The sequence below is a fragment of the Pseudomonas gingeri genome (assembly GCF_013386165.1).
In the GTDB taxonomy this organism is placed as follows: Bacteria; Pseudomonadota; Gammaproteobacteria; order Pseudomonadales; family Pseudomonadaceae; genus Aquipseudomonas; species Aquipseudomonas gingeri_C.
This window is the reverse complement of sequence record NZ_JACAOS010000022.1, coordinates 41,369-98,204: the sequence shown is the minus strand read 5'-3', so window position 1 is coordinate 98,204 and position 56,836 is coordinate 41,369. Positions and strand designations below refer to the sequence as shown.

The following is a 56,836-nucleotide window of genomic DNA, read 5'->3' as shown; positions in this document are numbered from 1 at the left end:
TGACGCCGTCGGCTTCGAACTGCTTGGCCAGGTCGATCACCTGCACGGTGCTGATTTCAGCCCAACCGTCGGTGGCGACAAAACCGTCCTTGGCGTCCAGGCCGACGATAACCTTGCCCGGGAACGCGCGGCAGGCTTCAGCAACGAACGCCGGGTCTTTCACCGCCTTGGTGCCGATGATCACGTAGCTCACGCCGGCCTTGACGTAGTGCTCGATGGTTTCCAGGGAACGGATGCCGCCGCCAATCTGGATCGGCAGGTGCGGGTAACGCTTGGCGATGGCGGTGACCACTTCGCCGTTGACCGGCTGGCCTTCGAAGGCGCCGTTCAGGTCGACCAGATGCAGACGACGGCAGCCGCCCTCCACCCACTTGGCAGCCATGCTCACCGGGTCATCGGAGAACACCGTGGAATCTTCCATACGGCCTTGGCGCAGACGGACGCAGGCACCGTCCTTGAGATCGATAGCGGGGATAATGAGCATGCTTTTTCCTTCGTCAAAAGAGCTGCAAGCTGCAAGCCATAAGCTGCAAGCAGGCACGCGTACTAATTCTTGCAGCTTGAAGCTTGCGGCTTTCAGCTGCTCTTTTCGAGCGCCCACAGGTCGCTTTCGATGCTTTCGAACCTTTCTTTAAGGTGCGTCTGCACATCGAAAATCGCCCTGTTGTAATAGTGCGGAGCAATTTCACGGGTAAACAGCTCGAGAATTTCAGCCGCTTCGAACGAACCGAGGTTCAATTCGAAGCGCTCTTCCATGAAGCGCTTGATCTTGTGATTAGCCTCACTCTCCTGTTCGGGAGTGAGGGTCAGGATCGGCGGCTTGATCTTCTTGCCGGCCATTTACCAGCGACCATCCCAGGCGGCGAAGTTCTGCAGCAATTGCAGGCCGTGGGTATGGCTTTTCTCCGGGTGGAACTGCACGGCGAAACGCGAGCCCTCGGCCAGCGCCGCGGCGAAGTCGACGCCGTAGTGCCCACTGCCCACCACCTGCCGCGGGTTACCGGCGGCAATGTAGTAGCTGTGCACGAAGTAGAAACGCGCCAGGTCCGGAATGTTGTGCCAGAGGGGGTGATCCACCGCCTGTTTCACTTCGTTCCAGCCCATGTGCGGGACTTTCAGGTGCTCGCCATCCTCATGCTGGTCCTTGGCGAAGAGCTTCACCTGACCGGGGAACAGGCCGATGCAGTCGACGCCGGCGTTCTCTTCGCTATGGTCGAGCAACGCCTGCATGCCGACGCAGATGCCCAGGAAAGGACGATCCTGGCTGACTTCACGCACCAGCGAGTCGAAGCCCAGGCGGCGGATCTCGGCCATGCAGTCGCGAATCGCGCCGACGCCGGGGAATACCACCCGGTCGGCTTCGCGAATCACATTGGCATCGCTGGTGATCAGCACCTTGCCGGCCCCTACGTGCTCGAGGGCCTTGGCCACCGAGTGCAGGTTACCCATGCCGTAATCGATAACCGCGACCGTCTGCATTACAAGACGCCCTTGGTCGATGGCATTTGCCCGGCCATGCGGTCGTCGAGTTCGACGGCCATGCGCAGCGCGCGACCAAAAGCCTTGAACACGGTTTCGATCTGGTGGTGGGTGTTGGTGCCACGCAGATTGTCGATATGCAGGCTGACCAGCGCGTGGTTGACGAAGCCCTGGAAGAATTCCTGGAACAGGTCGACATCGAAGCCGCCAACGGTGGCACGGGTATAAGGCACGTGCATCTGCAGGCCGGGACGGCCGGAGAAGTCGATGACCACCCGTGACAGCGCTTCATCCAGCGGGACATAGGCGTGGCCGTAGCGACGGATGCCTTTTTTGTCGCCGATGGCTTTGGCGAAGGCCTGACCCAGGGTGATACCGACGTCTTCCACCGTGTGGTGGTCGTCGATCTCCAGGTCGCCCTTGCACTCGATATCCAGGTCGATCAGCCCGTGACGGGCGATCTGGTCGAGCATGTGTTCAAGAAAAGGGACACCGATATCGAATCGGGCCTTTCCGGTGCCATCCAGGTTGATCGAGGCTTTGATCTGGGTTTCCAGAGTGTCGCGCTCGACGGACGCCTTACGTTCGGCCATCACCAGCTCCGCAAAATCATTGGGCGAAAAAGGCAACCATTATAGGGGCGCGGACGGCAAACAGAAACACACAAGGTGAACTCCCGGACGGGCTGAACCCAGGCGGGTCGGGGATGTACCTGTCAGGACAAGTCGAAACGCTGTCCGAAGAGTCGCGCAATGCAACGGCACTGCGCGACCTTGTAGGAGCCGGCTTGCTGGCGATCCAGGCGGCGCGGTCTGACAGACCACCGCGTCGATACCATCGCCAGCAAGCCGGCTCCTACAGGGTGTGGTGCTTAGTGGAACAGTACTGCAGTCTTCTGCAGGGTGACCCAAACGCCCCACGCCAACGGAATACCGACCACCAGCCAGGCGGCAATCGCCATCGGCTTGCTGCCCGGAGCGGCTTTCCATTCCAGCACGGTGCGGCTGTCGGCACCCTTGTCATGACCCAGCGCCTGCTCGGCGGCGAGTTCGGCGTCGGTCATGAAGTACTTGTCGGCCACCGGCCGCACCAACAGGTTGCAGATGAAGCCCAGCACCAGCAGGCCGGCGAGGATATACAAGGTGATGTCATAGGCCGCGGCGCGCTCGACGCCGACGCTCAGTTGATACTCACGCAGGTAGTTCACCAGCACCGGCCCCAATACCCCGGCAGCCGCCCAGGCCGTCAGCAGGCGACCGTGGATCGCACCGACCATCTGGGTACCGAACAGGTCCGCCAGGTAGGCCGGTACCGTGGCAAAACCACCGCCGTACATCGACAGGATCACGCAGAACGCCGCCACGAACAGCGCGACGCTACCCAGGTGACCGAGGCTCGGTACCGACGCATAGAGCAAGAAGCCCAGGGCGAAGAACACGAAATAGGTCGCCTTGCGGCCGATATAGTCCGAGAACGAAGCCCAGAAGAATCGGCCACCGATGTTGAATAGGCTCAACAAACCGGTGAAACCGGCCGCGATGGCGGCGATCTGGCCCAGTTGCGCGGCGTCCAGCTGGCCGAAGGTCAGGCCGTTGCCGAGCAATTTGCCGGCGAAGACTTCCTGCAACAGCGGCGAAGCCATGCCGAGGATGCCGATACCGGCGGACACGTTCAGGCACAGCACCAGCCACACCAGACGGAACTGCGGGGTTTTCCAGGCCACGTTCACGTGCACGTGACGGTGGGTGATCATCGCGTTGCTGCTCTTTTTCGCCGGTGCGGTCCAGCCCTCGGGCTTCCAGCCGGTCGGTGGCACGCGGTACGACAGCGCGCCGCCGATCATGAAGACGAAGTAGATCGCCGCCATCACCGCAAAGCTCTGCCACACGCCGACACTGGTGGGCGAAGCGAAATGGCCCATCAAGGCCGCAGCCAGCGGCGCACCAACCATCGCGCCGCCGCCGAAGCCCATGATCGCCATGCCGGTCGCCATGCCGCGCTTGTCCGGGAACCACTTGATCAGGGTCGACACCGGCGAGATATAACCCAGGCCCAGGCCGATGCCGCCGATGACCCCGGAGCCGATCCACATCAGCCAGATCTGGTGGGTATAGACCCCCAGCGCCGAAATCAGCAGGCCACCACACCAGCACAGTGCGGAGACCACACCAGCCTTGCGCGGACCGGCGCGTTCCAGCCAACCACCCCAGATCGCGGCCGAGCAGCCGAGGAAGATGAAGAACAGGGTGTAGATCCAGCCGAGCATGGAGATCGGCCAATCACACTGCGACGAAAACACTTGTGCGATAAAGCTCATGTCCGGCGCGCAAGCGACCGGTGCGGTGATGCCCAAGGCCTTGGACAGCGGTAACCAGAACACCGAGAAGCCGTAGGCCATGCCGATGCACAGGTGGATGGCCAGAGCGGCCGGCGGCACCAGCCAACGGTTGAAGCCGGGCTTGGCGATGATGCGTTCTTTTGACAGGAAAGCAGACTCGGCGACTTGAGTGTCCGCCGTAATACTAGTGCTCATTTGAAGTGTCTCCCCCAATTGGAATGATGGTCCGCCAGCCACACATCACTCCCGGCCTAGGTGCACGCAGGCTGGCCGTTTTATCGGATGATGCTTGTTACGCGACAATCAGTCGCAGAAGGACGGGCGAACCGAGAGAGGTTACCATTTACCCATGACAGAACAACCAGACTGATACGGCCTTTGTGTAATGCAACTGCACTGTTCTTGACATCCCCGACCCCATGGGAATGTCGACCCGCTCCTACAGAAAAGCCTGTCCCGGATATTCGAGGAATGTATGCCTATCGTTGTCGAGTCCCTCACCGAAGCCACCTACCAGGACCAGCAGGACCTGCAGAAAATCTACCAGGACGCACCGCCCTGGCTCGTCGCACCGCTCGCCGACGGCCAGCAACTGATCGAAACCGCCCTGGCCGATGGCAGCCTGATCGCCGGGCGTTTCAATGACCGCCTGCTGGGGGCGGCGCGCCTGGAACGAGGCGCGGAGTTCTGGCTTTTATCCCAACTTTGCGTCAGAAAAATCACCAGACGACGCGGGGTAGCCGAACGGCTGGTGGCAGAAGCCTCGCGAATGGCCGGGCTGGCCGGTGCGCAACTGCGACTCCAGGCGCCCGCCGGGCATCCCGAAGCCCAGGCGCTGGCGGCCAAGTTGCAGGTTGCCCTGGACCCGCTCTGAGGCGCATCCATGTCCTGCCGCCAACTTCGTGGCGCTATACTCGCGGGCTAAATTTCAAATTCCACTGACTGCAAGGACTCGCCCATGAAAGCGTTCGGCAAAATCCTGGGTCTGGGGCTTCTCGGATTGTTGCTGATCATCGTGGCGGCAGGCTTTGCCCTGACCCACCTGTTCAATCCCAACGACTACAAAAACGAGATTCGCCAGATTGCCCGCGACAAGGCCCACATTGAGCTGACCCTCAATGGCGACATCGGTTGGAGCCTTTTCCCCTGGCTGGGCCTGGAGCTGCACGATGCCAGCGTGGCGACCCTGGTCACCCCGACCCAACCGTTTGCCGACCTGCAGATGCTCGCCCTGTCGGTGCGCGTCCTGCCGCTGCTGCGCCGCGAAGTGCAGATGAGCGATGTCCGTGTCGAAGGCCTGAACCTGCGCCTCAACCGCGACAAGGACGGCCACGGCAACTGGCAGGATATTGGCCGCCCGGCCCCTGGCGCCAGTGTCACCGCGCAGACCGACAAGGCCGCGGAACCCGCCGGCGTCGAAGCGGAAGACAAACCCTCGCAACCGATCCGCCTGGACATCGACAGCCTGACCGTGAACAACGCCCGCGTCGAATTCAACGATGAAAAGACCGGCCGCCAGTTCACCTCGGAAAGCATCCAGCTGAGCACCGGCGCGGTGCATGACGGCAAGGAAATCCCGGTCAAGATGACCGCATTTTTCGGCACCAACCAACCGGTCCTGCGGGCCCGCACCGAACTCAGCGGCAACCTGCGCTTCGACCGCGTGCTCAAGCGCTACCAGTTCGAAGACATGCGCCTCGGTGGCGAATTATCCGGTGATCCGCTGCAAGGTAAACCACTGACCTTCTCCGCCCAGGGCCAGTTGCTGGTGGATATGGCGGCGAACGTCGCCGAATGGACCAGCCTGAAGCTGTCGGCCAACCAGTTGCGCGCCCTCGGCGAGCTGAAAGCCAATGACCTGAACAAGACTCCGCAACTCAACGGTACGCTGTCGATTGCCCAACTGGACCTGATGAAGTTTCTCGACAGCATCGGTCAGCCCCTGCCGACCGTGGCCGACGGCAGCCTGAGCAAGGTCGAACTGGTCACCCACCTCACCGGCACGCCCACCAGCCTGGTGCTGGATGGCCTCAACCTGAAACTCGATGACAGCAGCTTCACCGGCCGCATCGCCGTCGAGGACTTCGCCAAGCAATCCCTGCGCGTGCAACTCAAGGGTGACAAATTCGACGTCGACCGTTACCTGCCGCCGAAATCGGCCGACGCCGACAGCGCGTCGAAAGTCCGTCAGGCCGAGGTGCTGAACAGCGAAGCCAACGCCATCGCCAGTAACTCGCCCTTGCCGGAGTCCCCGACCAAGAGTGCCTGGAGCAGCGACAAGCTGATGCCGGTCGAGCGCCTGCGCAGCCTCGATGTGGACGCCGATCTCAGCTTCGACCAACTGACCCTGAAAAAGCTGCCGATCAACAACGCCGCCCTCAAGGCCACGGGCCTGGGTGGCGTGCTGACCCTCAGCGACCTGCGCGGCGATCTCTACAGCGGCAGCTTCAGTGCCAAGGGCACTCTCGACGTGCGTGCCGATGCCCCGCGCCTGAGCCTGCAAACCCGACTGAACCGGGTGCCGGTCGAACGGGTACTGCAAGCCCAGGGACAGAAGCCGCCGGTCAAGGGCGCCCTGTCCCTCAACAGCGACTTCAGCGCCACCGGCAACAGCCAGAAAGCCCTGGTCGACAGCCTCAACGGCAGCGCCAGCTTCGTCCTCGCCGACGGCCTGCTGCTCAACGCCAACCTCGAACAGCAACTGTGCACCGGCATCGCCACCCTCAACCGCAAGACCCTGAGCAGCGAACCCCGGGGCAAGGACACACCGTTCCAGGACCTCAAGGGCAACCTGAACCTGCACAACGGCGTGGCCAACAACCCGGACCTGAAAGTCCGTATCCCGGGCCTGAGCGTGAATGGCAGCGGCGATATCGACCTGCGTGTGCTGGGCATGGACTACCGCGTCGGCATCATCGTCGAAGGCGACAAGAGCGACATGCCGGACCCGGCCTGCCAGGTCAGCGAACGCTTCGCCGGGATCGAATGGCCGCTGCGTTGCCGTGGTCCGCTGGAGCTGGGCGCCAAGGCCTGCCGTATCGACAAGGACGGCCTCGGCCAGGTTGCCGCACGCCTGGCCGGCAACAAGCTGAGCGACAAGATCGACGAAAAACTGGGCGACAAGGTCAGCCCCGAACTCAAGGACGCACTCAAGGGGCTGTTCAAGCGATGAGAGCCGAGCAGTTTTCCAGCGCCGTGCTGGATTGGTACGACCACCACGGCCGCCACGACCTGCCCTGGCAACAAGGCATCACGCCGTACCGGGTGTGGGTGTCGGAGATCATGTTGCAGCAGACCCAGGTCAGCACCGTGCTGAACTACTTCGACCGCTTCATGGCCTCGCTGCCGACGGTCGAGGCCCTGGCCGCCGCGCCGGAAGATGAAGTGCTGCACCTGTGGACGGGCCTGGGCTACTACACCCGGGCGCGTAACCTGCAGAAGACCGCGAAGATCGTCGTTGCCGAACATGGTGGCGAGTTTCCCCGTGACGTCGAGAAGCTCACCGACCTGCCGGGCATCGGCCTGTCCACCGCCGGCGCCATCGCCAGTATCAGCATGGGCCTGCGCGCGGCGATCCTCGACGGCAACGTCAAGCGCGTGCTGGCGCGCTATACGGCTCAGGAGGGTTACCCGGGCGAACCGAAGGTGGCCAAGCAGCTCTGGGCCAACGCCGAGCGTTTCACCCCCCACGCCCGAGTGAACCACTACACCCAGGCGATGATGGACCTGGGCGCGACCCTGTGTACCCGCAGCAGGCCCAGCTGCCTGCTCTGCCCACTGAAAGTCGGCTGCGAAGCGCACATGCTCGGACTGGAAACCCGCTACCCGATTCCCAAGCCACGCAAGAGCGTGCCGCAGAAGCGCACCCTGATGCCGCTGCTCGCCAACCGCGATGGCGCCATTCTGCTTTACCGGCGCCCTTCCAGCGGCCTCTGGGGCGGTTTATGGAGCTTGCCGGAACTCGACGACCTCGATGACCTGCCGCACCTGGCCTTGCAGCACTCGCTGGAGCTGGGCCATCAGCAGGCGTTGCCGAACCTGACCCACACCTTCAGCCATTTCCAGTTGGCCATCGAGCCGTGGCTGGTGCAGGTCGAAGAGAGCGCCCATCACGTGGCCGAGGCCGACTGGCTCTGGTATAACCTCGCCACCCCGCCGCGCCTGGGCCTTGCCGCCCCGGTGAAAAAGCTGCTCAAACGGGCAGCCGACGTTTTGAATGCAGGAGAGTCGTCATGACCCGCACCGTAATGTGCCGCAAGTACCACGAAGAACTGCCCGGCCTTGAGCGCCCTCCGTACCCGGGTGCCAAGGGCCAGGACATTTTCGAACACATCTCGCAGAAAGCCTGGGGCGACTGGTTGAAGCACCAGACCCTGCTGATCAACGAGAAACGCCTGAACATGATGAACGGTGAAGACCGCAAATATATCCAGGGCGAGATGGACAAGTTCTTTTCCGGCGAGGAATACGCCCAGGCCGAAGGCTACGTACCGCCTGCCGAATAATCCCGTGTTTTCGAGGGTTGAGTCGTAAGCGACGGTAATAATTAAAATTTTTTTGAAAACTTGCTTGACGATCCCTCGAAAAACGCTTTTAATGCGCCCCGTTGCCCAGATAGCTCAGTCGGTAGAGCAGGGGATTGAAAATCCCCGTGTCGGCGGTTCGATTCCGTCTCTGGGCACCACTAATTAGTTTCAGGTGGTGTCAACGTCATCTGAAAGCCCACAAGAAACCCGCCTAGTGCGGGTTTTTTGTTGCCCAAATTTTCTTCGTCCTTTCCTGGACATCCTCGGCGCCCCAGGCCCGCACCCGACAACTGTCATGGTCGGCAAACAAGACAGTTCGTGGCGCTCATTCCCAACCGTACCGGTACTCGCCCCACCAGGCTGATTAGTGTGCGCATGTTCTTCAGGCACGCAGGAGCCGAGCATGAATATCGCCCACTGGCTGGACCAAGCCGGCGCCCTCTACCCGAAGCGCCCAGCTCTGTTCGAAGGACGGCAGCAAGTCGCCAACTATGGCGCTTTTGTCGACCTGGTCCGGTATCGGGCCGCGTATCTGATCAACGAGCACGGCATTGCCCCCGGCGACCGGGTTGCACTGTTCATGAAGAACTGCTGCGAATACCTCGAGCTGCTCTACGCCATCTGGTGGGCCGGCGCCGTGGCAGTGCCGATCGACTGCAAGTTGCACCCCGTCGAGGCCGGCTGGATCGTCGGCAACGCCGACGCCCGGCTGATTTTCACCGACGGCGGCCAGGTGTTCGCACCCGAGAGACTGCCCCTGGGCTGTCTGGAACTGGATCGCGAGGACATGGGCGCGCTCACTTGCGTCACTCCGCCCCCCGACACGCCGTGTCCGCGTCATATCGATGACCTGGCCTGGCTGTTCTACACCTCCGACACCACCGACAGTTGCAAAGGCGTGATGCTGAGCCACGGCAATTTGACGGACATGTCGCAGGGCTGCTCGCCCGCTGTCACTGCGATCAACACCGATGAGGCCGTGGTGTATGCCGCGCCGATGTCTCACTGCGCCGGGCTCTACAACCTGATCCATGTGCGCCAGGCTGCCCGCCACGTCGTCCCGGAGTCTCGCGACTTCAAAGCCGACGAACTGTTAGAGCTGGCGAGCGGGTTCAGCAATATCACCTTGTTTGTGGCACCCGCGATGTTCACCTGCATGGTCGAGCAGGCCCGCCGTGAGGGCTACGACGGCAAGGGCATCAATACCATCATCTATGGCGACGCGCCCATCTACCCGACAGAACTTCGCAATGTGCTGCTCAAGAACAACTATGGCGAGCTCCTCAAGACGGAGCTGCGCCTGTGGCTGAAGGCCAGTGCCAATGACGCCACCGTGCCCTGAAGGACCTGTCACGGATACCCGGCCGCCCCGGATTCCGACCCACCCCCCAAAGGAGCCGTCAGCATGACGCAAGCCAACGCAGCCCGATTTCCAGAGACCAAGAGCCAAGACCTGCAAGCCTACTTCCTGGGCCTGATCTCCGTAGCGGCCTTTGCCATGACCTTACCTGCGGCGAAAATGCTTGCGGGCGATCTGAGCGCCGTCCAGGTCGGGATCTTTCGCTCGGTGATCGCAGCCTTCGCCGCAATCCCGTTTTTGCTGATTGGCCGCGCCAGGTTTCCGAACCGCTCGCAGATCAAGCGCATGCTGCTGACCTCCACCGGGATCGTCTACGGCTTCCCGATCCTCACCGCGCTGGGCATGCAGTATGTGCCCGTCAGCCATGGCGGCGTGGTCCTCGCCGCCCTGCCGCTGTCCACCGCGATCTTCGGCACCCTGATCACCGGCTCACGCCCTTCCAAGGCGTTCTGGGCGGTCTCCAGCCTGGGCTTCCTGGTGGTGATGTCGTACACGGTGATGAAGTCGAATGTTTCCGATATCTACGTTGGTGATCTCGCCCTGCTCGGAGCTGTCGCACTGGCCGGCTTCGGCTATGCCCAGGGTGGCGCGCTGTCCAAGGAACTGCCGGGTTGGCAGGTGATGTGCTGGACCCTGGTCATCAGCCTGCCGGTGCTGCTTCCGGCCAGTCTATGGCTGTACGACGGCAACACCCTCGCCCACCTGCCCGGCAGCGGTGTCGCCGCCCTGCTGTTCCTGGCGCTGGTCAACTCGCTGCTAGGCTTCTTTTCCTGGAACCGCGCCCTCGCACTCGGCGGCATCCAACGCATCAGCCAGTTGCAGTTGCTGCAACCGTTCTTCACCTTCGGCTTCTCGATCTGGCTGATGGGTGAAGCCTGGAACTGGCTGACGCCATTAGTCTGCGCTATTGTCATCGTCTTGGTCTGGTTGTCCAAACGCACCTGAGCCTCTGCCCGGCAGCCGAGACGTCCTCATCCTTGAATGGAATCTCAAGCATGACTTCTTCGACATCTTTTTGTCCGAGCGGTGAGTTGCAGCAAAGGAGTGCATTGCGGGATGAACATGACATCCGGTTGACCGACCATTGCACCAGGGCCGTCCTCGAACTGCTGGCTCTCAAGCCCGGGGAACTGCTCCTGGATATCGGCTGTGGCGACGGCCACCTGAGCGAACAACTCCAACGTTACGGGAATCAAGTGGTGGGGTTCGACAGCGACCCAAGCCTGGTGTCGGCCGCCCGGGCCAGAGGGCTGGAGGCACGCCATGGCAATGCCGAGCAGTTGTACTTTTATCAGGAGTTCGATGCGGTCCTGAGCTATGACGCCCTGCACTGGATGCAGCGCTCGGACCAGGTGGCCGTCGGCATCTACGAAGCCCTGAAACCGGGTGGACGTTTTGTCGGTGAGTTCGCCGGAGCCGAGCACCAGACAGTGCTGCGGCGCGCACTGCGCGACTCACTGGCACGCAGATCCCTTGACTTCGAAGTCGCCGATCAGCTTTACCTGCCGACAGCCGGGGCCTACCAGCAAGTGCTCGAAAACGCGGGCTTCCACGTCAGCGCCATTCATTGGTTCGAACACCCGGTGACTCTGGACTGCTCGATTGCCCAATGGCTACAAATGTTCGGTAGCCGCTACCTGGCACTCTTGCCCAGCGAATCGCAAGAAGCGTTTCTGAATGAAGTGTCCGAAGAGCTGACGGCAGATTTACTGGACAGTAACGGCCAATGGACACTGGACTGCACACGCCTGCGGTTCAAAGCCGAGAAAAAGTGAGCTGGAGTTCTCCATGTCGACGAAAACCACTGGACTTGCACTGAAATCCTTTTATGCCGAGCCTGCCGTGTGGCTGAACCATGACGGCAGGCCGCTCCACTGGATCGAGAACATCAGGCTGACCATCAACGACTCGGAAGTGGATGACGAGTTATGCATCCAGCATCTGCAGGACAGCGATGAGGTCATCATCCTTGAGGGCACCATCTTCTCCTATCAGAACCTGAGCGAAGTCATGAGCCTGGAACGCTACTTCAAACTCTGGCAGCGCAGCCTCGGCTCGGTCTTCCTGGGCGCCTTCATCCCCGAAGCCCAGTACGAAAAGCTCAGCTCGATCATCGAAGCCGCCGGCGGACAAATACTGCGCAGCACGACCAGCGCCTGAGCCAAGGCGCCACGCTCTCAGGCATCGTGCCCGATGGGCAGCGACGACGCGACCAGACCGAGCTGCGCCTGGAGAAAGTGTTTGAACCCGGGATGATTGCAATGGCTGACGTTGAAGCGGATGTACTGGTCATACTCACTGGTATTGCTGAACAACGAGCCTGGCGCCAGCAGGATGCCGGCGCGATGGGCCTGTTCGACCAGGCCCGGTATATTCACCTGCTCCGGCAAACGCCCCCAGAGAAACAGGCCGTCCGCGCCGTGCTCCTCAAACACCACGCCGCAAGCCCCCAACCACTCACGCGCCCTTGAGCGCTCCCGCATGACCCGCTGACCCAGCCCGTCCAGGTGGTGCTGATAGCGGCCAGACTCCAGGGTGTAGGTCACGATGGTTTCGTCAATCGCCGAGCCGCACAGCAAGTTGTACATTTTCTGCTCAATCAGCCGTTCGACGAAGGCCGGCGGAGCCGCCACGTAGCCCAGGCGCAACGCCGGGCTGAGCACCTTGCTGAAACCGCTGATATAGAACGTCCTGTCGAGGCCATCCAGACTGGCAAGCCGCAGTGTCGACCTTGACGAGAGCCCACCGAAAATATCGTCCTCGATGATATGAAAATCATACTGCCGGGACAGCGACAGCAGCTTGAAGCCCTTCGCCGGCGAGGTGCTGCCACCGGTAGGGTTGTGCACCAGGGTCTGGGTCAGGAACAGTTTCGGTCGATACTTGATCAGCATCGCTTCCATCGCCGCCAGGTCCGGCCCGTCATCCAGGCGCGGCACCGTGATGATCTTGAAGTTGCGATCCTTGATCAGCTTCAGTTGCAGCAGCAGGTAGCTGGGGTCCTCCACCAGCAGGTAATCCCCGGGACTCAGGAGAATACTGCGCAGCAGTGAAAACCCATGGGTGGCGCCCATGGTGACCACGATCTGGTTACTGGCGGCGTTGATCTGGACCTCGCGCAACTTGCGCGCAATCACCGCCCGCAGGTCCTGGCTGCCGGCTGCCGGCGCTGGAGTGCTGCAGGAAAGTGTGTTACGAATCAGCCGCCCGGTCACGGAAGCCGGGACCGCGTCGACCAGCCAGGACGGAGGCAAGTAACCTGAACTCACGGGAATATCGTATTGCGTCGGGTCCAGGGCGCGGAAGAGAAAACTCGAGTGTTCACTGGAAGGCGGCACCAGTGTGTCGGTGTCCTTGAGGGGACCGGCCGGATTGCAGGCCAGGATGAAATAGCCCGCGCCCGGACGCGACTCGATGACGTGTTGCGCCACCAGGTCTTCGTAGGCGCTGCTCACCGTAAAGATACTGACGCCCAGTTGCTTGGCCAGCGCACGAACAGAAGGGAGCCGCCCGCCCTGAACCCACTGAAAGGATTCAATGCGGGCAATGATCGCGTTTCTGATCTGGTCCACCAGCAGCGTCTTGCTGTTGCGATCTATCTGGAACATGGCATTCCTTTGTTGAAACAGCCGCCGTCCGAAGGTTAGCGTCTCGTGCACCGATAGCCACGGCAGTATCGGCGATCAATTTGCCCAGCTGCAAGCACTGTATCAGGGCGCAAAAAGCGCTCAGGGATCAGCCCCCCCTTTCCATGCCAGGGACCCGCTCAATGAGTTCGATCACCCGCCAGCCATGCCTCTCGCCCACCGCCTCCCGCGCCGAGACTTTCAGTGAACGGGCCGCTGATGGATTTGCACTGGGCGGTTTTGCCTGGCGCCATGGCGACGGTGATGCGACACGCCCGGTGGTGATCATCAACGCCGCCACTTCGGTGCGCTGCCGCCATTATTCGCGCTTTGCCGACTACCTGTTTGCCAACGGCATGGACGTCATCAGCTACGACTATCGCGGCATCGGTGAATCGCGTCCGGCGACGCTGCGCGGGCTCAAGGCTTCCTGGACCGACTGGGGCGCGCTGGATTTCGAAGCCATGCTGCAGCGGGCCGCGCGCGAGCATCCTGGTCAACCCATCGATGTGGTCGCCCACAGCTTCGGTGGTTGCGCGGTCGGGCTGGCCGCCTCAGGGCATTGGATTCGCCGGGTGGTCAGCGTCGGCGCGCAATTCGCCTACTGGCGCGACTATGCGCCCGCCACCCGCTGGAAGATGTTCGGCAAGTGGCACCTGATCATGCCGCTGCTGACCGGCCTCTACGGCTATTTCCCGGGCAAGCGCCTCGGCTGGCTGGAAGACACCCCCGCCGGGGTGGTGATGGACTGGGCGACACCGACCCCGGACTACGCCAAGCGTCCCAGCGGACGAAAACTCGCCATGCTGCCCTTTTCCCGCGTAAAGGCCCGGATCCTCGCCATCAGTCTCACAGACGATCCATTCGGTACGGTGGCGGCGATTGAGCGGCTACTGGCCTACTTCACCACCAGCCACCGCACCCACCTGCGCATCGCGCCTGAGGATATCGATGAATCAGAGGTGGGACATTTCGCCTTCTTCCGTAGCCAGTATCAGGAAAAGCTTTGGCCGATTGCGCTGAACTGGCTGGAGCAGGGGGAGTTGCTGGCGGGAACGCCGGGGACGATTGGCATTGTCGCGGTTCACGGGGATAATTCCTCGCTTACCTCTTTGTGAAAGCACCCCAGTCCATGGCATCCCAAGACAAGCAACACAAACGCGCGCAACGGGCGAAAGCCAAGGCCAAGCAGAACCGGACCAAGCGCGCCAGTGCGCCCGCCGAGTCGCTGCCGGTGGATGATGATCGGATCGATTTCGAGTCGGTCGACCTGACGGATCTGTTCAAGCGCATGCGCGCCGCCGAAACCACCAGCCAGCAGGCCATGTGCATGGCTTTCCTGGAAGACCCGTTGCTGGCGTTGGTGCTGGAGCAGGAAGGCGAGGAAGAAGCGACGGATTTCATCCTGTCCGCACTGATCGAATATCGTCAGTGGACCAGTGAAGCCAGCGAGGAAGCAGCGCTTGCCTGGATCGAGAGCCCGGCGTTTCAAGCTGATTATGTGGCGGCGTCGCAGGCGCTGCAAAAAGCCGCCGACTAACCGCCACAACGCCTCAGTTCAACACCGCCCGCCCGGCTTTCTCAAGCCGGCGACGGCGTGCCACCAGCAAACCGGCGGCCACCACCAGCACACTGAGCAAGCCCGTGGCGAGGATCTCGACGCGATGGGCTTCCTGGCACAGCATCACGCCCAGTATCGCGACGATGAACACAATCACCGCCCAGGTCAGACCCGGGAACAGCCACATTTTGAAGTCGATCTTCTCGCCCCTGTCCATACGCTGGCGGCGCATGCGCAGTTGCGACACCGCGATCACCAGGTACACCAGCAGCGCAATCGCGCCGGAACTGGCCAACAGGAACTCGAACACCGCTGCCGGTGCAACATAGTTGGCGAACACCGCCAGGAAGGCCGCTGCCGTCGACAGCATCACCGCCCAGTAAGGCGTGCCGCTGGCATTGGTGCGCTTGGCCACGGCCGGCGCATCGCCACGCTTGCCCAGGGAGAAGAGCATCCGCGAAGCGGTATACAGCGCCGAGTTCAGGCAACTGGTCACCGCGACCAACACCACCAGGTCAACGATCAGCTTGGCATTGGGAATGCCCATGCGATCCAGCACCACCTGATAGGAACCGACCGCCGCCAGGCTCGGGTCATTCCACGGCACCAGCGACACCACGATAAAGATCGACACCAGGTAGAACAGGCCGATCCGCCAGATCACCGAGTTGGTGGCCTTGGAGATTTGCTTGCCCGGATCTTTCGATTCAGCCGCGGCAATGGTGACGATTTCCGTACCCATGAACGAGAACATGGTGGTCAACATGGCCGCCAGCACCGCGCCCAGGCCATTGGGCATAAAGCCCACGGTATCGACCAGATGCGACACGCCGCTGACCTGGCTGCCAGGCAACCAGCCGAAGATCGCCAGCAGACCCAGCACCACGAAGCCGATAATCGCAATCACCTTGATCAGCGCAAACCAGAACTCGAATTCGCCGTAGTTCTTCACGCTGAACAGGTTGGTCGCGGTCAGCAACAAGGTAATGATCAGGGTAAAGGCCCAGATCGCCACATTGGGGAACCAGGCATGCAGGATGGTTGCGGCGGCGTTGGCCTCCAGCGGAATCACCAGCACCCAGAACCACCAGTACAGCCAACCGATGGTGAAACCGGCCCAGTGCCCAATGGCACGGTCGGCGTAGGTCGAAAAGGACCCCGTGTCCGGCGAGGCCACGGCCATTTCGGCGAGCATGCGCATCACCAGCACCACCAGGGTCCCGGCGGCGGCATAAGCCATCAGTACCGCAGGTCCGGCTTCGGCGATCGCGTGCCCGGAACCGACAAACAGCCCGGCACCGATCACCCCGGCAACCGACAACATGGTCACATGCCGCGGTTTAAGGCCCTGCTCCAGATTATTGGAAACTTGCGTCCTGCTCATTGAGACTACCTATGCAATGAAGAGCGCGCCCTACACACCGGAAACCCTGTAGAAGGAATCCAACGGGGGCGTATTTTATTTTTTACGCAAAATTTGCGCCAAAATGTTACATGACTCCGATTTCCGCGGCCTGCACGCCCGACCAAAGGGCGTTCGTAACCCATTGAGATAGATGGCTATTTGCCAAGACGTTACCGAGACACCCAAATTTAGACTCGCAAGTCGCACCAGAAACACTCAAAAAATAGCGTAACGCCCCATTTCAGGGCGAACCTATGCCCGCTCAGCGGGTTTACCCTTCCCACCCTTGGCCAAAGCTGGCACCATCGCGCCCCTTTTTAAGCGACTGCCGAGTCAGCAAGACGGATAAAACGGCTGCTCGGTTGTTGCCGGGGCGACAGACTGCTGTGCCGATGCGACAACCTGTCACCCATCCGTCCTGCACCGGCTTTTCCCTATGCTAGCTTGGCGCTCGCCAGGAAGGCCGCCAATAGCAGGAGCACGACAGAGACATGAGGACCGCACATGGCTGAGGCCACGCCCGCGCTTGAAATCCGCAACTTGCACAAACGCTACGGTGAGCTTGAGGTACTGAAAGGCATCTCGCTGACCGCCCGCGACGGTGATGTGATCTCGATCCTGGGCTCCTCCGGTTCCGGCAAGTCGACCTTCCTGCGTTGCATCAACCTGCTGGAGAACCCGCACCAGGGCCAGATCCTGGTCAATGGCGAGGAACTCAAGCTCAAGGCCGCGAAAAATGGCGAGCTGGTGGCCGCCGACGGCAAGCAGATCAACCGCCTGCGCAGCGAAATCGGCTTTGTGTTCCAGAACTTCAACCTCTGGCCGCACATGAGCATTCTCGACAACATCATCGAGGCCCCGCGCCGGGTGCTCGGCCAGAGCAAGGCCGAGGCCATCGACGTCGCCGAAGGCCTGCTGGCCAAGGTCGGGATCGCCGACAAGCGCCACGCCTACCCCTCCCAGCTCTCTGGCGGCCAGCAACAGCGTGCAGCCATTGCCCGGACCCTGGCCATGCAACCCAAGGTCATCCTGTTCGACGAGCCGACCTCGGCCCTCGACCCGGAAATGGTCCAGGAAGTCCTCAGCGTGATCCGTGCCCTGGCCGAAGAAGGCCGCACCATGTTGCTGGTCACCCACGAAATGGGCTTTGCCCGCCAGGTGTCCAGTGAAGTGGTGTTCCTGCACCAGGGCCTGGTGGAAGAACAAGGAACCCCACAGCAGGTTTTCGACAACCCGCTGTCGGCGCGCTGCAAACAATTCATGTCCAGCAACCGCTAACGGAGCAACACGCATGCAGACCTGCAAAAAATTCCTCCTGGCCGCTGCCGTCTCCATGGCCTTCAGCGCCAGTGCCTTTGCCGAAACCCTGAAAATGGGCATCGAGGCCGCTTACCCACCGTTCAACAACAAGGATGCCAGCGGCCAGGTCGTGGGCTTTGACAAGGACATCGGCGAGGCCCTGTGCGCCAAGATGAAAGTCGAATGCACGGTCGTGACCTCCGACTGGGACGGCATCATTCCGGCCCTGCAGACCAAGAAGTTCGACTTCCTGATCTCCTCCATGTCGATCACCGACGAGCGCAAGCAGGCCGTCGACTTCACCGACCCGTACTACTCCAACAAGCTGCAATTCATCGCCGCCAGGAAAGACGCCGACTTCAAAACCGACAAGGCCTCGCTCAAGGGCAAGATCATCGGTGCACAGCGTTCGACCCTGGCCGGCAGCTGGCTGGAAGATCATCTGGGCGACGACGTCACCATCAAGCTCTATGACACCCAGGAAAACGCCTACCTCGACCTGCAGGCCGGGCGCCTGGACGCCATCCTCGCGGACAAGTACGTCAACTACGAATGGCTGAAAAGCGACGCTGGCAAACCTTACGAGTTCAAGGGCAACCCGGTGGAAGAAAGCGACAAGATCGGTATCGCTGTCCGCAAGAAGGACAACGAACTGCGTGAGAAGCTGAACGCCGCGCTGAAGGAAATCATCGCCGACGGTACTTACAAGAAGATCAACGACAAGTACTTCCCGTTCAGCATCCTCTGACGCCCCGATGGCCGGCACCTCAACGCAAGGTGTCGGCTGTCCCTGGTAAAGCCTGCCTCTGCCCATGAATATCGACCTCTATGGATTCGGCCCGGCGCTCGCCGCCGGCGCGCTGATGACCGTCAAGCTTGCGCTCTGCGCCCTGTGTCTGGGACTGGTGCTCGGGCTGCTCGGCGCCTTGGCCAAGACTTCACCCTACAAACCGCTGCAATGGCTGGGGGGCGCTTATTCGACCCTGGTCCGTGGCGTGCCGGAACTGCTCTGGGTGCTGCTGATGTATTACGGCACCGTCAATTTGATGAGCGCATTGGGCGAGGCATTCGGTAACCCCGAACTGGCCTTGAGCCCATTCGCTGCCGGAGTCACGGCCCTGGGCCTGTGCTTTGGCGCCTACGCCACGGAAGTGTTTCGCGGGGCGATCCTGGCGATTCCCAAGGGGCATCGGGAAGCGGGGGTCGCACTGGGCATGTCCAAGGTGCGGATCTTCACCCGGCTGATCATGCCGCAGATGTGGCGCATCGCCCTGCCGGGGCTGGGTAACCTGTTCATGATCCTGATGAAGGACACCGCGCTGGTCTCGGTCATCAGCCTGGAAGAAATCATGCGCCAGGCGCAGAACGCGGTGCTGTTCAGCAAGCTGCCGTTTACCTTCTACCTGGTGGCGGCCTTCATGTACCTGGGCCTGACCGTCCTGGCCATGACCGGCATGCATTTCCTGGAAAAACGCGCCGATCGCGGTTTTGTGAGGACCACATAATGGAATGGGAAGTCATCTTCAAATGGCTGCCGAAGTTCTACCAGGGCGCGGTCCTGACCCTGGAACTGGTGGGCATCGCCGTGGTGCTGGGGTTGATCCTGGCGATACCGCTGGGCATCGCCCGTGCTTCGAAGCTCTGGTATGTAAGGGCATTGCCCTACGGCTATATCTTCTTTTTCCGCGGTACGCCGCTGCTGGTGCAGTTGTTCCTGGTGTATTACGGCCTGGCGCAGTTCGACGCGATTCGCGAGAGCTTCATGTGGCCTTACCTTCGCAGTCCGTTCTGGTGCGCGACGGCCACCATGACGCTGCACACCACCGCGTATATCGCTGAAATCCTGCGGGGCGCCATCCAGGCGATTCCGCCGGGTGAGATCGAAGCGGCGCGGGCGCTGGGGATGTCGCGGGCCAAGGCGATGTTCTACATCATCCTGCCGCGCGCGGCGCGGATCGGCCTGCCGGCGTACAGCAACGAAGTGATCCTGATGCTCAAGGCCAGTTCGCTGGCGAGTACGGTGACGCTGTTGGAGCTGACCGGCATGACCCGGACCATCATTGCGCGCAACTACCTGACGGTGGACATGTTCTTCACGGCGGGGGTGTTCTATCTGGTGATTTCGTTCCTGCTGGTGCAGGCGTTCAAGCAGGTGGAGCGCTGGATGCGGGTGGACGCGAGCCAGGGGCGCTAAGCACGCCCAAACCGTTACTCAAGCTGTTCAGTTAATTTGGCCTTGCCGCAGGAGCACCCACCGGTTTGCAGCATGTATTTGCGACCCGGCTTCTCGCCGCGCAGAGCAAGAGCATGGCGGCTCACTTCCTCGGCACCGAGTGGCCCGCCGTGCCCCATATGAAAGCGTTGCATGCCCGCGTCGACCATGCCCATCAGTTCGGCGCTGACCGTTTGAGGATCGTCCTCAAACGGAGGGCGTATGGCGCGCCCTGTTCGCATCATGCCGCCCAGAAAAACACCTGACGCAATCAGGTCGCCGACGAGGGCATCCCCGCCCTCCAGTTCAACCGACACGGAGCCCGCAGTGTGACCCGGCGTATGCCTGGCGCTGCCCGCGATTCCAAAGCCACTCAGATCGAAACGCGCGTTGTCCTGCAGAAGGATATCCGGGGTGAAGGCCGTGTAAGGCTCACCCGGCACGCCTGATCGCAAGAAAAGCGGCCCCCACCAGTGGGCCACGCAATAGGTCATCTCCTTGCGCCGCTCGTAGTAGTCGAGGTCCGCTGCGTGGGCCATGATCGGCGCGCCCGTCAATTCACGCAGTCTAGCGGCCGACCCCGCGTGATCCGTATGGGCATGAGTGACGACGATCAACGTGATATCGCTCAATGTTCGACCGTGCTGCTTCAACACGCGTTCGATCTTGGCTTCTGACCCGGGAATCCCCGTGTCGACCAGCACACAGCCCTTTGCGCCGATGACCAGATGGCAGTGAACCATGCCGAAGGGAAGAATGGGGACCGTGATGATTTGATGTTCGTTCATGGGTTTGCTCTTTCGCAGGTTCGCGGTGTCGGTAAGGAAAAGGCACGGCTAAAGCGGCTGATCCGAGAACAAATTATCGTTGGGCAGGCTCAGTGACGGAGTGTCAATATTGACTATAAAATTGCCGAAATAGCCAAATCGCCTGCTTCTTGGGAAATTCGATGAAAACCGTGCGTATTGCCGTTCTTGCCTACAGCAGTTGCATGCCAACCCAACTGTTTGGCATCGCGGATGTCCTGCGCATTGCCGGCGACCTCGATAAAAGCCTGGGCGCCAAGCGAGGGGTCAGCCTGAATGTGGAGCTGATCAGGCTGCCCGGACAGAAAGTAACGGTCTCAGGCGGTTTTGTGCTGCCGCTCAAACGCCCCGTCGGGCACTACGATCTTCTGATCATTCCCGGCTTCGAGACTCAGCGGCAGCAAGACTGGGCGGCGAAACTCGGGCCGCTTTCACGAGAGCGGGATTTCATTAGTCGCAGCTTCGCTCGCGGCACCGCGGTGGCCGCTGTCTGTGTCGGTTCGTTTCTGCTCGGCGAGGCGGGCCTGCTGGATGGGCGCAACGTCACGACCGCCTGGTTATTTGCCAGCGATCTTGCTGCTCGCTATCCGCAAGCGAGGGTGAACGCCGACGCTATCCTGTTGGAGGACGGTGCCGTGGTGACGTCCGCAGCAGTCAGTTCCGCCTTCGATCTGGCCATCCATCTGATCAAGCGCTATTTGGGTGCAGAGGTTGCTACCGCGACCGCTGCGGTCACGCTATTGCCGACGCAGCGGGCGAGCCAGTCGCCTTATGTCGACACCCGTTTGCTTCAGCGCGAACTGCCCACTTTTTCGCAAAACCTGATTCAGTGGTTTGAGCACAGATTGACTGAAGACTACGACTTGAAGACGGTCGCGCAGGCGTTCCATATCAGTGGTCGCACGCTGATTCGCAGGACCAATGCCGAAACCGGAAAGTCGCCACTGACGCTCTTGCAGGAGGCAAGAGTCGAGCAATCCAAACGCCTGTTGATAAGTTCCAACTGGCCATTGGCGCGGATCGTGGAATCGGTCGGCTATGCAGACCTCGCGAGTTTCACACGACTGTTCACGAAACTGGTCGGCGAGACGCCCGTGAAATATCGGCGTCGCCGTGTCCCGGCCAAAGCCTGAGGCCTGGCTGACGAAGACCGGTAACGCCAAGAGCCACTGCCCCCTGTAGGCGCTAGCTTGCTGGCGATAGCGGTGTAACATTCACCACCGCTATCGCCAGCAAGCTGGCTCCTACAGGTTACGTGGCGGCTTTGACATTGGTGCCACCCCGGAACCCCCAACATGCCCACTATCCTCCAAGGCCTCAAACTGCAAACCCGCTTCAAGGCCCTGGACGAATTCCTCTCGGCACACCAACACCTCTGGCGCCCACGCCCCTTCACCCATCTGCACCTGCCGTGGGAAATCCAACACCCGGAACTCGCCAAGTGGTTACGCCAGCGCAGCCTCGACGACGCCGAAGCCAGCCATAACCACCCGGAACACCTCGCCGCACCCGCGCCGCTTCCCGCGCTGGCAGCCGAATCCGCCGCCTTGGCCGCCATCGGAACACTCCCCGACAACGCCCTGCCGCCGGCCAATCACCGCCTGAACGTCGACGTCCCCGGGCGAAAATGGCAACAAATAGAAGCCTTCGCCGCCCGCCTCGACTTTGCCCAATCGCCCACGCACTGGCTCGATTGGTGTTCCGGTAAAGGCCATTTGGGCCGCCGCCTGCTGCAACCCGGCCAACAGCTGACCTGCCTGGAATACGACCCGGCCCTGATCGCCAGCGGCCAGCAGCTCAGCCAGCACCATCGCCTGCCGGCTCAGCATCTGCAACAAGATGTCCTGACCTCCGATGCCGCTGCACGCCTCAGCGTCGACCACACCCCAGTCGCCCTCCACGCCTGCGGCGACCTCCACGTGCGCCTGATGCAACTCGCCAGCGCTGCTGGCTGCCGCCAACTGGCCATCGCACCCTGCTGCTACAACCGCGTCAGCGCTACGCACTACCAGCCCTTGTCCGCTGCCGCCAAAGCCTCGGCCCTGCACTTGTCGCTGGACGACCTGGCCCTGCCCCTGAGCGAAACCGTCACCGCCGGCGCCCGGGTCCGTCGCCAACGCGACACCTCCATGGCCCGGCGCCTGGCCTTCGACCTGCTGCAACGGCGTCTGCGCCAAACCGACGATTACCTGCCCACGCCCTCGCTGCCCAGCGCCTGGCTCGACAAACCCTTCGCCGACTACTGCCGCGACCTGGCCGCGCTCAAGGAGTTATCCACAGTCGGCGAGCAAAACTGGACGCAATTGGAGGCCGCAGGCTGGCGACGGCTGGCACAAGTGCGCAACCTGGAGTTGGTGCGCGGCCTGTTCCGTCGCCCGCTGGAACTCTGGCTGGTGCTGGATCGCGCGCTGTTTCTGGAAGAACAAGGCTACGCCGTACGCCTGGGCCTGTTCTGCGAAAGCCCGCTGACACCGCGCAACATGATGCTACTGGCAGAGCGCTATTAACCCTTTCTTGACGCTACGCAGCCTGTGGATAACTCTGTTGATGCTTTTCCCGCAGACGCCCGGAAAACAAAGCCTACAGAGCAAAAAGCCACCTGGTCATTTTTTGTTCACAAAATAAAGCACCAGAAAAACAGGCAGTTGCGCGTTTATGAGAACGTGTCCACAAATTTGCATCTTCACCGCGCTAACGACCATCCACTTGTGCATAAGCATTCCAGTCAACGGGCATAACGCGGTTTTTTTTCGAGCCAGCGCCCATCTTGAAAACGCCACAAACCTGTGGGAGCCCGGCTTGCCGGCGATGGCGTACGATCAGGCGAGACAAGACTCACTGGCCTCATCGCCAGCAAGCTGGCTCCTACAGGTTCTCGTATCAGCCCCAAGCCCCGCCAATAACGCTTCACGAGCAACGGCCAGGCCTTGCTCAACCGCCTCACCGCCGCGTACCGAACCCTGCAGATAGATAAACGTCAGTTGATGAATGCCAATGGAATTGAGGATCGCCTTTAAATAAGGCGTAAGAAAGTCCGGCTGACGAGCCTGCTCGCCCTGAATGAAGCCGCCGGAACTGACCAGCACAAAGGTTGGCCGATCCTTGAGCAGGCCAAACTTCCCCTGCTCACTGTTCACCCCGAAGCTGCGCTGAATGCGCACCACATGATCGATCCACGACTTCATGGTGGCAGGCAGCGTGAAGTTATGCACCGGCGTGCACAGCACCAGCAGATCGCTGTTTTCAAGTTCGACGATCTGCCGCTCGGACGTGTGGATGGCCACATTGCTCATCCCGGCGACCGAGGTCACCGCCGTCGCGTAGTCGGCGGTCAAGACGGGCAGCGGCTCACTGCCCAGTTGACGCTCGGTCAGTGTAGTGAGGCCTTTCCAGTCCTGAAGCACCTCGCTGGTCAACTGATAACCGCGGGCCGCCTCGCCATGGGGGCTGAAACTCAACAGCAGGGCGCGACTCATACCGCCGCCCCCACACCCAGGTCCTGGGAAAAGTGCATGCCCTTGGCCAGCAATCCCTGGCGGAAATAGAACCGCTGGGCCAATGGCATATGCATCCCCGTGTCGAGCACCAGATAGCGATAACCCAAGGCCCGCGTGCGACGACGCACCTCCTCCAGCAGCGCGGCACCCAGCTCGCGACGCTGTTGCGAGACCGTCACCACCAGGTCATCGACATAGACGAAACGGCCATAGAGAGTGTTCTCCGTCATCCGAAAGCCGGCCAGGCCAATCACCTGCCCGCGCTCACGCAGCGCCAGCAGGCGAAAGCCCTGCTCGCCCTGACGGAAGACCTGTTCAACGAAGGACTCCCTATCAGTCAGATGCGGCCGCAGTTCCTGCATCACTGCAAAACACTCACGGCACTGGTCCTTGCTTTCAATCAGTACGTATTCGAGATCATTGACCACTGGACGCGTCCTCATGCTGGCGCACGCTGGCCGGTACCAAGCGAAAACCGACACCGACGCGGTTGAGTGCGTTCATCAGGGCGATCGCCAGGGTCAGGTCGGCGAGTTCCTTCTCACCGAACACCGCAGCGGCGGCCTGGAAGTCCGCGTCCGGCACCTCGGTTTCGTGCACCAGGGTCACGCTTTCGGCCCAGGCCAGGGCGGCACATTCACGGCGATCGAACAACGCACCGCCTTCGCGCCAGACGGGAACCAGCAGGACCTTGTCGAGGCTCACGCCCAGCTTGATCAGATCCCGGGAATGTTGGCTGATGCAGAAAGCACAGCCGTTGATCTGCGAAACCCGCAGGTACACCAGATCGATCAACTCCGCTTCAAGCCCACAGCTTTCCAGATAGCTCTTAACACCAAACAGCGCTTTGTAGCCCAGGGGCGCGGCGTCGAAGTAGTTGAGACGTTGAGTCATGGTTAGTTCCTCTTTAAGGTCGGTGAAAACATGGCCTGCAGTCTGCGGCGCACCGAACCCGGTCAACAGGGCCAAGAACGAGCAAGCCGTTTGGGACATAACCCTGCTGAATCCGCGCATCCATGGGTTTAGACTTGGGCCGTTCTGCCTGATCACGGAAACCCCATGCCCACTGTCAAAGTCGCCGCCGAACCGGGCTTGCCCAAATACCTGGTGGTCTATCGACGTATTCGTAGCGCCATCGACGAAGGCCAATTGCGGCCCGGTGATCGCGTGCCTTCCGTGCGCGCCCTGGCGACCGAACTCAACCTGGCGCGGGGCACGGTCGAAACGGCCTACGAACTGCTGATCAGCGAGGGCTACCTGACCGCACGCGGACAGGCCGGGACCGTCATTGCCCTTGACCTGCCGGTGAAAGCGGCCCCAAGCCCAGCACCGGGAACCGTCATGTCGAGCGGACGGGATCAATCGTTGCCCCTGCAAATGGGGCTTCCGGCGCTGGATGCTTTCCCACGAAAGCTCTGGGCCCGCCTGATTACCCAACGTGCCCGACAAAGCGATATCGCCAGCCTGGGCTTCGGTGACCCAAGGGGTTACGCGCCGCTGCGTTCGGCCATCGTCACGTACTTGGGGCTGTATCGAGGCGTGCAATGCACAGCGGACCAGGTGTTTATCTGCACCGGTTACAACGCCGTGCTTGAGCTGGTCTGCGAAAGCCTGGAAATGACCGGCCAGGGCTGCTGGTTCGAGGACCCCGGTTATATCCATGCGCGACAGCTACTGCTTAATCGCGGCGTGCAGCTGGTTCCGGTGCCGGTGGATGCCGACGGTTTGCGCGTGGACCAGGGTATTCGCCTGCATCCGGCGGCGCGGCTGGCGGTGGTCACCCCGGCCCATCAAAGCCCATTGGGCGTGGCGTTGAGCCCGGAACGTCGGCGGGAGCTGCTGGATTGGGCGCAGGAACAGTCAAGCTGGGTGCTGGAGGACGACTATGACAGCGAGTTCCGCTATCGGGGCCGTCCGTTGCCGGCGCTGAAGAGCCAGGACGAGCATGACCGCGTGCTGTACGCCGGGACCTTCAGCAAGATGCTGTTTCCGGGAGTGCGGCTGGCGTATCTGGTAGTGCCTAGGGAACAGGTCGAACGCTTTGAACAGGTCACCCGCCTGTGGCGCAATCGTTGCCCGGAGCTGTTGCAGGGGACGGTCAGCGATTTTCTGAATCAGGGTCACTTCACCCGGCATCTGAAGAAGATGCGCCAGTTGTACAGCATGCGCCGGGCGTTGCTGGTCAAGGCGCTGGAAGAGGTGGGCAGTGGGATATTGAAGGTCGACCCGCAAGCTGGGGGCATTAATCTGTTGGTGCGGGTGTTGGTTGATCTGCCCGATACGCGGATAGCCGAACAGGCGCGTGCGGCGGGATTGTCGATTGGGCCATTGTCGCGTTGGCAGGTGGAAAGCGGGGAGGAAGGCGGATTGTTGATGAGTTTTACCAACGTCGTGTCGGCCGAGCAGGCGGCTGAAATAGCGGGCCGATTGCTGGCGGTTATCGTGGCTGCGCGGGCGTTGGATCGGGGTATGACCTAGAGGTGTGGGCAGGGGCGGAACGCGAGAACGCCACCTTTGCAAAAATAGTCAGATATCAGGGGTTTACAGACGCTCGCCAATCGCTATAATCGTCGCCCTAACACGCCGGTATAGCTCAGTTGGTAGAGCAACTGACTTGTAATCAGTAGGTCCCGGGTTCGACTCCTGGTGCCGGCACCACATTCAAAGCCCCGCAATGCGGGGCTTTGCTGTTTCTGGGCCTTTGCTTTGGCGCTTTCAGAAAACTGAAAACGTCCACAAAACGTCCACACTCAAAAAATCCTGGGCACCCATCAGGTCGAGACGTAACAAGCGTCCACGTCGACGGGGTCTGCTTCTAAGGCGACGAGTGCCGCTGACGCAGAGCCAAATAGGCAACTGGATACGCTATACTCTCGGGCACACATCCGTGGAGAGCAGACGTGGAAAAGCTGAGTTTTCAAGCCAAAAAAGCCTACTTCGCCAAACACCGTAAATCCAACTTCGCGGCCAGCTTGCGCCTCGAGGGCTTTACGACCTCCCCAAATGACGATCACAAGCTTCCCACTCGCGAAGCGGCGCTCATGGCCGTTCGGCAAATCAAAGCTTGAGTAACGACAAATACGGGGTCGATCAGGATCCCTACTGTTACCCGGGAACAAGCATCCTCAAGAACCTGCTTGATTTGCATGATGAGGACGACCTCAACGAGGCCGAACGTTATCTCACCGAAGCTGCCGCAGAGCGGCTTGAGTTCATAGAACCGCCATACAGCCTGGATACTCTGAAACAAATTCATCGCACCCTATTCCCAGCTATCTATAGTTGGGCCGGCGAGATCCGGACGGTGAAGATCAGCAAAGGTGGAAATCAATTCTGTGTGCCTGATCGCATAGAGCCAGAAGCCGCCAGAGAATTCCGAAACCGTTGGTAGCTCTGAGGAACAAGAACCATGAATATCGTGGTCTGTCCCTGATTTCCTCCCGGCTCACATCGCATTTTTCGCCCATGGTGATCCTCTTTACTCCCGACAAACTCATCTTTTTCTGACAGACAACAAAGATTTTTCCTGCCTGCACGCATCGCACACCAATACTTCATCAAGATGAGAAATTGCTCTCTATAAAACTTATATTTCCTACGCATTTTGGTCGTGGGAGAATATTGTGTGCGCCCACTGCTGGGTCTACATTCCTGTTGTCGCTGCAAATTCAGCGACACGGGTTTCGCAGCCCGGTAGTGAGCTGGCGCACAGTGCCGCGTAAGCGGTTTTTTTATGTCCGCGTTATGGCGGGCTGTGCGCAGGAGGCTTATGCCTGCCGGTTACCTAGCTCACCGGTCTGCGAACCTGCGTACAGTTCGCCACCCTTGTTTCGCAGCGAGTATGGTGATCCCCGAACTTGAGCAAGGAGATTCACCATGGCCAAGAAAATCACCCCCGATCCACCTCCAGCTTCCAACGATTCTGTGAAATCAACGCGGCCAGACGCAACCCGCCTGCTTGATACCCTCACCCTGACCGTTTCCAAAACCATCAATTACGCCGACCCTCTCAAACCCACGATCTTCGCCATCCAACCCGGCGTCCGGGCTCAAGACGCGTTGATCTAGGTTTCGAAACTGCTCGAAGTCGCCGAACTGAATGGCGACGAAATCAGCTTGCATACAAATCCGGTGGAGCGCTCTCTGTTCTGGGGCATGCTGCACTCGGTAGAAATGGCACGCGCCGTGGTGGATGCCCTGCTTGAGGGATCGTCCCCGCACCATCACCCATCACCGGCATTGGACGACCAGCCCGTTTGATTGACGCGGCTCATGCTGCGGTCGGGTTTCTGCTCAGCAGGCGACCAGACGCGCCACACGCATGAAGGACAATCCTCATCGGCAGTCATCGCTTTCAGTGGCTGCCTTTTTTGCAATTGATCCTCTCAGCAACTGGCCAGACATTGCCTGCGCGCCCAACCGTTACAATTTCACATGAGCTCGACGTTGACGGGCTTTTGCTCCTACCTATAATGCATCCCAACACACCCGCCAAGCCTAGGTTGACCCACAGTCAGCAAGCTCAAATCGTGCGGTTTTTTTTTGCCTGGAGAAAACTACATAAGGAAGCCAGAAACAGACCACGATTTCTGGTTGGCGTGATCAAGCCGGAAAAAAATTAATCGTGGTCCGTCCCTATCACTCTCCAAAGACGACGGGTGTCTTCCAAGTCAGCGTGTAATCGTGGCCCAAGTGGCCATGGAATCCGTACGCCTCCTCGTCAACCGAAAGGTAATGACCGCCCCGACGAAAGACGCAGCGCGCTGAAAGCACAACACCTGGTGGGCCTCAACAGCTTGGGCACCAGATCTATGCAGCGGGACAACATTTGGAACAAGTTTGGCATTTTACTCTGTTGCGCGTTTGGCTATATTTTCAGCAAATAACCCCATTCAAAGCGCTAGAAATAGAGTTTGGACTTGTCCTGCGAAACCGTGGGACAGAGATGACGAAGTATCCCAGGCATTGAAACCAATCGTTGATATTGATCGCTATACCCATGCCCGTGGTTTGAGCGGCGATATCAAAAAGCTCACTGACGACTATCAAGCAGCCGCCAAGCAATTTTTCGCCACAATACGCAACTTCCGGTGAACTCAAGCCTAAGGCCCCCCTCCTCAACCGATGACAGAAAATACAGAGCCTCAAACAACGAAAAAAATCAGCACTCGAATCAGCCCCACCACTGAATCTGGCGAAATCTTAGAAGAAGTCTCCGCGGTGCGACAAACGTTGAGGGGAATAGGTGCCAGAAGCTCTTGAGGCGCCTCCTTAGGAATGCAGCCCCAAAGTTCTGTAGACCTCAAGCAAGCGAGATAGATCAACCGCCGTTCGTTCCCTTGCCGTTTGTCGGAACTGTCATTTCTGACAGTATCGGCGGATCTGACGATGGGTTCAGAATTTAGGTACCTGGAAAAGAATTTTTTAATTTAAAAATAAGGTTGGTTTTTAAAATGAATAAAAAACTGATGGGTGTATTTTTTCCGCTAATTTTTTTAGCCATATCCTCCCAACTTCACGCGGCAACACCTTCTACGGCACAAAGCAGCATCGTTGTCGACGGTGCGACATTTAGAAGTGAATATGCGAATGTGAATGGCATTCGCCTGCACTACCTGATGAGCGGCAACGGTGAAAAGCCAGTTTTGCTGGTGCATGGTTTCCCAGGAAGCTGGCGTAATTGGGAAGCGCTGATGGGGAAATTAGCGCGTGCTGGTTATACCCCTATCGTTCCTGACTATCGCGGTGCTGGAGAAACGGATATTTCAGAAAGTGGCTATGACAAAAAGAACATGGCGCGAGATTTACATGAACTGGTAACTCACTTGAAAGTAAAACAGGTCGATATAGTTGCCCATGACATGGGGTTGATTATTGCTTATGCCTATGGCGCGCTTTACCCGAAAGAAACCAAGCATATCGTCTTGATGGATGGATTTATTCCAGGCATTCCAGGATGGGAAATCCCTTACAATGGAAACCCTGAAATGGGCGTTGCCAGCAAATGGCATTTCCGTTTTTTTGGCAAGACAGCGGTAAAAATGATTCAAGGGCAAGAAAAAACGTATCTGGACATGTTTTTTGATGACTTTGTATTCAAGGGCAACCCTAAAGTACATGATGACGTGCGTGATGCATTGGTAAAAGATTATTCCCGGCCTGGCCGCATGGAGGCAGCATTCAAGCTTTATTCCGCCTGGGTGGAGCATGATGCAAATGACAATAAGGCATTCGCTAAAAACAAACTGACCATTCCAGTACTTACCATCGGAGGAGACCATTCGAGAGGTAAGACATTGGCCGATCAAGTCAAGCACATTACTACCCAACCACACTCATTGGTATTAAAAAATACAGGACACTGGGTACTAGAAGAGCAAACGCAGGTCACCAGCCAGGCTATTCTTGATTTTTTGAAAAGTGAAAATAATACAACTACTCAATAATCAATAAGAAAGGCTTATCAGGGGTTTTCCTCGCAAGGGCTCTGCCACGTTGAAGTATTTCGTCACGCCCAGAGGGGACAAACTTGAAGATGAAACTCTGCTCGCCGATCTGCAGAACGATACCGCAATGACATCAATGAATTTCCTGCCCCCAATCAGGAAAATAAGAGCGGCCTCCAGTTAATTTTTCGTACATCCGGTTCGTTGATTCAGCCCCGCTCCGCGTCTAATGTTGGAACATCGCTGCAAAATCAGCGATGCGGACTGGGCACCCGTGGTTTATTTAGGATTAATCGCACAATGCCGTGAGAGCGGTGTCGTTGTGCCTGCGTTATGGCGGGCTGTGCGTGGGACACTTTGTGTGTGCCGGGTCCTAATCCCCCGGTTTGTCCACCCGCGTACAGCTCGCCACCTTTTCACTGGACAAGAGAGAATTGGCGAACTCCCCTTAAGTAATTCGGAAGGAGTTTTACTCGTGGCCAAGAAAATCCCCCCCGATCCACGCCCGTTTCGAACAGTTCAGTGAAAGCTACGCGGCCAGATGCGGACCGCCTGCTTGATACCCTCACCCTAACCGTTTCCAAAACCATCCATTACGCCGACCCTCTCAGATCCACGATCTTCGCCATCCAACCAGGCGTCAACGCTCCAGTGGCCGGAAACCAGCCAAAAGGAAGCAGGCTCAGTTGGGGCTAGACCTCGACAAACTTCCACAGACTCAACTGCATCTTCGCAAGCGTCGAAACGAGCAGGGGTTTATCTGCCGGCGCCACGCACAGCGAGTATTCCGACCCATCGGCCACGGACTCCAGGCGCACGCCCTCCATGACGCTGGTCCTTATCTTCCACATCTGTGTTTCCTGGGAGGGGTCGAGAGGCCAGAGTTCGAGCCCACCCTGCACGGCGGTGAGCACCTTGTCGGGCTGGTAATTGTTACGCAGGTAGTAACTGCCATTGTCCGGGTTCAGCGTCAGGTGCCATTGCATGCCGCTGGTCCCCTTGGCTTTGTCCTCCAGGAACGCCGCCGGGTGGAGCGCCCCGCTGTAGGTATCCAGCGCCTTTCCGGGATGGCTTGCCGGCTCCAGGGTATAGGTCTTGCTCTCGTTCAACTCAGGAGCATCGTTGAGTTCGATGATCAGACTGCACAGGTCCTGCTCAATGAAGTCCAGGTACACCACATTCGGTCGCAGCCCTCCTTTGCACTTCTGCAGGAACTGCGCAAGCCTGGGGTGCAGGGTGTGGGCCAGCGCCTGGATATCCAAGGTGTTCCCAACCGCCCCCGTCGCGAACCACGACAGTACGAAGAGGAAGCTGTTGCCCTGACCGCCATTGGTGACCAGCTTGTGCTGCTGATCCGTCACTACCACGCCGGCATCGACATTATTGGCGTACCGGTCATACACCGTCAGCCCAGCGGCCTTGCTCGCCGTCTGGTTGGCATCCCCGCGGGTCGCCCCGTCCGCCACATCGTGATAGGCATACAACTTCGGGTCGGCCTGCAGTTGGCCTGCGAAATCAGTGTCGAAGACACAGAGCGCATGCCCCGCGAAATCCGCCAGTCTCTTCCGGGCCAGAACGCCGCCAGGGTTCGGAGCCTGGTAGAAGGCATTGCCGAGCCTGTTCTTGATGACCGCTAGAAGGGAGTTCATGTTGATCAGGTCCCCGGTGTGGGACCACTTGAGGATCACGCACTCCTTGGCGTTCGTCTGCAGGAAGGACTTGATGCCATCCAACACAACCTCCACACGCTCACCAAAGGCACCGAGCGAGTTGCTGTCATTGCTGAAGTGCCCGAAGTGGTAGTCACCATTGGCACGTCGGTGCACCCGGAGGTCGAAATAGCGCGAGCCCGCGTTCAACTGCTCGACGATGCTCAGCCGCTGGGTTTCAGCAGAGCTGCCGCCGCCGCCGAGACTACCGCTGCTCTCGGTCTTGCACATCCCGGCGTCGTGGCTCCCGGGCATCACCACATCGTTGAGCGTGACCCAAGGCCGCTTGGCGAGCAGCGCCTCCATCCACTTGCTCAGCGATGGACGCTTGCTCTGGCCAATATAGATGCCGAGCGTGCCGTGACTGCTGTCGCCGATATCGCCACCGCTGGTCTGCCAGACGTCCAGATCGGGCCGTGCGGGAACGGTCGTGAGCTTTTTCCTGCCGACGTCCCGCGACTGCCAGAGATCCAGCGCGCAATGGAAAGTCGTACCATCCTGCAGGTCCACCTTCAGTGTGAAAGGGCTGGGGCCACCATTTTCCATCTCGACGTAGTCCCCCAGGGAACTCCTCGCCGCCAAGTACCCGTTCTTCAGCCATTCCGACGGGTTGTGCTGTGCGAAACCGCTCTCGGTCGATTTTTCAACCCAGAGGTTCAGGTGTGAATCCGTCAGGTTCGTGATGTAGAACCTTGCGCGTTTGGTCATGGCATTGCCTTCGATGTTCGGGAAACCCTTTGAATGATGTGCGCTCCCGCCTGCAGGCGGAACGCAGCACATCGCCGCGTACGACCACAAAGCACCACGATCGAAAAATGCCAGCAGGGATAGGAAGGCCCGTCAGGGACGGGGGCGATCTGGACATCCATGTCTGCGCCATCCACCTGGGCGATAGGCGGGTATCGAAGGGGCGTTCACCAGCCAGTCATAGGGACGGCACTCCCATGCCGGGAGCAGCCCGCAAGGGCCAGAAGCCCTGGAGGGGAAATCATCGCCTGCTCCGCCAATCCCTTTGCCAGCACGGCTGGTCAGTGATCCAGCGTAGCTCGGACGCGCCGAGGCGCAAGGCACTTTGCTGAACCAGGTGGAGCTGGCCGCTCTGGTCGCTTGCGCTCAAATAAACGCGAAGTGTGTAACCATCCTCACTCGCCGTTGAACTGACGTCCGGAAGAGTCGGCAATAACTGCCAGGCCTTTCTATCGCAGAAAAAACCATCGCCCCCCCATACGGGCTTCGGATAACATGCCGTTCACCCACGCAATGGCTGGCATGTTATTGCATTCAACAACAATGGAATTGCAATATGGACATCAACGAACAGCGTTCATACGGGCCATTTGAAGCGAATAGTACTCTGAGCTATATCAACACTCACGAAAAGCTCTCCGCCTTCATCATTGCAACATTTTTCATGTTTTGTGCGCAACGCTACATCAATTTCCCACAGCTCAACGGTGACGCATTCATCTACTGGGATCTCAGCTCATCCATATGGAATTTTTCGTTCCCTCAAACAATACGCGGCTATTTTTACCCGTTATTATTATCACCCGCAAAATTTATCTTTGAAACTTTCCCAGGCACTGGCTATCTGGCCTTGCACCTGATGCAGGCGTTAGCCTTTTCATTTTCACTGACCCTTCTGCTTCCCTATATATTTACTCGTTTAATCGGGGGGCGAGTCTCCTTGGTCAAACGCCTTATCGTCCCTTTTTTGGTGGCGATTTTTTTCCCGACACTGATTGCCTACACACTCAGCGACCTTCCTGCGCTTTGCCTGATTCTTGCCTGCTTGGCCACGATCCTGTTTGCCTCGGAGCGAAACAGCTTTATGGAGTCAGGACTGCTGATTTTTTTAGCCGGTATCATGGCCTACGGGGCCTATAACACCAGAACCATCTACCTCTTCACCATGCTCCTGTTGACCCTGCTCATACCCACGCTGGTGTTTAGAAGCGCCCCCCTTTCCAGGCGAATCATGCTCGCGATAGCCTTTATTCTAGGCGCCGGTCTGACGGCCATCCCTCAAGCGCTGATCAACGTAAAACACTTGGGCTCAGCCACACCTATGGTGGTCACCGACGTCAGAAACGCGTCACTCTTTGCCCGTCAATTGAAGTGGGGCATCACTATTCAACGTTATGAAACTGGCTACGATGTAAAATCGGGAGCCATATTTCCGATTTTCCACCTCGACCCTGCCGGAGAAGAACTCTTCAAACGCCTTGACTTGGGAAACGTAAAAACGAGCATTCAGGGATATTTCAAAGCATTGATTTCGGAGCCATTCGGATTTCTGAAAATATACACAAGACATCTCATCAATGGCCTGGACGTCAGGGATGATGACACTTATACCAAAGTCCTCTCACAGGAAAAAAATCTCCGCTCCCTGGCGTCCCTTTTGACTTCAATATTTGGACTTTTCTGTTTGTTCTACCTGATGGTCAGACGGTCAACCTCAGGTAACATACCGGCTACCGCAGATAAAACGGATTTTCGCTGGGTATGGCTTTTTGTAATATTACTCCCCGTCATGGCGATAATACCTGGAGCCATTGAAACACGGTTTTTCGTGACCCTGCACTTGATGGCCTATTGTGCTATTGCCTATGGTTTCCCGGACATCCCAATCCGGTCATTGTCAACAACAAGGAAAATGCTGCTAGCACTCCTGTATGGGGCCATCGTAACGGCTTGCTATATCAGCGCCGCACAATCGGTCTCGACTCCAGGACAACAGCAGATACCAGACGACTACAAACGCTAAAGCGTGGCATGACACTGGCGAGACACAAAAATACCAAACAAACACATGAAGCAAGCAACGGTAGATAAGTGCTGATCTAAACGTCTTGAGGAAACCCTCAAGGCGTTTAAACCACCCTGGCGAGAATACCTTACTCTTGCACTACCGACTGGTTCCCCACAGTAGATGATGCACTTTGTTGCTCCGGAGTTTTGCCTTTATTGCCCACACTACCTAGCCATCTAATCGCTTTTCTGCATGGTGTTTCGACGACAAAAAACACAAATATAGACAGCACTATCAAAGCGATCACATAGATATAAAATTTGACGACCGCCGACGCTTCGAAAGTCGGCTGAGCGAAATTCAAATACCATACGTATAGTGGGTAATGAAGAATGTACACAGCGTAGCTGGACTCACCCAATAAAACACCGGTTCTGCCCGAAAGGAAACCGATCACTCTGCCCTGACTTTGCATCAGCGAAAGTATCAGCGCACAAAACGGCACGACGATAAAGGGCAAGGTGTAATGAAACCATGCAAACAGGATCACCGCATAAATCGCCGGAAACTTAAAGAAGCGCAGTGCGTTGGGTGTGATCACCCCAAATTTAAGTAATGCCCCCAGCGAAGCGCCCACCATGAAAAAAGGCAGATTTCTGATCGGAAAATACGGACCCAACACTATTTTGGCAGCCTTATAGAGCAACGGGGATCCGTCTAGGCGTGGCACATATAATGGGGCGTACTCAAGCACAAGATAACTGAACAGGCTTATCGCAACCGCCATGGGCAGCCGTTTCTTCGTAAGTACGAAAATAAACAGCGGAAACATCAAATAGAAAAACGCCTCAGCTGAAAGAGACCAGCCAGGGTTGTTCATCGAAATAGCGTGCTCGGCCCACCATGCTTGAGTCAACGTCACATTAAGAGCAAGAACGATGTGCTCCGGCACACCCAGATAATAAGAAAATATCAACCCCAGCAGATAGAGCGGGTATATTCTGGCAAAGCGTGCAATCCAAAACGTCCCGATTTTGAATTGACCAGGCTCATTTGAAGAGTAGACCACAGACAGCACAAAACCCGACAGTAAAAAAAAATACTCTACGGCTTTTGGGCCCTGCCGAAACAGCTCGGACACCGCTTGATTGTTGAACGGATAGAAGGGCGCACCGAAATGGAACGCTACCACCATCAGTGCTGCAATAAATCTGGTAAATGTCAGCTTGGAAAGGCTGGATAGCACATCCATATTGTGCGTCCGCGATAACTGCTGCATAAATTGTATCCGCTTATCAAAAAAAGGGATGAATGCCCCAACCTATCGGCAGGGAAAGCAAAAACCTGACCCTACTTTTCAAAAAATAGTTTTCATGGATTCTGTAACGCCTAGTGGCCCGAGTGACTAACCCATTAACTTATTTTTGATCGCACTCAATATTGCTTTATGCGCCGAGCTGATGATGGCCTCAACCGTTTATGCCACATCAAGTCGCCTTGGGCCAAGGGTCATATCGACGGGCTTCTGCTGCATCTGTTCGCCCATTGTATGTTGCAAAACCCAGCAGCCACCACCGCCTCCCCCGCCTCCCCCGCCTACCAGATCTGGTAGGTGCCAAACCCCCGCCGCTGCTCTATATAAATCGACGCCCGCCGTCCTTCATCAATAGAGAAGCCCCTATGCACATGGAAGAGCACACCCTGTCCTCAATGAGCGACAGTCTGCGGCTGTCACTCGGTCAATACCGCTACCAGCAGTTCGTCGAGAAGCTGGGTTGGCAACTGCCCCTCCCCCCGGATGCACCCGGCTGTGAATGGGACGCCTATGACCACGCCCAAGCCCGCTACCTCCTGGCTCTCAACCCAACCCGCGAACTGATCGGCTGTGCCCGGCTGATCCCCACCACCGCGCCCAACCTGCTCGAAGGCGTGTTCAGCCACACCTGCGCCGAGGGCGTGCCGGCCAGCACCTTTATCTGGGAAATGACCCGCTTCACCACCTCAACCCCGGAATTGGCCATGCCCTTGTTCTGGAAGTGCCTGGACACCGCCCATCACGCCGGCGCCGAATATATCGTCGGGATTGTCAGCAAGATCATGGAGCGCTATTACAGAAAGAACGGCGTCCACTACGAACGCCTCGGGGAGATGATCTGGCACCAGGATGAACGGATTGTCGCCATACAACTACCAACGGAACGTAAACGTCACCTCAGCAGTCTTGCGTCAACGCTCTTTATGTCAGAAGGATTAAAACAAATAGCCTGACCCTCCAATTACCCTGTCGCAGAACAGGCCTGCCCCTCCTGTTCCGCAACAAACACCGGATCAGTTCATATATAACCCAGGGCAACGGCATAGGTCACCGCCTGCACGCGGTTACTGGCACCGATCTTGCGCTGAATGTTCTTGTGATGATAATTAACCGTATCCGTGCACACGCCCATGATCACCCCGATTTCTTCTGACGTCTTGCCATCGGCCGTCCAGCGCAATACTTCACTTTCCCGCTCGGTAAACGTGATCTCATTGTCCCGTTCCAACATCCCTTCCAGTTCCGACAACTTGGCATAAGCGGCATCGGCAAAGGCTCGGGTAATAGGCGCCAGCTCCGTAAACTCATCGGCACTGATCTTGCCGTTCTTACGCGCCAGGCTCAGCAACCCCACCCGACCTCGCGCATTGAACGACGGCTGGGCCAGGCCATGGCGCAAGTCCGAGTCATTGGCCTCCGACCACAGGCCGGGGCTGCCCTTGAAGATGTCGTCGCTCCACAAAATCGGCGTAGAGGCCAGCCGGCTGTGCTTTACCGTGGGGTCGATCACCGCGTAGTTCATGGTTTGATAACGCGTCACCCACTCCACCGGGTAGTTGCTGTAGAGGTGGGTTTTCGGCCGCATGAACGGTGTGAGGCTGCACAGGCCGTAGGCATAGAAGTCGAATTTCAGATCCGTGATGGCGTTCAGCGCGATACCCGTAAACTCCTCCATGTTCATGGCTTTCGCAAAAAGCGAATAGAAATAAATATCCCAAACCCAAAGCTGTGCTAAGTCCATTTTAGCTACCCAAGATGAGAATCGGTTCGTCATCCTAGTCCAGCTGATCGCACTGTCAATGGGGACACGTGTAAAAAAACCATAACCATTTGCGCTAACTATAGAGCGACCTCTTTTATATTTAGTTAGTGGCCATCTGCAACTGCCGAGCCGCCCACCCATGGTGCAAATTCACGTCTAGTCCCCGAAGACGCGCGGAGGTTAAGCCGGACGCAAAGACTTCACACCTACGAAATCTGGTAGCTTAACTTTCTCAATCACCCCCCTGTATAAATCCCCTCCAGCAAGTTTGTCTCAACAGGAACAATCAGTCCCGCCGTGACTGAGCGGTATTATTTATTACATGATGCTTACCCTTTAACCCCAGTTCTCCTGGAACAGGCCCGTTATATAAAGATCATTCACCCTTGCCGTCACGTAACTGTCTTTTAGTGCTGAACGATTCGGCGACTTGAACACGCCCAAAGGAACATGAGCATGACAACTACCGAGATCCAGAGCGGATTTGCCGATGCACCCGAACTACGGCGCAAGAACCGCGCCACCGTCGAGCAGTACATGCAGAGCAATGGCAGCGCACGCCTGCGCCGCCACGAACTGTTTACCGAAGACGGCAGCGGTGGCTCCTGGAACACCGCCAGCGCCACCCCGCTGGTCTTCCACGGCCACACCAAGCTGGCGGCACTAGGCGTCTGGCTGAACCAGTGCTTCCCGGACTGGCAGTGGCACAACGTGCGGATCTTCGAAACCGCCGACCCGAACCACTTCTGGGTCGAAAGCGACGGACGCGGCACCGTCAACATGCCCGGCTACCCCAAGGGCTATTGCGAGAACCATTACATCCACTCCTTCGAACTCGAGGACGGCCGCATCAAGCGCAACCGCGAGTTCATGAACCCCTTCGAGCAACTGCGCGCCCTCGGCATTCCCGTACCGACCATTCGCCGCGCCGGCCTACCCGCTTAATCCACAACAGAGGCAAGAACATGACCAATCCAGACAGACACGATGGGTTTGCCAGCAGCACCGAGCTTCGTCGCAAGAACCGCCAGGTGGTCGAGCAGTACATGCACACCAAGGGCCCGGCCCGTCTGCGTCGCCACGAGCTGTTTACTGAAGATGGCAGCGGCGGCCTGTGGACCACCGACACCGGCGCGCCGATTGTCATTCGCGGCAAGGACAAGCTCGCCGAGCACGCGGTCTGGTCGCTGAAGTGCTTCCCGGACTGGGAATGGTATGACATCCGCATCTTCGAAACCGATGACCCGAACCACTTCTGGGTCGAATGCGAAGGCCACGGGCAGATTCTGTTTCCCGGATACCCGGACGGCTTTTACGAGAACCACTTCCTCCATTCCTTCTCCCTCGAGAACGGCAAGATCAAGCAAAACCGCGAGTTCATGAATGTGTTCCAGCAACTGCGGGCCCTGAATATCCCGGTGCCCGAAATCAAACGCGAAGGCATACCCACCTGAACGGCACTGCGCCAGGGGTCTCATCATGGAAACGATTGTGCGACGAGTTCTGGGTTGTGAAGCATTGCAGCAACCCCAGTGGAGCGATCTCTCACGCCTGAGGGACGTACAGCAACACCTGAGAGACAGCCAGTCCTTGATCAGGGCCCAGGACATCCTGGCCCTGCGGGCTCTCCTGGCGCGGGTCGCCGAAGGCGAAGGCAAGGTCATCCAGTCCGGCGATTGCGCCGAGGATATCAACGACAACCAGCACGGCGCCGTGGCCCGCAAAGCCGCAGTGCTGGAGATCCTCGCCGGGGCCTTCGGCCTGGTGACTCAACAACCGGTGATCCGGGTCGGACGGATCGCCGGGCAGTACGCCAAGCCCCGCTCCAAGCCCAACGAACTGATTGGCGAGATCGAGTTGCCGGCGTATCGCGGCGACATGGTCAACAGCCACGCGGCGCATTCGGACAGCCGCCAACCCGATCCGCAACGCCTGCTCAAAGGCTACCAGGCCGCCCGCGAAATCATGGAGCACCTGGGCTGGCAGGACCGCCTCGCCGAAGGCGCAGCCGGCGGTTCCCCGGTCTGGACCAGCCACGAGATGCTGCTGCTCGATTATGAATTGCCCATGCTGCGCCACGACGAACAGGGCCGGACCTTTCTCGGTTCGACCCACTGGCCGTGGATCGGCGAACGCACCCGCCAGGTGGATGGCGCCCACGTCGCCCTGCTGTCCGAGGTGCTCAATCCGGTAGCCTGCAAGGTCGGTCCGGACATGACCCCTGCGCAACTGCTGACCCTGTGCGAACGCCTCGACCCGGCCCGCGAACCCGGGCGACTGACGCTGATTGCACGGATGGGCGCCGAGAAGGTCGCCGAACGTTTGCCGCCCCTGGTGGAGGCGGTCCGCGCCACGGGGCACAAGGTCATCTGGCTGAGTGACCCGATGCATGGCAACACCATCCTCGCGCCCTGCGGCAACAAGACCCGCATGGTCGAGACCATCGCCCGGGAAGTCAGCGCCTTCAAGCACGCGGTGCTCTCGGCCGGTGGCATCGCCGGCGGCCTGCACCTGGAAACCACCCCGGACGATGTCACCGAGTGCGCTTCCGATGCGGCCGGGCTCCATCAGGTCAGCGTTCATTACACCAGCCTGTGCGACCCGCGACTGACGCCCTGGCAGGCAATCACCACCGTCCTGGCGTGGAAGAACCCACCCGCGTCCCCCCATGCAACCTTTTGACAGGAGTCTGTTGCGATGACCGGTATTCCCGCGATTACCCCCTATGCGCTGCCCACCGCCCGCGACCTGCCGGCCAATCTGGCCCAATGGCGGATCGACCCACAGCGCGCCGTGCTGCTGATCCACGATATGCAGCGCTACTTTCTCCGGCCGCTGCCCACGCCCCTGCGTGACGAGGTGGTCGGCAATGCCGCGCGCATCCGCCAATGGTCGGCGAGCCAGGGCATTCCCGTGGCCTACACCGCGCAGCCCGGGAGCATGACCGAGTCCCAACGCGGCCTGCTCAAGGACTTCTGGGGTGCGGGCATGCAGGCCAGCCCCACCGACCGCGAGGTGGTCGACGCACTCAAGCCGGCCCCCGGCGACTGGTTGCTGACCAAGTGGCGCTACAGCGCGTTTTTCAACTCGGACCTGCTGGAGCGCATGCGCGCCCATGATCGCGACCAGTTGATCCTCTGCGGGGTGTACGCCCATGTCGGCGTGCTGATTTCCACCGTGGATGCCTACTCCAACGATATCCAGCCATTCCTGGTGGCCGACGCCATCGCCGACTTCAGCCGCGAGCATCACTGGATGGCGCTGGAGTACGCCGCCAGTCGTTGCGCCATGGTCGTCACCACCGAAGAGGTGCTGCCATGAGCCTGGCCGCCGAACCGCTGCTCGCCCAAATCCTGCGTGCGGACCCACCGCCCTTCGCCCTGTTGTACCGCCCGGAATCCGGTGGCCCGGGCCAGGTGGATGTGCTGCTCGGCGCGGTCTCGCAGCCGCCATCACTGACCCAGGTCGAGTTGCGCGAGCCGTTGGCCGGCGCGGCGCGGCTGGATACGCTGGTGATCATCCCCTATCGGCAGATCGCCGAACGCGGCTTCGAGGCGGTCGATGACCAGGCCCCGCTGCTCACCCTCCAGGTGGCCGAGCAGGCGCAGATACGCCTCGATACCTTGCTGGAACGGCTGCCCGAAGCGGGCATCGCCTTGCTCAACGAACGCTTCGACCTCAGTGAGGCGGCCTATTCGGAGATTGTCAGCCAGGTGATCGACAACGAAATCGGCACCGGCGAAGGCGCCAACTTCGTGATCAAGCGCACCTTCATGGCCGATATCGGCGACTACGGGATCGACCGCGCCCTGACCTTTTTCCGTCACCTGCTGGAGCGGGAAAAGGGCGTCTACTGGACCTTCATCATTCACACCGGTGAACGCACTTTTGTCGGCGCATCGCCCGAGCGGCATATCAGCCTCAAGGACGGCCTGGCGGTGATGAACCCCATCAGCGGCACCTACCGTTATCCACCGACAGGCCCGAACCTGGGCGAAGTGATGCAGTTTCTCGCCGACCGCAAGGAGGCCGACGAGCTGTACATGGTGGTGGATGAAGAGCTGAAGATGATGGCGCGGATCTGCGAGGACGGCGGCCATGTACTCGGACCCTATCTCAAGGAAATGGCCCATCTGGCCCACACCGAATACTTCATCGAAGGCCACAGCCGCCGCGATGTGCGCGAGATCCTGCGCGAAACCCTGTTCGCCCCCACCGTTACCGGCAGCCCACTGGAAAGTGCCTGCAGGGTGATCCGTCGCCACGAGCCCGAGGGCCGCGCCTATTACAGCGGGATCGCCGCATTGATCGGCAGCGACGCCCAAGGCACCCGTACGCTGGATTCGGCGATTCTGATCCGCACCGCCGATATCGACCGCGAAGGCCGGCTGAAGATCAGTGTCGGCTCGACCATCGTCCGTCATTCCGATCCCCAGGCCGAGGCCGCCGAAACCCGGGCCAAGGCTGCCGGGCTGATTGCGGCGCTGAAAAACCAGGCGCCGGCGCGCTTCGGCTCGAATATCCAGGTGCGCGCCGCCCTGGCCAGTCGCAATGCGCTGATCGCCGATTTCTGGCTGAGCGATGCACTGGAACGTCAGCAGTCCCAGGCGGATCTGTCGGGGCGCCGCGTGCTGATCGTCGATGCCGAGGACACCTTCACCTCGATGATCGCCATGCAACTGCGGGCCCTCGGGCTTGAAGTGAGCGTGCGTAACTACAACGACGCCTACGCCTTCGACGGCTACGACATCGTCATCATGGGCCCGGGGCCGGGGAATCCGACCGCGGTCGAGCAACCGAAGATCGACCATCTGCACCTGGCCATCCGCTCGCTGTTGGACGAGCAACGGCCGTTTCTCGCGGTGTGCCTGAGCCACCAGGTGCTCAGCCGCTGCCTGGGCCTGGACCTGCAACGCCGGGCCATTCCCAACCAGGGCGTGCAAAAGCAGATCGACCTGTTCGGCGCCCGCGAGCGTGTGGGCTTCTACAACACCTTCGCCGCCCAGAGTGGAAAGGACCGGATCGAGGTCGACGGGCTCGGGCTGGTGCAGGTCAGCCGTGATCTGGAAACCGGCGAGGTGCACGCGCTGCGCGGACCGCATTTCGCCTCCATGCAGTTTCACCCCGAGTCGGTGCTGACCCAGGAAGGGCCACGCATCATCGCCGACCTGATGCGCCACGCGCTATCGGCGTAACCCCCCTTGAACACAATGGAGCTAGCCATGCACAGGTATGTAGTGATCGACGCGTTTGCCAGCGTCCCGCTGGAGGGCAATCCGGTCGCGGTGTTCTTTGACAGTGACGACCTCCCCGCCCAGCGCATGCAACAGATCGCCCGGGAGATGAACCTGTCCGAGGTGACCTTCGTCCTGACCCCGCGTCATGGCGGCGATGCGCGTATCCGGATTTTCACCCCGGTCAACGAGCTGCCGTTCGCCGGCCATCCGCTGCTGGGCACCGCCATTGCTCTCGGTGCCGAAACCGACAAGGACCGGCTGACGCTGGAAACCGAGATGGGCACCATTCCCTTCGAGCTGGAACGCCAGAACGGTCGAGTGGTGGCGTGCAGCATGCAGCAGCCGATTCCGACCTGGGAGTCTTTCGAGCGCATGCCGCAACTGCTTCGGGCGCTGGGGATAGCCGGCTCGACCTTTCCGGTGGAGATCTACCACAACGGCCCCCGGCATGTGTTTGTCGGCCTGGAAAGTGTCGCGGCGCTATCGGTGTTGAACCCCGATCATCGCGCGTTGGGGCAGTTCCACGACATGGCCATCAACTGCTTCGCCGGTTCCGGCCGGCGCTGGCGCAGCCGGATGTTCTCGCCGGCCTACGGGGTGGTCGAGGACGCGGCCACCGGCTCGGCCGCCGGGCCCTTGGCAATTCATCTGATCCGCCATGCCCAGGTCGACTACGGCCAGCAGATCGAAATTCTCCAGGGCGTGGAAATCGGTCGCCCTTCACGGATGTTCGCCAGGGCCGAGGGCCACGGCGAAACGATCACCGCGGTGCAGGTCTCGGGCAATGGCGTGGCCTTCGCCCAAGGCACGACGGTCATATGAATACCCCAGCCATCGGAGGCTCCCAATGAGCGCACACCTGCTGTCGGAATCCCTTACAGGCACCATCGAGGCACCGTTTCCGGAGTTCGAAACGCCGCCTGCCACGCCCTTTATAGTGCTGCGCAACTGGCTGGAACGCGCCCGGCGTTATGGTGTACGCGAACCCAAGGCCCTCGCGCTGGCGACGGCGGATGCCCGGGGGCGGCCTTCGACCCGGGTGGTGGTGATCAGCGAAGTGTCGGACACCGGGCTGCTGTTCAGCACCCATGCCGGCAGTCAGAAAGGTCGCGAACTGAGCGAAAATCCCTGGGCCTCCGGCGTGCTGTACTGGCGCGAGACCAGCCAGCAGATCGTGCTCAATGGCCGCGCCGAACGGCTCAGCGATGCCCGAGCCGACGCCGCCTGGCGCGGACGCCCCCACGTGACCCACCCGATGTCGGCGGTGTCCCGTCAGAGCGAAGAGCTGAGCGATGTCGAGGCGCTGCGTGAGAGGGCCAAGGCGTTGTCCGGCACACAAGCCCTCTTGCCACGCCCGGACGGTTACTGCGTGTTCGAATTGCGGCTGGAATCGGTGGAGTTCTGGGGCAATGGCCAGGACCGGCTGCATGAGCGGCTGCGCTATGACCGCACCCCCGAGGGTTGGGTGGTGCGGCGTTTGCAGCCCTGACCCAAAGCCCGGGGCGGGTTCGGCGATGATGCTGAACGAGTTGCCGGGTTTGAATCAGAGAGCGGCGGCTGCGCAGTCATGGGCATGCCGCTCTCCAACCGCTCAAAAAAGTCCTTCGTTCAGGTACAATCAATTTCTCCGCCAGAAAACATATAACCGGGTGAGTTGATGTCCGCGAACGCGAATGAACGCATTGTTTTCCTCGATTACATGAGGGTATTTGCATTCATCAGTGTTCTCATCGGCCACAAGTTCGAACCTGAAATGGCGGCGATGCTGTCGGCGTCCACCGACAATGCCGTGCTTCACACAATAGCCAATTTTTTCTACAACATTTGCTATGGCGGTGCCGCAGGCGTTATCGTATTTTTCATCACCTCCGGCTACATAATAACCCACGTATTACAAACCGAATCACCCTCTGTTTTTCTGATCAAGCGCTTTTTTAGAATATATCCTTTATACATCGCCGCACTGATCATTGAAGCACTGACTTACTACCCGCTTACCGGCACCCTCGAGACCTCGCTAAAAGTCTTGATTCCCAGAATTTTATTGATCGGTGATTTTTTCGACACCCCTTACGCGCTGGGCGGCGTCGAGTGGACGTTGAGAATCGAGCTGATGTTTTATCTGTTCATGACCCTTTTGAAGGCGACTGGCATCCTTGGGAGAACGACATGGCTGCCGCTGGTCCTGCTCGCAGCGACCTTGACCCTCTACGCACTGCCGCAAATCCCAGCGGCAGACCAATGGCTGCATGGCTACTTCACTTTATATGCACCGTTCCTGTTTATCGGCATATGCTTATATTTGCTGCAAACAAAAAAATCCCTAGCCTACCTCTGCCTGCCGGTCATTATAATCATTACTGAATTTTTTATCAGAGAGCTGGCCATCCTTCATCCTGCATGGTCAGTGTTCAATTTCGCAATACCTGCCATCCTTATATTTATCAGCGCATGGCTTGGCCGAAAACACTTACCCGACAGCAGGGCGCTAAGGCTCTTGTCGAACATGACCTACTCCATCTATTTATTTCACAATTGGTTGTGGAAGATCATTACCAAGACCCTCAAAACACATGAAATAGACTATTTACCCGTAAAACTCCAAGCGCTGATTGTTCTATTTCTTGTGTGCTACCTGGCCCACAAGACAATAGAGCTTAACGCGATCAAAGCCGGTAAATACTTGACTGTGTATTTCAAAAAGAAAAAAGCCTGCCCAGCAGAAACGTCACAAGCAACCTGACCGATGATATGGCCCCCTCACCTCGCGGTGAGGAGGGCCGATATCAACCATCACTTCAGACCCGGGCCATCGGAAAAGACCGGCCTGGGCCTCAGTGATGCGCCCCCATCGTCGTCCCCCCCACTCCATCCGGCAGCTCGATACTCACGTTCTGCATCATCCCCTGATCCTCATGATCAAGAATGTGGCAGTGCAACACGAACTCGCCGATATAGCGTTCGTAACGGGTACGCACATACAAGGTGTACACACCGCTGCCATCGGTCTTGCCTTTGACGAACAGCGTGTCTTTCCACACCCCTTTCATGCCGGCATATTGCGCGTCGTTCTTGTCGGTCTTGTCCACGGCACCTGGCGCGCTGAGGTCGACGCCATCTGGGCCGATGATTTTCTCGATCTGGAACGGGTTCACGTGGATATGGAACGGGTGACTGGCAAAGGCCGATTGCAGGACCCAGGTTTGTGCATCACCCAGCTTCAGATGACGATCGATCACCCCCGGCTGATAGGGCACGGCATTGGCCGCAGTAGTCCCCACGGCAAACTTGGTGTGCTTGGGATCCTTGGTATCGATCAGGAACACCAGTTCCTGCTGACCTTTGATTTCGCTGTCGGCGATAGTCGGGTGTGGGATGAACTTGTCAAAGCGCAGGTCCTTTTTCAGGTCCGCCACCACCGTGGCCTTGATGTCCGCCGGCATATTGCGTTCCGCGGCAGCCACCAGTTCCTCGGTCAGGCGCGCCTTGGTGTTCGCCACTTTCGCCCCGGGGCCCACGTCGACAAAGCCGAGCAATTGACGACCGCTGGCCTGCTGGCTGACCCCACCTGAAGCCGTGGAAGGTTCATCCGTCACGCAGTAGCGTCCAGGCTCGGGAAAGACGATCAACAGGTCGTTGCGATAGCCTGGTTGCAGGGTAATGACCTGGCGACTCTGGGCCTGTTCCATGGTCAGGCCGTCAGAGGCGATCACCTGGTAGTCGACCGGCTCGCCGGTGCATTGTTCGGCGATGAATTGAGCCGACGCCAGGGCCGCGACCCCCTTGTTACTGCCCAGCTTGGCGCCGTCGCTGTCCTTGAGTTTACGGAACATTGGCCGGATGGTGTCGCGAATCCCCGCGTGCACCAGGCGCCAGCGTTCCACCTGACCGGGCCTGGCACCGTCGAAGATAGGCTGCACCAAACCGTTGACGCTGGTATAGCGCCCCGAATCGGACCAACTGGAAGGCTGGAGCTGGTCGAACGACTCGACAACCCCCACTTCGCCCGGCTTGCAGGTCCAGTCGATGACTTTCTTGTCATTACCGTCGGCGTCCTTGAGGGGCTTGCCGTCCTTGTCCCTGGCGATGTTGTAGCGGAAGTTGCCGGCCGCGTCCTTGCACGCGTAGGGAATTTGCTGGAACACCAGCAAACGCTCCTTGAACGACTGGCCATCAGCGCCCTTGAGCAAGGTGTCGATATCACCATTGGTGTCGGGGGTCGGCTTGCGATCGCCGTGAATGATCAGCGCGCCGGCCATGCCGCTGGCGACCTGGATCGCGGTCGAGCCGTGGCGATGCGGGTGGTACCAGAAGGTCCCGGCCGGGTGGTCGGCCGGGATGTTGTATTCGTACTGGAAGCTGACGCTGGGGTTGATCGACAGCAGCACGTTGTCGCTGTTGCCGGTGGGGCTGACCCACAAGCCGTGGGAATGCAGGTTGGTGCCGTTGAAACAGTGCGGCACGTCCGGCTTGCTGTCGTGGGCGGTACAACTGGGGTCGGCCGGCAACTGGTTGTTGAGGGTGATACGAACGGTGTCGCCCGGCGTGGCATCGATGGTCGGTGCGATAAAGGGCGCGTTGGGGTTGACGCCCTTGCCGACGTAACTACGCAACGACACCGGAACCTGGGCACCGGTAGCCGGATCGAGGATCTGGTTCTGGGTGTATTTGATGATCAGGTCCAACTGCCGCTCACGTCCGACATGGGGCTGGGGAGCCAGAGGGACAGCGTTGGACTTGAGCAGCAGCGTGCCTTCAGTAACCTTGGCGGTCGGTGCCTGTTGCTCCAGTGACGGGGGATTATTGAACAGCCTGGAAGCTTCCACCGCCTGCGCCGTGCTCCCGCCCCCCATCACCGCCAGGGCCAGCAGCCCCAGTGAGTAGGGATAACGGGACCTGCCCTTGTGCATTCCTGTCATGGTGTTTCTCCTGCGGATCAACCGTGAACATCGTGGTTTGGGCACAGGAAAGAGGTGGCTGGCAGGCGCAATGGCATGAACCTCCAACAGCAGCAATCCGTGCTGGCGTAACGCTAGTGCGTTATGCGCAGAATGCAATGTTTATTGGGTTTCAACATGTTTTGGCCTGGAAAGTCAGCGCACCACGGGCGATGCAAAACCCTCGAATGCCTGCCGCAAGGCCTTGGCATATTCACGGCTGCCCAGGGTCATGCTGTTGATATGGTTGCCGCCTTTTATCAGCAGCAATTGCTTGGGCTGCGCGGCGGCTTCATACAGGGCCTTGCTGAAACGCGAGGGAACGTAGGGGTCGTCAGTGCCGTGGACGATCAGCACGGGAATATCGATCTGGTTGATCTTGTCGATGGAGTCGAACTTCTCCGACAAGATCCAGCCGACCGGCAGCGAGGTCGGGATCGCTGCCCGAGCCGCGTCGCCCAGGTCGGTAAAGGTCGACTCAATGATCAGCCCCGCGGCCTTGGACGCGTCCTTGTCGCCGGCCAGGCGCTCGGCCAGGTCCACCGCCACCGCACCGCCCAGGGAGTGGCCGTAGATATAGCGCTTGTGGGCATCGGGTTGCAGTTGCACCAGGCGTTTCCAGGCATTGCCCGCGTCCTGGTACACGCTGCGTTCGGAAGGCAGGCTGCCGGGACTGTCGCCAAAACCACGATAGTCGATGGCCAGCACCGAGAAACCCAGGTCCCGCAGTTGCGTGATCCGCCCGACCTGCGCCGTCAGGTTCCAACGGGTGCCGTGCAGGTACAGGATGGCCGGCGCATTCGCCCGGTTCGACGGCCACCACCAGGCATGCAGGTAGTCGGAACCGGCCAACCCGCCACTGACCGGAATCTGCAACTCCCTGACGCCCGTCGGCACGCCGTTGAACCAGCTCGCCGTGCCTGGCTGGATATTGAACAGCAGTTCGCGCTCTTTATAGGCCAGTCGCGAACAGCCATAGGGCAGGCCGACCGCAAGAAACACGGCCAGCAATCCCAGGGACAACCAGCGGCGACGGGCGATAAAGGTTCTGACGGTCATGGCGCCCGGGTCTCGGTTTCAGGAGAAGCGTTGGTTCACAAGGCCCACAGACTACTCGCAACTTCGCGCACAAACAAAAACGCCCCGAACCAGTCGGGGCGTTTTGTTCAACCTGGGATCAGGTTGCTACAGCCTTGTCGCTCGATCAGAACACGTTGATCGGGTAGTCGACAAAGATGCGTACTTCGTTACCACCGACGTTGTAGTCCTTGGATTTCTCAGACACACGCAGGACCGAGCTACGCAGCTTCACGCTCAGGTCTTTGGCCGGGCCGCTCTGGACCACGTACTTGATCTGGTTGAAGATTTCACGCTCGCTGCCGCCAGTGAAGACAGTACCGGCGCTGTTGACGCTGGTAATGTTGTCGCCGCGCACGTAGGCGAAGTTGTAGCTCAGGCCCGGAACGCCGTAGGCGCCGAAGTCCAGGCCGTAGCCCAACTGCCAGGAACGCTCGTCGGCAGCGTTGAAGTCCGACCAGTAGGAGTTCGCCAGGTTGATGGTGTTGCCGCCATCGCCAACGCGATCCTGACCCTTCTGGTAGCCACCGTACGGGTAGCCCAGCAGGCTGGAGCCGGTGCTGCTCTGGTGTGCGATGGTGAAGGAGTGAGCACCCAGGGCGTAGGTAGCGGCCAGGCTCCAGATCTTGTTGTCACGACCTTGAGCACCTTGGTCCGCTGCGTAGCCACGGTCCAGCTGGGTACGGTAGCCGTTGAAGTCCAGGGTCAGGGACTGATCCGAGGCGATCGGGAACGCGTAGTTCAGGTTCACGTACTGCTTCTTCAGCACTTCGTCGACGTCGGAAGCGTACAGGGATGCCTTGAACTGATCGGTGAACTGGTAGCTACCACCCAGGATATCGATACCTTTCAGGCCACCGCTGTCACGACCTTCGGCGCTCTTGCGCGATTCGGCGGTGAAGTGACCGGCGTTCAGTTCCAGGCCTTTGATCTCCTTGGAGGTGATCAAGGTACCGGTGTAGCTTTCCGACAGCAGGCGGGAGTTGTCGTAGTTCAGCAGCGGCAGGGACGGCATCTGGTCGCCGTAGGTCAGCACGGTGTTGGACAGACGGAATTTAACCGCGGCGCCACCCTGGGCCAGATCCTTGGCCGGATCGCCGTTGTTGTCCTTCTTGAAGAAGTCGATGCCTTGCGCGCCGGTTTCGCCGCGGCCGCCGTCCAGACGCACAGCGTACTGGCCGAAAGCGTCAACACCCACACCTACGGTGCCTTGGGTGAAGCCGGACTTGAAGGTCGCGATAGCCGCTTGGCCCCATTCGATCTTGTCCGGGTTGCCGCTTTTGTAATCACGGTTGATGTAGGCGTTACGCAACAGAACGTTCAGGTGGCTGTCGTCAACGAAACCCTTGGAGTCCGATTGATCACTGGCCATGGCCTGGGTAGCCCCGAGGATGCCCAATGCGAGCAGACCGATCCGTTTGTTCAACATGTTTTTCTTCCTTATTCGCTAGGTGAAACGCCCTGCGGCTTCGAGCTGAAACGTTGTGTGTGGGTGCTTCAGACAAAAGCAAAAAGGCCCGCCTGCACGAGGTGCAGCGGGCCTTTTATTATTTTAGGTGTATGGCGTATAGCCACAGGCGTAAGGAGAATCCTATCTGCGACATGAGTATTGTGTCAATTTCGTGAAACATCAGTGAATAGAAGGAATTAGCGGGTCGACCTCGAAAAAAGGCATATCCGCCAACGACTGTCATTTATCACCGAGCGACAACAGGCTGCGTCGGTTTCAGGACGAACAACCATCCAGGCCACAGGATGGCCCCATGGCGGCAGGGGTAGCGGGGATCAGCGATTGACTGAGCCAGGCGGCGAATGCGTCGGGTTTGCCCAGGTAAGGACCGATATCGATCAGGCTGAAACGACCATCCTGCTCCAGTGCCAGTGTCGGAAAACCCTGGCCGCCGACACGGGACAACAAAGCCCGACTTTGTTTGAAGTGCTCCGCCGCCACCGCACCGCTATTGGCTTCAAAAGCGGCCTTGAAGGCTTCGGGTTCGAACCCCATCTCGGCGGCCAGCGCCAGCAACACCTCGACATCGGCCACGCGTCGGCCGTCGACGTAGTGCGCCGTCTGCTGGCGCCCCAGCATCTCCAGCCCGCGGCCTTGCAGTTGCTCGGCCGCGAGGACCGCACGGGTCGGCGGCGTGGAGTCGAAGATCGCCGTCGAATCACGCAACAACCCGTCGAAATAGGCCTGGCCAAACGGCTGGCCCGTGTACTCGGCAATCCGCCGGTCATGGGGCATGACGTAGTCGCGCAGGTTCGAGGACACGAACTGGCGGTTGTTGCCGGCCATCATGCCCCCGCCATGCAGGACCACCGGCAACACCTGCCGGGCGGCCTGGATCAGCGGTTTGGCGCCATAGCACCAACCGCACAACGGATCGTAGATGTAGTGAAGGGTGGCGGGGGCGGTCATGGCAATCTCCAAAAAAGTCATCAACAAGCAATGAGTGAAGACTAGCCCGCCGCCACCACTGGAAAAACGCCGAAATGGCTCTTGGTTTATTTCAAAAACCGGTCAGATCAGCCCAGGTGAAACAATCGGGACATATTTGGACACAAACCTGCCGACACGCTACTGGGAATTGTTATTAATAGATAACAATACTCATTACAATTCGTACCGCTTCACCTTATCTCTCTCACGCGCCTACGGATACACCCTTCCCCATGCCTGCCCTTTATCGCCTGACGCCCGCTACCCTCGGGCTTTCTGTCCTGCTGTCCGCTGGATTTGCCTGCGCCACGAGCACCACCCTGCCGGAGCTGTCGATCAGTGCCGAGGCCGACCCGGATGATCCCCGCGTCCGCGACGTCAGCACCGCGACCCGTACCGCTACACCGGTTCGTTATGTGCCCCAGGCCATCGATTCGGTAAAAACGGCGAATGTGCTCGATTACGGCACCAATGACCTGGGCAAGGCATTGAGCGGCATCCCCAATGTCAGCAGCGGGGCGGACACCCGTTTCGACAGCCTGAGGATTCGCGGTTTCGACGCCAGCAACGACTTTTACCTGGACGGTATCCGTGACGACAGCCAGTACGTGCGCGACCTGCATAACATCGAGCGGATCGAAGTCCTCAAGGGCCCGGCCGCAGTGCTCTATGGCCGTGGCAGCCAGGGCGGGATCGTCAACCGGGTCAGCAAGTTGCCGCAGTTCGGCCGCCGCTCCACGGTCGAGGTGCAAGGCGGCAGCGATGACCTGCGCAGCCTGTACACCGACCTCAGCGTCGACCCCACGGAAAACCTCAGCCTGCGCCTGAATATGGGCAACCAGGACGCCAACAGTTTCCGCGATGGCGTCAGCGGCAACCGCCAGTTGTTCGCCCCCTCGATGAGCTGGCAATTGAGCCCGGACCTGAACTGGCTGGTGCAATACGAATACAGCCGCTACAACCGCACCCCGGATCGCGGCATACCGGGTGTCAACGGCCGACCTGCCGATGTGGGACGCGACACCAGCTATGGCGACCCACGGGATTTCATCGATGACAAGGCTCAATCCCTGCGCTCAAAGCTCACCTACGCCCTCAACGACACCTGGCAACTGCGCCACACCCTCGGGGTGTTCAAGCTCGACAGTGATTTCGACAACACCTACCTGACCGGCTACACCGCGGCGACCCGCAAGGTCACCCGCCAGCGCTGGCAGCAGGACCTCAACACCCGCAATGTCTTCAGCAACCTGGAGGTCGAAGGCGGCTTCGATACCTTCGGCCTCGAGCACCGCCTGCTGACCGGGTTGGAACTGGGCAGCCAGCGCCGTGATCCGAAGCTCTACACCTCGCTGGCCACCAATCGCGGCGGCCAGGCGGTGCCGGCACTCGACCTGTTCAACCCGAACCACAGCCTGAGCCATACCGGCCCCATGGTTGCCTCCAGCGACAACCATACCGAGGTCGAGAGCCAGGCGATCTACGTCCAGGACCAACTGCGCCTCAACGATCAGTGGCAGTTGCTGGGCGGCCTGCGTTACGACCGCTTCAATGTCGAAACCACCAACAACCTGCTCGCCCGCAGTGACCAGCGTGACAGCCAGAGCACCAGCCCACGGCTTGGCGTGGTCTGGACGCCGCTGCAGGATCACGCCTTCTACGCCTCCTGGAGCAAGAGCTTCTCACCCGTGGGCGGCGCCGTCATCGGTATCACACCGAACGCGGCCGGCAACGGCAATGACCTGAGCCCGGAAATGACCCGCCAGAAAGAGCTGGGGGTGAAAAGCGACTGGCTCGACGAGCGTCTGAGCACCACCCTGGCGGTGTATGAGCTGGAGCTCTACAACCGCCGCACCAGCGACCCGCTGAACCCGTCCATCACCCTGCTCAGCGGCCTGCAACGCTCACGCGGTCTCGAGCTGACCGGCACCGGGAAAATCGTCGGCAACTGGTACCTGCGCGGCGGCATCGGTCTTCAGGATGCGACCGTCGTCAAGGACAACAATGGCTTCGAGGGCAAGCGCGTCAGCAATGTGGCCAAACGTAACGCCAGCCTGTTCCTGACCTGGAAACCGGAAATGGGCTGGTACGCCGAAACCGGCCTGACCCTGGTCGGTGACCGTTATGCCGACAATGCCAACACGGTGACCCTGCCGGGCTACGGCACCTGGGACGCCCTGGGCGGTTTCCGTACCCGCGACTGGGACCTGCGCGCCGCCCTGAACAATATCAGCGACCGCACCTACTACGCGTCTGCCACCAGCGCCTTCCAGATCCAGCCGGGCGCTCCGCGCAACCTGGTGGTCACCGGCACCTACACTTTCTGAAGCGCATAAAAAAACGCCACTGCCTGGATCGCTCCAGCCAGCGGCGTTTTTGTGCAAAGTCCTTTTAACCCTGTAAAACCCCGAGCAAGGCCTCCAGTTCAGCTTCGCTGAACAAACCTGCGGGGTAACGGTCGATAATCATCCGACGAGGATCCTGACCACGGGTGGTACGCGTTCCATTGCTTTTCAACCACTGGGCCAGGACTTGAAGCGACTCGCTCGTCACCGACAGAGGGTGCGAAACCCGCTCACTGGCTACGTTCATCTCAGCGCTCTCCTGGTTCATGAGCGGCTAACTTACTTAAGGTTTATGACAGAACGTCGCACTGTAGAAGACCCTCCGTCATATAAAGAAAGCCGATACAAGAGATATGCCAAAGTGCCAGTTCAGCAGTCGGAAAACCTAAAAAAACCCGCAGCCCATAAGGGCTGCAGGTTCTATCGGGGTGTTATCTTATAACGATGTAAAAATGCCATCATTTGTAGCATTGCATGCTTTGTTACAACTTCACTCAACCTTTGTGTGGCGCAGGTTGCTGCTGTGTAAGGCAATGGATATTTCCGCCCCCCAGTAACAACTCACGGCCTGGCACCATCACCACTTCGTGCTGAGGGAACAGGTTCTGCAGGATTTCCTTGGCCACGCTGTCCTGGGGGTCGTCGAAGCTCGGCGCGATGATGCCGCCGTTGACGATCAGGAAGTTCACATAGGAGCCGGCCAGACGTACCGATGGGTTGCGTTCCTGGCTGCCCGCCACCGCGTCCACGCCGGCGCACTCTTCTTCGGTGGCATACAGCGGCCCCGGAATCGGCATTTTGTGCACTGTAAAGGTGCGACCCTGGGCGTCACGGCTACTTTCCAGCACTTTCATGGCCGCCTGGCAACGTGGGTAGTTGGGGTTCTGGGGATCGTCGGTCCAGGCCAGCAGGACTTCACCCGGACGCACGTAGCAGCAGAAGTTATCCACATGGCCGTCGGTTTCGTCGTTGAACAAGCCGTCCGGCAGCCAGATCACCTTGTCCACCGCCAGGTGCTCGGCCAGCACTTGCTCGATGGCTTCGCGGGTCAGGTGCGGGTTGCGATTGCGATTGAGCAGGCATTCCTCGGTGGTAATCACCGTGCCTTCGCCGTCGACATGGATCGAACCGCCTTCGAGCACAAAACCTTCGGTCTGATACCGCTGGCAGCGCTCGATTTCAAGGATCTTGCCGCCCACCTGCTCGTCGCGGTTCCACGGCGCATAGAGACCGCCGTCGAAACCGCCCCAGGCATTGAAGCCCCAATTGACGCCGCGCACTTCACCCTGGTCGTTGATGACAAAGGTCGGACCGCTGTCGCGGACCCAGGCGTCGTCGCTGGACATTTCCACCAGGCGGATATTCGGCATGTCCAGGCGTGCCCGGGCGTTTTCGTACTGCGCGGCGGACACCGCCACCGTCACCGGTTCGAAACGGGCAATGGCCCGGGCCACGGCGGCATGGGCGGCCTGCGCGGGCTTGCCGCCCAGGCGCCAGTTGTCCGGGCGTTCGGGCCAGATCATCCAGGCTTGGGTTTGTGGCGCCCATTCGGCGGGCATGTGGAAACCGTCGGCGCGCGGTGTGCTGTTCAAAGTGGTCATGGCGATCAGGACTCCAGGGATCCGTCGAGGGTTTTCAGTGCGCCGTAGAGGTTCGGCCGCCGGTCGCGGAACGAGCCCCAGGCACTGCGTGTGTGTTCCAGTTCGTTGAGGTCGAAGCTGTGGACCAGGATGCCTTCTTCGGTCTCGTCGAGTGCCTCGACTTTCTCGCCAAACTGATTGGCGATAAAGGATGAGCCGTAGAAGGTGATGTCGTAGCCGTCCTGCTCTTCGTTGCCGATACGGTTGCTGGCGACCAACGGCATCAGGTTAGCGCCGGCGTGGCCTTGCTGCACGCGCTGCCAGTGGTCGCGGGAAGAAATGCTCTTGTCATGGGGCTCGCTGCCGATGGCGGTCGGGTAGAACAGGATTTCCGCGCCCAGCAGGGCCATGCTACGGGCGCACTCGGGGAACCACTGGTCCCAGCAGATGCCCACGCCGATCTTCGCGTAGCGGGTGTTCCACACTTTGAAACCGGTGTCGCCCGGGTTGAAGTAATACTTTTCGTGGTAGCCAGGGCCGTCCGGGATATGGCTTTTCCGATAAATCCCGAGGTTGCTGCCGTCGGCGTCGATGATCGCGATGCTATTGAAACGCGCACGGCCGGCCAGTTCGAAGAAGCTGATGGGCAGCACGACCTGCAGTTCCCTGGCGACTTTCTGGAAGTGCTTGATCGCGATGTTGTCCTCCACCGGGGTGGCCAACTGCAGGTAGTCCGGGTTCGGCTTCTGGCAGAAGTACGGGGTTTCGAAGAGCTCCTGGATCAGGATGATCTGCGCACCTTTGGCAGCGGCTTCGCGCACCAGTTTCTCGGCGGTTTCGATATTGGCTTCGAGATCCCAGGAACAGGCCATCTGGGTGGCGGCGACGGTAACGATACGACTCATGGATCATCTCCTGGGCGAATGCGGTGGGCGATTCTAGGCATCGACCGATGACAGATTGAGAATGGCCGGACGTGGTGGGTCCGGCCGGGTGATGGCGACTTTATAGCCGATAAAAATCGACTTTTAAAGGTAAAAAAATAAAAACGTGCGTTCAATATGTTTATTTTGTCGATAAAAATCGAAATTTACGCTGCCTGGCCGGACGCCATCGCCAGCAAG

General features: G+C 59.4%; 52 protein-coding genes, 2 tRNA genes and 2 pseudogenes (1 of these 56 only partly in view). 35 read left to right on the top strand and 21 right to left on the bottom strand.

Annotation, left to right across the window (positions count from 1 at the left end; genetic code table 11):
* From hisA to HX866_RS28130, 5 genes are all read right to left on the bottom strand, one after another.
* Positions 1-484: the 5' portion of a 1-(5-phosphoribosyl)-5-[(5-phosphoribosylamino)methylideneamino]imidazole-4-carboxamide isomerase gene (gene hisA, locus HX866_RS28150; protein WP_177090871.1), read on the bottom strand. 266 nt of this gene lie to the left of the window's left edge; 484 of the gene's 750 nt are visible here — the first part of the coding sequence; it begins with the start codon at positions 482-484; its stop codon lies beyond the left edge, outside the window.
* Positions 485-576: 92 nt separating this feature from the next.
* Positions 577-840: a DUF2164 domain-containing protein gene (locus HX866_RS28145; protein WP_177090873.1), complete on the bottom strand. Its 264-nt coding sequence runs from the start codon at positions 838-840 to the stop codon at positions 577-579.
* The gene (gene hisH, locus HX866_RS28140) at positions 841-1,479 is read right to left on the bottom strand and encodes an imidazole glycerol phosphate synthase subunit HisH (protein ID WP_177103051.1); all 639 of its coding nucleotides are present in this window, start codon (positions 1,477-1,479) and stop codon (positions 841-843) included.
* Entirely contained in the window at positions 1,479-2,072 is a 594-nt protein-coding gene (gene hisB, locus HX866_RS28135) for an imidazoleglycerol-phosphate dehydratase HisB (RefSeq protein WP_177090877.1), read from the bottom strand. Before hisB ends, hisH begins: the two co-directional genes overlap by 1 nt.
* Before the next feature lie 278 nt (positions 2,073-2,350).
* The gene (locus HX866_RS28130) at positions 2,351-4,012 is read right to left on the bottom strand and encodes an OFA family MFS transporter (RefSeq protein WP_177090878.1); all 1,662 of its coding nucleotides are present in this window, start codon (positions 4,010-4,012) and stop codon (positions 2,351-2,353) included.
* 280 nt (positions 4,013-4,292) lie between these two features.
* On the opposite strand from HX866_RS28130, the gene HX866_RS28125 reads away from it, so the two are divergent.
* From HX866_RS28125 to HX866_RS28085, 9 genes are all read left to right on the top strand, one after another.
* A complete protein-coding gene (locus HX866_RS28125) occupies positions 4,293-4,691 on the top strand; it encodes an acetyl-CoA sensor PanZ family protein (RefSeq protein WP_177103055.1) in 399 nt (132 codons plus the stop codon).
* 84 nt (positions 4,692-4,775) lie between these two features.
* A complete protein-coding gene (locus HX866_RS28120; RefSeq protein WP_177140887.1) occupies positions 4,776-6,989 on the top strand; it encodes an AsmA family protein in 2,214 nt (737 codons plus the stop codon).
* The gene (gene mutY / locus HX866_RS28115; protein WP_177090884.1) at positions 6,986-8,053 is read left to right on the top strand and encodes an A/G-specific adenine glycosylase; all 1,068 of its coding nucleotides are present in this window, start codon (positions 6,986-6,988) and stop codon (positions 8,051-8,053) included. The genes HX866_RS28120 and mutY overlap by 4 nt, the downstream gene beginning before the upstream one ends.
* A complete protein-coding gene (locus HX866_RS28110; RefSeq protein ID WP_100940325.1) occupies positions 8,050-8,322 on the top strand; it encodes an oxidative damage protection protein in 273 nt (90 codons plus the stop codon). The genes mutY and HX866_RS28110 overlap by 4 nt, the downstream gene beginning before the upstream one ends.
* A 103-nt stretch (positions 8,323-8,425) precedes the next feature.
* Positions 8,426-8,501, top strand: a tRNA-Phe gene (locus tag HX866_RS28105).
* Positions 8,502-8,746: 245 nt separating this feature from the next.
* On the top strand, positions 8,747-9,685 hold the full coding sequence (locus HX866_RS28100; RefSeq protein ID WP_177090912.1) for an AMP-binding protein: 939 nt from the start codon (positions 8,747-8,749) through the stop codon (positions 9,683-9,685).
* 63 nt (positions 9,686-9,748) lie between these two features.
* Positions 9,749-10,648, top strand: a complete 900-nt coding sequence (locus tag HX866_RS28095; protein ID WP_177140886.1) for a DMT family transporter — start codon at positions 9,749-9,751, stop codon at positions 10,646-10,648.
* A gap of 50 nt (positions 10,649-10,698) precedes the next feature.
* Positions 10,699-11,478, top strand: a complete 780-nt coding sequence (locus HX866_RS28090; protein ID WP_177125343.1) for a class I SAM-dependent methyltransferase — start codon at positions 10,699-10,701, stop codon at positions 11,476-11,478.
* 13 nt (positions 11,479-11,491) lie between these two features.
* Positions 11,492-11,863: a hypothetical protein gene (locus HX866_RS28085; protein WP_177090918.1), complete on the top strand. Its 372-nt coding sequence runs from the start codon at positions 11,492-11,494 to the stop codon at positions 11,861-11,863.
* A 17-nt stretch (positions 11,864-11,880) separates the two neighbouring features.
* Here HX866_RS28085 and HX866_RS28080 read toward each other — a convergent pair whose 3' ends face one another.
* Complete coding sequence (locus tag HX866_RS28080; protein ID WP_177140885.1) at positions 11,881-13,311, bottom strand: aminotransferase-like domain-containing protein; 1,431 nt, start codon at positions 13,309-13,311, stop codon at positions 11,881-11,883.
* A gap of 161 nt (positions 13,312-13,472) precedes the next feature.
* Between HX866_RS28080 and HX866_RS28075 the strand changes: the two genes are divergently transcribed.
* Positions 13,473-14,447 (top strand): alpha/beta hydrolase family protein, encoded by a 975-nt coding sequence (locus HX866_RS28075; protein ID WP_177125342.1) that lies wholly within the window; start codon positions 13,473-13,475, stop codon positions 14,445-14,447.
* Positions 14,448-14,461: 14 nt separating this feature from the next.
* Positions 14,462-14,869, top strand: a complete 408-nt coding sequence (locus HX866_RS28070) for a hypothetical protein (protein WP_177140884.1) — start codon at positions 14,462-14,464, stop codon at positions 14,867-14,869.
* A gap of 13 nt (positions 14,870-14,882) precedes the next feature.
* Here HX866_RS28070 and gabP read toward each other — a convergent pair whose 3' ends face one another.
* Complete coding sequence (gene gabP / locus HX866_RS28065) at positions 14,883-16,274, bottom strand: GABA permease (RefSeq protein ID WP_177140883.1); 1,392 nt, start codon at positions 16,272-16,274, stop codon at positions 14,883-14,885.
* Positions 16,275-16,799: 525 nt separating this feature from the next.
* On the opposite strand from gabP, the gene HX866_RS28060 reads away from it, so the two are divergent.
* From HX866_RS28060 to HX866_RS28045, 4 genes are all read left to right on the top strand, one after another.
* The gene (locus HX866_RS28060; protein ID WP_177140882.1) at positions 16,800-17,573 is read left to right on the top strand and encodes an ABC transporter ATP-binding protein; all 774 of its coding nucleotides are present in this window, start codon (positions 16,800-16,802) and stop codon (positions 17,571-17,573) included.
* 13 nt (positions 17,574-17,586) lie between these two features.
* Positions 17,587-18,342 carry an ABC transporter substrate-binding protein gene (locus HX866_RS28055; protein ID WP_177090930.1) on the top strand — a complete coding sequence of 252 codons (756 nt, stop codon included), beginning with the start codon at positions 17,587-17,589 and terminating at the stop codon, positions 18,340-18,342.
* Between the two features lie 64 nt (positions 18,343-18,406).
* Positions 18,407-19,099 carry an ABC transporter permease gene (locus HX866_RS28050; protein ID WP_177090932.1) on the top strand — a complete coding sequence of 231 codons (693 nt, stop codon included), beginning with the start codon at positions 18,407-18,409 and terminating at the stop codon, positions 19,097-19,099.
* Entirely contained in the window at positions 19,099-19,788 is a 690-nt protein-coding gene (locus HX866_RS28045; protein WP_177140881.1) for an ABC transporter permease, read from the top strand. Before HX866_RS28050 ends, HX866_RS28045 begins: the two co-directional genes overlap by 1 nt.
* 14 nt (positions 19,789-19,802) lie before the next feature.
* On the opposite strand, the gene HX866_RS28040 is transcribed toward HX866_RS28045, so the two are convergent.
* Positions 19,803-20,594, bottom strand: coding sequence for an MBL fold metallo-hydrolase (locus tag HX866_RS28040; protein ID WP_177140880.1), 792 nt, complete (start codon positions 20,592-20,594; stop codon positions 19,803-19,805).
* Positions 20,595-20,755: 161 nt separating this feature from the next.
* Between HX866_RS28040 and HX866_RS28035 the strand changes: the two genes are divergently transcribed.
* The gene (locus HX866_RS28035) at positions 20,756-21,745 is read left to right on the top strand and encodes a GlxA family transcriptional regulator (protein ID WP_177140879.1); all 990 of its coding nucleotides are present in this window, start codon (positions 20,756-20,758) and stop codon (positions 21,743-21,745) included.
* Positions 21,746-21,907: 162 nt separating this feature from the next.
* Positions 21,908-23,119, top strand: a complete 1,212-nt coding sequence (locus HX866_RS28030) for a methyltransferase (RefSeq protein ID WP_177140878.1) — start codon at positions 21,908-21,910, stop codon at positions 23,117-23,119.
* Positions 23,120-23,431: 312 nt separating this feature from the next.
* On the opposite strand, the gene HX866_RS28025 is transcribed toward HX866_RS28030, so the two are convergent.
* Genes HX866_RS28025 through HX866_RS28015 form a run of 3 tightly spaced genes read right to left on the bottom strand, consistent with a single transcriptional unit; the run spans position 23,432 to position 25,003 of the window.
* On the bottom strand, positions 23,432-24,088 hold the full coding sequence (locus HX866_RS28025) for an FMN-dependent NADH-azoreductase (RefSeq protein ID WP_177140877.1): 657 nt from the start codon (positions 24,086-24,088) through the stop codon (positions 23,432-23,434).
* Complete coding sequence (locus HX866_RS28020) at positions 24,085-24,552, bottom strand: GNAT family N-acetyltransferase (protein WP_218179793.1); 468 nt, start codon at positions 24,550-24,552, stop codon at positions 24,085-24,087. The genes HX866_RS28025 and HX866_RS28020 overlap by 4 nt, the downstream gene beginning before the upstream one ends.
* The gene (locus HX866_RS28015) at positions 24,527-25,003 is read right to left on the bottom strand and encodes a carboxymuconolactone decarboxylase family protein (protein WP_177090944.1); all 477 of its coding nucleotides are present in this window, start codon (positions 25,001-25,003) and stop codon (positions 24,527-24,529) included. Before HX866_RS28015 ends, HX866_RS28020 begins: the two co-directional genes overlap by 26 nt.
* Before the next feature lie 165 nt (positions 25,004-25,168).
* Here HX866_RS28015 and pdxR point away from each other — a divergent pair, with 165 nt between their 5' ends.
* The 7 genes and pseudogenes from pdxR to HX866_RS27980 all read left to right on the top strand — a co-directional run bounded on the left by pdxR (position 25,169) and on the right by HX866_RS27980 (position 30,555).
* Positions 25,169-26,587 carry a MocR-like pyridoxine biosynthesis transcription factor PdxR gene (pdxR, locus tag HX866_RS28010; RefSeq protein ID WP_177140876.1) on the top strand — a complete coding sequence of 473 codons (1,419 nt, stop codon included), beginning with the start codon at positions 25,169-25,171 and terminating at the stop codon, positions 26,585-26,587.
* A 104-nt stretch (positions 26,588-26,691) separates the two neighbouring features.
* A tRNA-Thr gene (locus HX866_RS28005) sits at positions 26,692-26,767 on the top strand.
* Positions 26,768-27,009: 242 nt separating this feature from the next.
* Positions 27,010-27,177 carry a YhfG family protein gene (locus HX866_RS28000; RefSeq protein ID WP_090234743.1) on the top strand — a complete coding sequence of 56 codons (168 nt, stop codon included), beginning with the start codon at positions 27,010-27,012 and terminating at the stop codon, positions 27,175-27,177.
* Positions 27,174-27,482: pseudogene (locus tag HX866_RS27995) on the top strand (cell filamentation protein Fic); the annotation flags it as partial. The gene HX866_RS28000 and the pseudogene HX866_RS27995, both read left to right, overlap by 4 nt.
* A 503-nt stretch (positions 27,483-27,985) precedes the next feature.
* A pseudogene (locus HX866_RS27990) lies at positions 27,986-28,369 on the top strand (hypothetical protein).
* A 579-nt stretch (positions 28,370-28,948) separates the two neighbouring features.
* Positions 28,949-29,203, top strand: a complete 255-nt coding sequence (locus HX866_RS27985; RefSeq protein WP_177125934.1) for a hypothetical protein — start codon at positions 28,949-28,951, stop codon at positions 29,201-29,203.
* A gap of 359 nt (positions 29,204-29,562) precedes the next feature.
* Positions 29,563-30,555 carry an alpha/beta fold hydrolase gene (locus tag HX866_RS27980; RefSeq protein ID WP_256345028.1) on the top strand — a complete coding sequence of 331 codons (993 nt, stop codon included), beginning with the start codon at positions 29,563-29,565 and terminating at the stop codon, positions 30,553-30,555.
* Between the two features lie 692 nt (positions 30,556-31,247).
* Here the strand turns inward: HX866_RS27980 and HX866_RS27975 are convergent.
* Positions 31,248-32,972 (bottom strand): hypothetical protein, encoded by a 1,725-nt coding sequence (locus HX866_RS27975; protein ID WP_177140875.1) that lies wholly within the window; start codon positions 32,970-32,972, stop codon positions 31,248-31,250.
* A 595-nt stretch (positions 32,973-33,567) separates the two neighbouring features.
* Here HX866_RS27975 and HX866_RS27970 point away from each other — a divergent pair.
* Positions 33,568-35,034, top strand: a complete 1,467-nt coding sequence (locus tag HX866_RS27970) for a hypothetical protein (protein WP_177140874.1) — start codon at positions 33,568-33,570, stop codon at positions 35,032-35,034.
* 130 nt (positions 35,035-35,164) lie between these two features.
* Here HX866_RS27970 and HX866_RS27965 read toward each other — a convergent pair whose 3' ends face one another.
* On the bottom strand, positions 35,165-36,298 hold the full coding sequence (locus HX866_RS27965; RefSeq protein ID WP_177140873.1) for an acyltransferase family protein: 1,134 nt from the start codon (positions 36,296-36,298) through the stop codon (positions 35,165-35,167).
* Between the two features lie 407 nt (positions 36,299-36,705).
* Here HX866_RS27965 and HX866_RS27960 point away from each other — a divergent pair, with 407 nt between their 5' ends.
* Positions 36,706-37,287 (top strand): acyl-homoserine-lactone synthase, encoded by a 582-nt coding sequence (locus tag HX866_RS27960; RefSeq protein ID WP_256345027.1) that lies wholly within the window; start codon positions 36,706-36,708, stop codon positions 37,285-37,287.
* A 65-nt stretch (positions 37,288-37,352) separates the two neighbouring features.
* Here HX866_RS27960 and HX866_RS27955 read toward each other — a convergent pair whose 3' ends face one another.
* Complete coding sequence (locus HX866_RS27955) at positions 37,353-38,075, bottom strand: autoinducer binding domain-containing protein (RefSeq protein WP_177126002.1); 723 nt, start codon at positions 38,073-38,075, stop codon at positions 37,353-37,355.
* Positions 38,076-38,552: 477 nt separating this feature from the next.
* On the opposite strand from HX866_RS27955, the gene HX866_RS27950 reads away from it, so the two are divergent.
* From HX866_RS27950 to HX866_RS27915, 8 genes are all read left to right on the top strand, one after another.
* Positions 38,553-39,041, top strand: a complete 489-nt coding sequence (locus HX866_RS27950) for a PhzA/PhzB family protein (protein WP_177090962.1) — start codon at positions 38,553-38,555, stop codon at positions 39,039-39,041.
* A 20-nt stretch (positions 39,042-39,061) separates the two neighbouring features.
* Positions 39,062-39,550 (top strand): PhzA/PhzB family protein, encoded by a 489-nt coding sequence (locus HX866_RS27945; RefSeq protein ID WP_177090964.1) that lies wholly within the window; start codon positions 39,062-39,064, stop codon positions 39,548-39,550.
* A gap of 25 nt (positions 39,551-39,575) precedes the next feature.
* Positions 39,576-40,778 (top strand): 3-deoxy-7-phosphoheptulonate synthase, encoded by a 1,203-nt coding sequence (locus HX866_RS27940; RefSeq protein ID WP_177140872.1) that lies wholly within the window; start codon positions 39,576-39,578, stop codon positions 40,776-40,778.
* Between the two features lie 15 nt (positions 40,779-40,793).
* A complete protein-coding gene (locus tag HX866_RS27935; protein ID WP_177140871.1) occupies positions 40,794-41,417 on the top strand; it encodes an isochorismatase family protein in 624 nt (207 codons plus the stop codon).
* Positions 41,414-43,291, top strand: coding sequence for an anthranilate synthase family protein (locus HX866_RS27930; protein WP_177140870.1), 1,878 nt, complete (start codon positions 41,414-41,416; stop codon positions 43,289-43,291). The genes HX866_RS27935 and HX866_RS27930 overlap by 4 nt, the downstream gene beginning before the upstream one ends.
* A gap of 27 nt (positions 43,292-43,318) precedes the next feature.
* Positions 43,319-44,155 (top strand): PhzF family phenazine biosynthesis protein, encoded by an 837-nt coding sequence (locus tag HX866_RS27925; protein ID WP_177140869.1) that lies wholly within the window; start codon positions 43,319-43,321, stop codon positions 44,153-44,155.
* Positions 44,156-44,180: 25 nt separating this feature from the next.
* Positions 44,181-44,822 (top strand): phenazine biosynthesis FMN-dependent oxidase PhzG, encoded by a 642-nt coding sequence (phzG, locus tag HX866_RS27920; RefSeq protein ID WP_177140868.1) that lies wholly within the window; start codon positions 44,181-44,183, stop codon positions 44,820-44,822.
* Between the two features lie 168 nt (positions 44,823-44,990).
* On the top strand, positions 44,991-46,076 hold the full coding sequence (locus tag HX866_RS27915) for an acyltransferase family protein (protein WP_177140867.1): 1,086 nt from the start codon (positions 44,991-44,993) through the stop codon (positions 46,074-46,076).
* A 91-nt stretch (positions 46,077-46,167) separates the two neighbouring features.
* Here the strand turns inward: HX866_RS27915 and HX866_RS27910 are convergent, their stop codons facing one another.
* From HX866_RS27910 to HX866_RS27895, 4 genes are all read right to left on the bottom strand, one after another.
* Entirely contained in the window at positions 46,168-48,252 is a 2,085-nt protein-coding gene (locus HX866_RS27910; protein WP_177125994.1) for a multicopper oxidase family protein, read from the bottom strand.
* 174 nt (positions 48,253-48,426) lie between these two features.
* Positions 48,427-49,329, bottom strand: a complete 903-nt coding sequence (locus HX866_RS27905; RefSeq protein ID WP_177090979.1) for an alpha/beta hydrolase — start codon at positions 49,327-49,329, stop codon at positions 48,427-48,429.
* Positions 49,330-49,474: 145 nt separating this feature from the next.
* Entirely contained in the window at positions 49,475-50,776 is a 1,302-nt protein-coding gene (locus tag HX866_RS27900; protein ID WP_177090981.1) for an OprD family porin, read from the bottom strand.
* A 297-nt stretch (positions 50,777-51,073) separates the two neighbouring features.
* A complete protein-coding gene (locus tag HX866_RS27895; RefSeq protein WP_177090983.1) occupies positions 51,074-51,766 on the bottom strand; it encodes a DsbA family protein in 693 nt (230 codons plus the stop codon).
* Between the two features lie 254 nt (positions 51,767-52,020).
* On the opposite strand from HX866_RS27895, the gene HX866_RS27890 reads away from it, so the two are divergent.
* Positions 52,021-54,114 (top strand): TonB-dependent receptor, encoded by a 2,094-nt coding sequence (locus HX866_RS27890; RefSeq protein WP_177090985.1) that lies wholly within the window; start codon positions 52,021-52,023, stop codon positions 54,112-54,114.
* 64 nt (positions 54,115-54,178) lie between these two features.
* Here HX866_RS27890 and HX866_RS27885 read toward each other — a convergent pair whose 3' ends face one another.
* From HX866_RS27885 to aguB, 3 genes are all read right to left on the bottom strand, one after another.
* Positions 54,179-54,379, bottom strand: a complete 201-nt coding sequence (locus tag HX866_RS27885; RefSeq protein ID WP_177090986.1) for a hypothetical protein — start codon at positions 54,377-54,379, stop codon at positions 54,179-54,181.
* Between the two features lie 247 nt (positions 54,380-54,626).
* Positions 54,627-55,733 carry an agmatine deiminase gene (gene aguA / locus HX866_RS27880; RefSeq protein WP_177140866.1) on the bottom strand — a complete coding sequence of 369 codons (1,107 nt, stop codon included), beginning with the start codon at positions 55,731-55,733 and terminating at the stop codon, positions 54,627-54,629.
* 5 nt (positions 55,734-55,738) lie between these two features.
* Entirely contained in the window at positions 55,739-56,617 is an 879-nt protein-coding gene (gene aguB / locus HX866_RS27875; RefSeq protein WP_177140865.1) for an N-carbamoylputrescine amidase, read from the bottom strand.
* Positions 56,618-56,836: the final 219 nt, after the last annotated feature.

Bases quoted from the DNA above. Each gene is read 5' to 3' on its own strand.
- aguA (WP_177140866.1), bottom strand. From the start codon at position 55,733: ATGACCACTTTGAACAGCACACCGCGCGCCGACGGTTTCCACATGCCC.
- HX866_RS27940 (WP_177140872.1), top strand. From the start codon at position 39,576: ATGGAAACGATTGTGCGACGAGTTCTGGGTTGTGAAGCATTGCAGCAA.
- mutY (WP_177090884.1), top strand. From the start codon at position 6,986: ATGAGAGCCGAGCAGTTTTCCAGCGCCGTGCTGGATTGGTACGACCAC.
- HX866_RS27890 (WP_177090985.1), top strand. From the start codon at position 52,021: ATGCCTGCCCTTTATCGCCTGACGCCCGCTACCCTCGGGCTTTCTGTC.
- HX866_RS28040 (WP_177140880.1), bottom strand. From the start codon at position 20,594: ATGAACGAACATCAAATCATCACGGTCCCCATTCTTCCCTTCGGCATG.
- HX866_RS27905 (WP_177090979.1), bottom strand. From the start codon at position 49,329: ATGACCGTCAGAACCTTTATCGCCCGTCGCCGCTGGTTGTCCCTGGGA.
- HX866_RS27960 (WP_256345027.1), top strand. From the start codon at position 36,706: ATGGAAGAGCACACCCTGTCCTCAATGAGCGACAGTCTGCGGCTGTCA.
- HX866_RS27895 (WP_177090983.1), bottom strand. From the start codon at position 51,766: ATGACCGCCCCCGCCACCCTTCACTACATCTACGATCCGTTGTGCGGT.
- HX866_RS28070 (WP_177140884.1), top strand. From the start codon at position 14,462: ATGGCATCCCAAGACAAGCAACACAAACGCGCGCAACGGGCGAAAGCC.
- HX866_RS28125 (WP_177103055.1), top strand. From the start codon at position 4,293: ATGCCTATCGTTGTCGAGTCCCTCACCGAAGCCACCTACCAGGACCAG.
- HX866_RS27980 (WP_256345028.1), top strand. From the start codon at position 29,563: ATGAATAAAAAACTGATGGGTGTATTTTTTCCGCTAATTTTTTTAGCC.
- HX866_RS27925 (WP_177140869.1), top strand. From the start codon at position 43,319: ATGCACAGGTATGTAGTGATCGACGCGTTTGCCAGCGTCCCGCTGGAG.
- gabP (WP_177140883.1), bottom strand. From the start codon at position 16,274: ATGAGCAGGACGCAAGTTTCCAATAATCTGGAGCAGGGCCTTAAACCG.
- HX866_RS27970 (WP_177140874.1), top strand. From the start codon at position 33,568: ATGGACATCAACGAACAGCGTTCATACGGGCCATTTGAAGCGAATAGT.
- aguB (WP_177140865.1), bottom strand. From the start codon at position 56,617: ATGAGTCGTATCGTTACCGTCGCCGCCACCCAGATGGCCTGTTCCTGG.
- HX866_RS28025 (WP_177140877.1), bottom strand. From the start codon at position 24,088: ATGAGTCGCGCCCTGCTGTTGAGTTTCAGCCCCCATGGCGAGGCGGCC.
- phzG (WP_177140868.1), top strand. From the start codon at position 44,181: ATGAGCGCACACCTGCTGTCGGAATCCCTTACAGGCACCATCGAGGCA.
- HX866_RS28030 (WP_177140878.1), top strand. From the start codon at position 21,908: ATGCCCACTATCCTCCAAGGCCTCAAACTGCAAACCCGCTTCAAGGCC.
- HX866_RS28090 (WP_177125343.1), top strand. From the start codon at position 10,699: ATGACTTCTTCGACATCTTTTTGTCCGAGCGGTGAGTTGCAGCAAAGG.
- HX866_RS27930 (WP_177140870.1), top strand. From the start codon at position 41,414: ATGAGCCTGGCCGCCGAACCGCTGCTCGCCCAAATCCTGCGTGCGGAC.
- HX866_RS28055 (WP_177090930.1), top strand. From the start codon at position 17,587: ATGCAGACCTGCAAAAAATTCCTCCTGGCCGCTGCCGTCTCCATGGCC.
- pdxR (WP_177140876.1), top strand. From the start codon at position 25,169: ATGCCCACTGTCAAAGTCGCCGCCGAACCGGGCTTGCCCAAATACCTG.
- HX866_RS27955 (WP_177126002.1), bottom strand. From the start codon at position 38,075: ATGGACTTAGCACAGCTTTGGGTTTGGGATATTTATTTCTATTCGCTT.
- HX866_RS28015 (WP_177090944.1), bottom strand. From the start codon at position 25,003: ATGACTCAACGTCTCAACTACTTCGACGCCGCGCCCCTGGGCTACAAA.
- HX866_RS28095 (WP_177140886.1), top strand. From the start codon at position 9,749: ATGACGCAAGCCAACGCAGCCCGATTTCCAGAGACCAAGAGCCAAGAC.
- hisH (WP_177103051.1), bottom strand. From the start codon at position 1,479: ATGCAGACGGTCGCGGTTATCGATTACGGCATGGGTAACCTGCACTCG.
- HX866_RS28050 (WP_177090932.1), top strand. From the start codon at position 18,407: ATGAATATCGACCTCTATGGATTCGGCCCGGCGCTCGCCGCCGGCGCG.
- HX866_RS28035 (WP_177140879.1), top strand. From the start codon at position 20,756: ATGAAAACCGTGCGTATTGCCGTTCTTGCCTACAGCAGTTGCATGCCA.
- HX866_RS28145 (WP_177090873.1), bottom strand. From the start codon at position 840: ATGGCCGGCAAGAAGATCAAGCCGCCGATCCTGACCCTCACTCCCGAA.
- HX866_RS27945 (WP_177090964.1), top strand. From the start codon at position 39,062: ATGACCAATCCAGACAGACACGATGGGTTTGCCAGCAGCACCGAGCTT.
- HX866_RS27900 (WP_177090981.1), bottom strand. From the start codon at position 50,776: ATGTTGAACAAACGGATCGGTCTGCTCGCATTGGGCATCCTCGGGGCT.
- HX866_RS28085 (WP_177090918.1), top strand. From the start codon at position 11,492: ATGTCGACGAAAACCACTGGACTTGCACTGAAATCCTTTTATGCCGAG.
- HX866_RS27935 (WP_177140871.1), top strand. From the start codon at position 40,794: ATGACCGGTATTCCCGCGATTACCCCCTATGCGCTGCCCACCGCCCGC.
- HX866_RS28020 (WP_218179793.1), bottom strand. From the start codon at position 24,552: ATGAGGACGCGTCCAGTGGTCAATGATCTCGAATACGTACTGATTGAA.
- HX866_RS27885 (WP_177090986.1), bottom strand. From the start codon at position 54,379: ATGAACGTAGCCAGTGAGCGGGTTTCGCACCCTCTGTCGGTGACGAGC.
- HX866_RS28110 (WP_100940325.1), top strand. From the start codon at position 8,050: ATGACCCGCACCGTAATGTGCCGCAAGTACCACGAAGAACTGCCCGGC.
- HX866_RS27965 (WP_177140873.1), bottom strand. From the start codon at position 36,298: ATGCAGCAGTTATCGCGGACGCACAATATGGATGTGCTATCCAGCCTT.
- HX866_RS28120 (WP_177140887.1), top strand. From the start codon at position 4,776: ATGAAAGCGTTCGGCAAAATCCTGGGTCTGGGGCTTCTCGGATTGTTG.
- HX866_RS27915 (WP_177140867.1), top strand. From the start codon at position 44,991: ATGTCCGCGAACGCGAATGAACGCATTGTTTTCCTCGATTACATGAGG.
- HX866_RS28100 (WP_177090912.1), top strand. From the start codon at position 8,747: ATGAATATCGCCCACTGGCTGGACCAAGCCGGCGCCCTCTACCCGAAG.
- HX866_RS27910 (WP_177125994.1), bottom strand. From the start codon at position 48,252: ATGACAGGAATGCACAAGGGCAGGTCCCGTTATCCCTACTCACTGGGG.
- HX866_RS28060 (WP_177140882.1), top strand. From the start codon at position 16,800: ATGGCTGAGGCCACGCCCGCGCTTGAAATCCGCAACTTGCACAAACGC.
- HX866_RS28045 (WP_177140881.1), top strand. From the start codon at position 19,099: ATGGAATGGGAAGTCATCTTCAAATGGCTGCCGAAGTTCTACCAGGGC.
- HX866_RS28080 (WP_177140885.1), bottom strand. From the start codon at position 13,311: ATGTTCCAGATAGATCGCAACAGCAAGACGCTGCTGGTGGACCAGATC.
- HX866_RS28130 (WP_177090878.1), bottom strand. From the start codon at position 4,012: ATGAGCACTAGTATTACGGCGGACACTCAAGTCGCCGAGTCTGCTTTC.
- hisB (WP_177090877.1), bottom strand. From the start codon at position 2,072: ATGGCCGAACGTAAGGCGTCCGTCGAGCGCGACACTCTGGAAACCCAG.
- HX866_RS27950 (WP_177090962.1), top strand. From the start codon at position 38,553: ATGACAACTACCGAGATCCAGAGCGGATTTGCCGATGCACCCGAACTA.
- HX866_RS27975 (WP_177140875.1), bottom strand. From the start codon at position 32,972: ATGACCAAACGCGCAAGGTTCTACATCACGAACCTGACGGATTCACAC.
- HX866_RS28075 (WP_177125342.1), top strand. From the start codon at position 13,473: ATGAGTTCGATCACCCGCCAGCCATGCCTCTCGCCCACCGCCTCCCGC.